General features: G+C 64.5%; 57 protein-coding genes (2 of these 57 running past the window's edge). 30 read left to right on the forward strand and 27 right to left on the reverse strand.

What is annotated here, in order from left to right:
- Window positions 1-1231, reverse strand: partial view of a YdbH domain-containing protein gene (locus tag ENHY17A_RS07670; RefSeq protein ID WP_159714308.1) — the start only. It extends 1919 nt beyond the left edge of the window; only the first 1231 of its 3150 coding nucleotides appear in the window; its start codon is at window positions 1229-1231; its stop codon lies off the left edge, out of view.
- A gap of 173 nt (window positions 1232-1404) precedes the next feature.
- Here ENHY17A_RS07670 and radC point away from each other — a divergent pair, with 173 nt between their 5' ends.
- Window positions 1405-2088 carry a RadC family protein gene (gene radC / locus ENHY17A_RS07675; RefSeq protein WP_159711578.1) on the forward strand — a complete coding sequence of 228 codons (684 nt, stop codon included), beginning with the start codon at window positions 1405-1407 and terminating at the stop codon, window positions 2086-2088.
- A 113-nt stretch (window positions 2089-2201) separates the two neighbouring features.
- On the opposite strand, the gene ENHY17A_RS07680 is transcribed toward radC, so the two are convergent.
- Window positions 2202-2720, reverse strand: coding sequence for a copper chaperone PCu(A)C (locus ENHY17A_RS07680; protein WP_159711580.1), 519 nt, complete (start codon window positions 2718-2720; stop codon window positions 2202-2204).
- Between the two features lie 168 nt (window positions 2721-2888).
- On the opposite strand from ENHY17A_RS07680, the gene dnaK reads away from it, so the two are divergent.
- Entirely contained in the window at window positions 2889-4808 is a 1920-nt protein-coding gene (gene dnaK, locus ENHY17A_RS07685) for a molecular chaperone DnaK (protein WP_159711582.1), read from the forward strand.
- Window positions 4809-4931: 123 nt separating this feature from the next.
- Window positions 4932-6050, forward strand: a complete 1119-nt coding sequence (gene dnaJ, locus ENHY17A_RS07690) for a molecular chaperone DnaJ (RefSeq protein WP_159711584.1) — start codon at window positions 4932-4934, stop codon at window positions 6048-6050.
- A gap of 277 nt (window positions 6051-6327) precedes the next feature.
- Here the strand turns inward: dnaJ and ENHY17A_RS07695 are convergent, their stop codons facing one another.
- Genes ENHY17A_RS07695 through purB form a run of 3 tightly spaced genes read right to left on the reverse strand, consistent with a single transcriptional unit; the run spans window position 6328 to window position 10867 of the window.
- Window positions 6328-8916: an HWE histidine kinase domain-containing protein gene (locus ENHY17A_RS07695; protein ID WP_159711586.1), complete on the reverse strand. Its 2589-nt coding sequence runs from the start codon at window positions 8914-8916 to the stop codon at window positions 6328-6330.
- A 2-nt stretch (window positions 8917-8918) separates the two neighbouring features.
- Window positions 8919-9551 (reverse strand): biliverdin-producing heme oxygenase, encoded by a 633-nt coding sequence (locus ENHY17A_RS07700; RefSeq protein ID WP_236547805.1) that lies wholly within the window; start codon window positions 9549-9551, stop codon window positions 8919-8921.
- Complete coding sequence (purB, locus tag ENHY17A_RS07705; protein WP_159711588.1) at window positions 9548-10867, reverse strand: adenylosuccinate lyase; 1320 nt, start codon at window positions 10865-10867, stop codon at window positions 9548-9550. Before purB ends, ENHY17A_RS07700 begins: the two co-directional genes overlap by 4 nt.
- Window positions 10868-11080: 213 nt before the next feature.
- On the opposite strand from purB, the gene ENHY17A_RS07710 reads away from it, so the two are divergent.
- Entirely contained in the window at window positions 11081-11554 is a 474-nt protein-coding gene (locus ENHY17A_RS07710) for an EF-hand domain-containing protein (protein WP_159711590.1), read from the forward strand.
- A 277-nt stretch (window positions 11555-11831) separates the two neighbouring features.
- Window positions 11832-12284: a vgr related protein gene (locus ENHY17A_RS07715; protein ID WP_159711592.1), complete on the forward strand. Its 453-nt coding sequence runs from the start codon at window positions 11832-11834 to the stop codon at window positions 12282-12284.
- Window positions 12285-12297: 13 nt separating this feature from the next.
- On the opposite strand, the gene ENHY17A_RS07720 is transcribed toward ENHY17A_RS07715, so the two are convergent.
- The 6 genes from ENHY17A_RS07720 to ENHY17A_RS07745 form a co-directional block, all read right to left on the reverse strand.
- Window positions 12298-12579 carry a DUF1294 domain-containing protein gene (locus ENHY17A_RS07720; protein WP_159711594.1) on the reverse strand — a complete coding sequence of 94 codons (282 nt, stop codon included), beginning with the start codon at window positions 12577-12579 and terminating at the stop codon, window positions 12298-12300.
- Between the two features lie 81 nt (window positions 12580-12660).
- Window positions 12661-13299, reverse strand: a complete 639-nt coding sequence (locus ENHY17A_RS07725; protein ID WP_236547806.1) for a hypothetical protein — start codon at window positions 13297-13299, stop codon at window positions 12661-12663.
- Between the two features lie 117 nt (window positions 13300-13416).
- Complete coding sequence (glsA, locus tag ENHY17A_RS07730; protein WP_201296361.1) at window positions 13417-14412, reverse strand: glutaminase A; 996 nt, start codon at window positions 14410-14412, stop codon at window positions 13417-13419.
- Window positions 14413-14453: 41 nt separating this feature from the next.
- Window positions 14454-14972, reverse strand: coding sequence for a hypothetical protein (locus ENHY17A_RS07735; protein WP_159711598.1), 519 nt, complete (start codon window positions 14970-14972; stop codon window positions 14454-14456).
- Window positions 14973-15043: 71 nt separating this feature from the next.
- Window positions 15044-15610 (reverse strand): septal ring lytic transglycosylase RlpA family protein, encoded by a 567-nt coding sequence (locus ENHY17A_RS07740; RefSeq protein WP_236547807.1) that lies wholly within the window; start codon window positions 15608-15610, stop codon window positions 15044-15046.
- A gap of 37 nt (window positions 15611-15647) precedes the next feature.
- A complete protein-coding gene (locus ENHY17A_RS07745) occupies window positions 15648-16529 on the reverse strand; it encodes a dienelactone hydrolase family protein (RefSeq protein ID WP_159711602.1) in 882 nt (293 codons plus the stop codon).
- Window positions 16530-16775: 246 nt separating this feature from the next.
- Between ENHY17A_RS07745 and uvrA the strand changes: the two genes are divergently transcribed.
- From uvrA to ENHY17A_RS07775, 6 genes are all read left to right on the forward strand, one after another.
- Window positions 16776-19697 carry an excinuclease ABC subunit UvrA gene (gene uvrA, locus ENHY17A_RS07750; RefSeq protein WP_159711604.1) on the forward strand — a complete coding sequence of 974 codons (2922 nt, stop codon included), beginning with the start codon at window positions 16776-16778 and terminating at the stop codon, window positions 19695-19697.
- A 17-nt stretch (window positions 19698-19714) separates the two neighbouring features.
- On the forward strand, window positions 19715-19969 hold the full coding sequence (locus ENHY17A_RS07755; RefSeq protein ID WP_159711606.1) for a hypothetical protein: 255 nt from the start codon (window positions 19715-19717) through the stop codon (window positions 19967-19969).
- Between the two features lie 173 nt (window positions 19970-20142).
- On the forward strand, window positions 20143-20319 hold the full coding sequence (locus ENHY17A_RS07760) for a hypothetical protein (RefSeq protein WP_236547808.1): 177 nt from the start codon (window positions 20143-20145) through the stop codon (window positions 20317-20319).
- 194 nt (window positions 20320-20513) lie between these two features.
- Entirely contained in the window at window positions 20514-21350 is an 837-nt protein-coding gene (locus ENHY17A_RS07765) for a hypothetical protein (RefSeq protein WP_159711610.1), read from the forward strand.
- Window positions 21266-21706: a hypothetical protein gene (locus ENHY17A_RS07770; protein ID WP_159711612.1), complete on the forward strand. Its 441-nt coding sequence runs from the start codon at window positions 21266-21268 to the stop codon at window positions 21704-21706. The genes ENHY17A_RS07765 and ENHY17A_RS07770 overlap by 85 nt, the downstream gene beginning before the upstream one ends.
- Window positions 21707-21918: 212 nt before the next feature.
- Window positions 21919-22146, forward strand: coding sequence for a hypothetical protein (locus ENHY17A_RS07775; RefSeq protein ID WP_159711614.1), 228 nt, complete (start codon window positions 21919-21921; stop codon window positions 22144-22146).
- Between the two features lie 1267 nt (window positions 22147-23413).
- On the opposite strand, the gene mmsB is transcribed toward ENHY17A_RS07775, so the two are convergent.
- The 5 genes from mmsB to ENHY17A_RS07795 all read right to left on the reverse strand — a co-directional run bounded on the left by mmsB (window position 23414) and on the right by ENHY17A_RS07795 (window position 29110).
- The gene (mmsB, locus tag ENHY17A_RS07780; RefSeq protein ID WP_236547809.1) at window positions 23414-24286 is read right to left on the reverse strand and encodes a 3-hydroxyisobutyrate dehydrogenase; all 873 of its coding nucleotides are present in this window, start codon (window positions 24284-24286) and stop codon (window positions 23414-23416) included.
- A gap of 2 nt (window positions 24287-24288) precedes the next feature.
- Window positions 24289-25062, reverse strand: a complete 774-nt coding sequence (locus tag ENHY17A_RS14725; RefSeq protein ID WP_159711616.1) for an enoyl-CoA hydratase — start codon at window positions 25060-25062, stop codon at window positions 24289-24291.
- A gap of 89 nt (window positions 25063-25151) precedes the next feature.
- The gene (locus ENHY17A_RS07785; protein ID WP_159711618.1) at window positions 25152-26192 is read right to left on the reverse strand and encodes an enoyl-CoA hydratase/isomerase family protein; all 1041 of its coding nucleotides are present in this window, start codon (window positions 26190-26192) and stop codon (window positions 25152-25154) included.
- A 130-nt stretch (window positions 26193-26322) separates the two neighbouring features.
- Entirely contained in the window at window positions 26323-27468 is a 1146-nt protein-coding gene (locus tag ENHY17A_RS07790) for an acyl-CoA dehydrogenase family protein (RefSeq protein ID WP_159711620.1), read from the reverse strand.
- Window positions 27469-27613: 145 nt separating this feature from the next.
- Entirely contained in the window at window positions 27614-29110 is a 1497-nt protein-coding gene (locus tag ENHY17A_RS07795) for a CoA-acylating methylmalonate-semialdehyde dehydrogenase (RefSeq protein WP_159711622.1), read from the reverse strand.
- Window positions 29111-29209: 99 nt separating this feature from the next.
- Between ENHY17A_RS07795 and ENHY17A_RS07800 the strand changes: the two genes are divergently transcribed.
- The 7 genes from ENHY17A_RS07800 to ENHY17A_RS07830 all read left to right on the forward strand — a co-directional run bounded on the left by ENHY17A_RS07800 (window position 29210) and on the right by ENHY17A_RS07830 (window position 35093).
- Window positions 29210-30130, forward strand: a complete 921-nt coding sequence (locus ENHY17A_RS07800; RefSeq protein WP_159711624.1) for a LysR family transcriptional regulator — start codon at window positions 29210-29212, stop codon at window positions 30128-30130.
- Window positions 30131-30622: 492 nt separating this feature from the next.
- Window positions 30623-31828, forward strand: a complete 1206-nt coding sequence (locus ENHY17A_RS07805) for an MFS transporter (protein ID WP_236547810.1) — start codon at window positions 30623-30625, stop codon at window positions 31826-31828.
- Between the two features lie 2 nt (window positions 31829-31830).
- Window positions 31831-32829, forward strand: coding sequence for a helix-turn-helix domain-containing protein (locus ENHY17A_RS07810; RefSeq protein ID WP_159711628.1), 999 nt, complete (start codon window positions 31831-31833; stop codon window positions 32827-32829).
- 73 nt (window positions 32830-32902) lie between these two features.
- Window positions 32903-33487: a superoxide dismutase family protein gene (locus ENHY17A_RS07815; RefSeq protein WP_236547811.1), complete on the forward strand. Its 585-nt coding sequence runs from the start codon at window positions 32903-32905 to the stop codon at window positions 33485-33487.
- A 33-nt stretch (window positions 33488-33520) separates the two neighbouring features.
- A complete protein-coding gene (locus ENHY17A_RS07820; RefSeq protein WP_159711630.1) occupies window positions 33521-34003 on the forward strand; it encodes a low molecular weight protein-tyrosine-phosphatase in 483 nt (160 codons plus the stop codon).
- 48 nt (window positions 34004-34051) lie between these two features.
- Window positions 34052-34453: a hypothetical protein gene (locus ENHY17A_RS07825; protein WP_201296362.1), complete on the forward strand. Its 402-nt coding sequence runs from the start codon at window positions 34052-34054 to the stop codon at window positions 34451-34453.
- A 16-nt stretch (window positions 34454-34469) separates the two neighbouring features.
- On the forward strand, window positions 34470-35093 hold the full coding sequence (locus tag ENHY17A_RS07830) for a DUF4126 domain-containing protein (RefSeq protein ID WP_159711632.1): 624 nt from the start codon (window positions 34470-34472) through the stop codon (window positions 35091-35093).
- A 32-nt stretch (window positions 35094-35125) separates the two neighbouring features.
- Here the strand turns inward: ENHY17A_RS07830 and ENHY17A_RS07835 are convergent, their stop codons facing one another.
- Window positions 35126-35554, reverse strand: a complete 429-nt coding sequence (locus tag ENHY17A_RS07835) for a nucleoside deaminase (protein WP_159714318.1) — start codon at window positions 35552-35554, stop codon at window positions 35126-35128.
- 97 nt (window positions 35555-35651) lie between these two features.
- The gene (locus ENHY17A_RS07840) at window positions 35652-35897 is read right to left on the reverse strand and encodes a hypothetical protein (RefSeq protein ID WP_159711634.1); all 246 of its coding nucleotides are present in this window, start codon (window positions 35895-35897) and stop codon (window positions 35652-35654) included.
- A 192-nt stretch (window positions 35898-36089) separates the two neighbouring features.
- Between ENHY17A_RS07840 and rpmB the strand changes: the two genes are divergently transcribed.
- Window positions 36090-36383, forward strand: a complete 294-nt coding sequence (rpmB, locus tag ENHY17A_RS07845; protein ID WP_159711636.1) for a 50S ribosomal protein L28 — start codon at window positions 36090-36092, stop codon at window positions 36381-36383.
- A 121-nt stretch (window positions 36384-36504) separates the two neighbouring features.
- Here the strand turns inward: rpmB and ENHY17A_RS07850 are convergent, their stop codons facing one another.
- Window positions 36505-37497 carry an esterase-like activity of phytase family protein gene (locus ENHY17A_RS07850; protein ID WP_159711638.1) on the reverse strand — a complete coding sequence of 331 codons (993 nt, stop codon included), beginning with the start codon at window positions 37495-37497 and terminating at the stop codon, window positions 36505-36507.
- 154 nt (window positions 37498-37651) lie between these two features.
- On the opposite strand from ENHY17A_RS07850, the gene ENHY17A_RS07855 reads away from it, so the two are divergent.
- Window positions 37652-38038 (forward strand): glycine zipper 2TM domain-containing protein, encoded by a 387-nt coding sequence (locus tag ENHY17A_RS07855; protein ID WP_159711640.1) that lies wholly within the window; start codon window positions 37652-37654, stop codon window positions 38036-38038.
- Window positions 38039-38514: 476 nt separating this feature from the next.
- Here the strand turns inward: ENHY17A_RS07855 and phbB are convergent, their stop codons facing one another.
- The 3 genes from phbB to ENHY17A_RS07870 are packed head-to-tail and all read right to left on the reverse strand — an operon-like array spanning window position 38515 to window position 42522.
- Window positions 38515-39237: an acetoacetyl-CoA reductase gene (phbB, locus tag ENHY17A_RS07860; protein WP_159711642.1), complete on the reverse strand. Its 723-nt coding sequence runs from the start codon at window positions 39235-39237 to the stop codon at window positions 38515-38517.
- Between the two features lie 49 nt (window positions 39238-39286).
- Window positions 39287-40285: a ferrochelatase gene (hemH, locus tag ENHY17A_RS07865; RefSeq protein WP_159714320.1), complete on the reverse strand. Its 999-nt coding sequence runs from the start codon at window positions 40283-40285 to the stop codon at window positions 39287-39289.
- Entirely contained in the window at window positions 40279-42522 is a 2244-nt protein-coding gene (locus tag ENHY17A_RS07870) for a xanthine dehydrogenase family protein molybdopterin-binding subunit (RefSeq protein WP_159711644.1), read from the reverse strand. The genes hemH and ENHY17A_RS07870 overlap by 7 nt, the downstream gene beginning before the upstream one ends.
- A gap of 130 nt (window positions 42523-42652) precedes the next feature.
- On the opposite strand from ENHY17A_RS07870, the gene lgt reads away from it, so the two are divergent.
- From lgt to ENHY17A_RS07910, 8 genes are all read left to right on the forward strand, one after another.
- Window positions 42653-43549: a prolipoprotein diacylglyceryl transferase gene (gene lgt, locus ENHY17A_RS07875; RefSeq protein ID WP_159711646.1), complete on the forward strand. Its 897-nt coding sequence runs from the start codon at window positions 42653-42655 to the stop codon at window positions 43547-43549.
- Window positions 43539-44648 (forward strand): endonuclease/exonuclease/phosphatase family protein, encoded by a 1110-nt coding sequence (locus ENHY17A_RS07880; protein ID WP_159711648.1) that lies wholly within the window; start codon window positions 43539-43541, stop codon window positions 44646-44648. Before lgt ends, ENHY17A_RS07880 begins: the two co-directional genes overlap by 11 nt.
- A 40-nt stretch (window positions 44649-44688) precedes the next feature.
- Window positions 44689-45762 (forward strand): class I SAM-dependent methyltransferase, encoded by a 1074-nt coding sequence (locus ENHY17A_RS07885; protein ID WP_159711650.1) that lies wholly within the window; start codon window positions 44689-44691, stop codon window positions 45760-45762.
- Entirely contained in the window at window positions 45759-46262 is a 504-nt protein-coding gene (locus ENHY17A_RS07890; protein WP_159711652.1) for a GNAT family N-acetyltransferase, read from the forward strand. The genes ENHY17A_RS07885 and ENHY17A_RS07890 overlap by 4 nt, the downstream gene beginning before the upstream one ends.
- Window positions 46259-47020: a peptidoglycan editing factor PgeF gene (gene pgeF / locus ENHY17A_RS07895; protein ID WP_159711654.1), complete on the forward strand. Its 762-nt coding sequence runs from the start codon at window positions 46259-46261 to the stop codon at window positions 47018-47020. The genes ENHY17A_RS07890 and pgeF overlap by 4 nt, the downstream gene beginning before the upstream one ends.
- A 223-nt stretch (window positions 47021-47243) precedes the next feature.
- Window positions 47244-48557: a cystathionine gamma-synthase family protein gene (locus ENHY17A_RS07900; protein WP_159711656.1), complete on the forward strand. Its 1314-nt coding sequence runs from the start codon at window positions 47244-47246 to the stop codon at window positions 48555-48557.
- Between the two features lie 22 nt (window positions 48558-48579).
- A complete protein-coding gene (locus ENHY17A_RS07905; RefSeq protein WP_159711658.1) occupies window positions 48580-49509 on the forward strand; it encodes a TraB/GumN family protein in 930 nt (309 codons plus the stop codon).
- Entirely contained in the window at window positions 49509-50402 is an 894-nt protein-coding gene (locus tag ENHY17A_RS07910; RefSeq protein ID WP_159711660.1) for an ROK family protein, read from the forward strand. Before ENHY17A_RS07905 ends, ENHY17A_RS07910 begins: the two co-directional genes overlap by 1 nt.
- Before the next feature lie 114 nt (window positions 50403-50516).
- Here the strand turns inward: ENHY17A_RS07910 and ENHY17A_RS07915 are convergent, their stop codons facing one another.
- From ENHY17A_RS07915 to ENHY17A_RS07930, 4 genes are all read right to left on the reverse strand, one after another.
- Window positions 50517-51281: an exonuclease domain-containing protein gene (locus ENHY17A_RS07915; RefSeq protein WP_159711662.1), complete on the reverse strand. Its 765-nt coding sequence runs from the start codon at window positions 51279-51281 to the stop codon at window positions 50517-50519.
- A 207-nt stretch (window positions 51282-51488) separates the two neighbouring features.
- Window positions 51489-52877, reverse strand: a complete 1389-nt coding sequence (gene pgmG / locus ENHY17A_RS07920) for a phosphoglucomutase/phosphomannomutase PgmG (protein WP_159711664.1) — start codon at window positions 52875-52877, stop codon at window positions 51489-51491.
- A 286-nt stretch (window positions 52878-53163) separates the two neighbouring features.
- Window positions 53164-53415, reverse strand: a complete 252-nt coding sequence (locus ENHY17A_RS07925; protein ID WP_159711666.1) for a J domain-containing protein — start codon at window positions 53413-53415, stop codon at window positions 53164-53166.
- A complete protein-coding gene (locus ENHY17A_RS07930; protein ID WP_201296363.1) occupies window positions 53415-54221 on the reverse strand; it encodes a division plane positioning ATPase MipZ in 807 nt (268 codons plus the stop codon). Before ENHY17A_RS07930 ends, ENHY17A_RS07925 begins: the two co-directional genes overlap by 1 nt.
- Window positions 54222-54304: 83 nt before the next feature.
- Here ENHY17A_RS07930 and panC point away from each other — a divergent pair, with 83 nt between their 5' ends.
- Window positions 54305-55153 (forward strand): pantoate--beta-alanine ligase, encoded by an 849-nt coding sequence (panC, locus tag ENHY17A_RS07935; protein ID WP_159711668.1) that lies wholly within the window; start codon window positions 54305-54307, stop codon window positions 55151-55153.
- Between the two features lie 68 nt (window positions 55154-55221).
- A complete protein-coding gene (locus ENHY17A_RS07940; RefSeq protein ID WP_159711670.1) occupies window positions 55222-55518 on the forward strand; it encodes a hypothetical protein in 297 nt (98 codons plus the stop codon).
- Between the two features lie 153 nt (window positions 55519-55671).
- Here ENHY17A_RS07940 and topA read toward each other — a convergent pair whose 3' ends face one another.
- Window positions 55672-56876, reverse strand: partial view of a type I DNA topoisomerase gene (topA, locus tag ENHY17A_RS07945; protein WP_159711672.1) — the end only. 1348 nt of this gene lie beyond the right edge of the window; only the last 1205 of its 2553 coding nucleotides appear in the window; its start codon lies beyond the right edge, outside the window; the stop codon is at window positions 55672-55674.

The raw sequence follows: 56876 nt of genomic DNA on the forward strand, positions 1-56876 counted from the left end.
TCAGCAATCCGTCGAGCGTCATGCCCGGTCGTGCATCACCGCCCCAGCGATAACGTACCCCCTGCCCGTCGGAAACCGTCGCCCGCGCGCCGCTCGCGGCATTGGCATCCAACCGTGCCAGCCGAAACTCGCCTTCGCCGCCGACCAGCCGCGCCTCGATCTCGCTGGTAAGGTCGAACCGCCGCCCCGCCGCGACCAGCGCGCGACCCAGCTCGACCGCCAGCGGCGCGACCGGCGTGCCCTGCGCCGCCGACAGCGACGATGCGATGCGCCGAACGCTGGCGGGGGCCAGGCTCGCGCCGCGCGCGCCGACCCCGCCCTGCCAGGTCAGCCCGCGCGTTCCCGCCTGATAGCGGCCATCGACCGACAGCGCCGCCCCGCTCACGCCCTCGACCGCAAAGCCGCGCGACGCGAGATCGACCGCGCCCGTCGTCGCCTGCGCGCTGCCCGAAAAACTGACCGTACCGGCAATCCCATCGACCCGCTGCGCACCCATCGAAGCACGCTGCACCTGAACCCGCGCATTGCCCTGCCAGCGATCGAGCGCCTCGCCCAGCGTGGCGTCGAGCGCAATCTCGACAAACCGCGCCTGCGCCTCGCCGCATCCGAACGATGCCGCACGCAGCGGGCCGTTCAGCGTGGGCCGCGCATCCTCGATAGTGATTGCCGCGGTGGTCGCGACCCGCTCGCCGATGCACGTACCGATTTCCAGCCGCTCGGACACCGCCGCCGCGCGCCCGGAAAATCCGTCGTTCAGGCGCCCCGCACCCGCCAGCTTGACCCCGACGAGCCCGTACGGCGTCTCCAACCGCATCCGCGCATCGGCCACATCGGCGTTGATGTCGGGCAGCGCAAACGGCTTGCCCGAGGGCGGCGGCAGCATCTTGTCGATCTCGCCCAACACCAGCTTGCCATCGACCAGCCGCCCGCGCAGCCGCACCTGGCCCGCGCGCACCCCGGTCACCTCGATCCCGCCCAGATCGATGCTGGTCTGCACCTCGACCCAATCGGCGACCAGATCGGGCGCGGCGGGATCGCCGATCACCAGGTCGGTCAGCCGCTGCGTACCGAAGCCGATCTGGTCGATGGTATAGCGCGCCTCGACATCGCGCTTGGCGAGTTCGGACTCGACGAAATTCTCGGCAATGCCGAAACGCTGCGTCCACACGCCGATCATCGCCGCAAGCGATACGCCCGCAAAGGCGAACGCGACCTTTCGACGACGCGACATGGGGGGCCAGGCGATCCTGCCCTTGCGGATCGCCTCCCCCAGATCTTCCGGCTCGTCGTCCAAACGCGTAGTCTTCCCTCTCGACACGAACTGCCTTCGTCACGACCGCAGCGCTCAACGTCAAGCACTTGCGATTGCACGACGCAGTCGCCTCGCCTAATCCTTCTTTCCGCATGAACGTTCCCGAAACCGGTAATTCAGGTCACCGCCAGCGACTGCGCGCGCGATTGTTCGAGCGCGAAGGATCGGGCCTGCTCGATCACGAGCTGATCGAATATCTCCTCGCGCTCGCGATTCCCCGCAAGGATACCAAGCCGCTGGCAAAGGCGCTGCTCCACCAGTTCGGTGGCATCGGCGGGGTGATGGCGGCGGATGCAGAGGCACTGATGCGCGTGCCCGGCATGGGCGAAACCTCGGTCGCGGCGATCCGCATCGCCCATGCGACCGCGATGCGGATGCTCGCGGCGCGCGTCGCCGAACAACCGATCCTGTCCAACTGGCAGGCGCTGATCGACTATCTCCACGCCGACATGGCGTATCAGGTGACCGAGCGCATCCGCATCCTGCATTTGAACACCGCCAACCGCCTGATCCGCGACGAACTGGTGGCCGAAGGATCAATCGATCAGGCGGCACTCCATGTCCGCGAAGTCATCCGCCGCGCGATCGATCTGGGCACCGCGTCGATGATCCTGGTGCACAACCACCCCAGCGGCGACCCCAAGCCCAGCCGCGCCGACATCGACCTGACCCGCGCGATCGTCCAGGCGGGCAAGCATCTGGGCATCGCCGTCCACGACCACGTCATCATCGGCGCCAGCGGGCATTCGAGCATGCGGGCGATGGGGCTGCTTTAGGAGCTTCGGGGCAGACCGACCCGCGAAATTCCGTCACCCCGGACTTGTTCCGGGGTGACGAGGGCGAGGAACAGTCGTTCTTCGAACCTCGGGAAATCACGCCGGATCCCACCTCACCGCGCAGGCGCATCCCCGCCCGGCGCCACCAGCGCCGCTTCGACCGTCACCGCAGGGCTGCCCTGAAAACTGACCGTCATCTGCGTGGTCCCGCCCGCCGCCAGTTCAGGCGACACGTCGAACAGCATCACATGCTTGCCGCCGGGCGCGAAATCCATCTGCGCGCCCGACCCCAGCGGCACGTTCTCGATCCGCTCCATCGACATCACGCCGCCCTGCTCCATGCTTTCATGCAGCTCGGTGCGCTTCGCCGCAGGCGTCGCCACCGACACCACCGCATCGTCGACCGCGCCGCCGACAAGCGTGAAATAGGCCGCAGCCGGACGCCCCGGCACCGCGGGCAGGCGAATCCAGGCGTTCGCGACCGTCGGCTCCGCAGACGCGGTAACGGCGCGCGTCCCTTCTGCCACTTCAAGATCGTTGGCAGTCGTCGCGGCATCTTCCGGCGCGCGGGTGCCGCAAGCGGCCAGCGCGAACGGGGCGACGATCAGCGCGGACAGGGTAAGAAAGCGCATGGGTGCGTCCTTTTTTGGGAGCGGGGGGAACCAATGCCGATGCCCTAATCGTCGCGGCTTCTTGCGGCAAGAAATACCCCACCTATATCGCCCATCACACCGGCTCGCGTCGCCCTTTCGGCAGCGCGGCCAACTTAACCTTTTGTAACTGGGGGCCAACGAGGGACTATGGCTAAAGTAATCGGAATCGATCTGGGCACGACCAACAGCTGCGTTGCCGTGATGGAAGGCGGCAAGCCCAAGGTCATCGAAAACGCCGAAGGCGCGCGTACCACGCCGTCGATCGTCGCCTTCGCCAAGGATGGCGAGCGACTGATCGGTCAGCCTGCCAAGCGTCAGGCGGTGACCAATCCCGACAACACCGTCTTCGCGGTAAAGCGCCTGATCGGCCGCCGCTTCGACGATCCGGTGACCAAGAAGGACACCGAGCTCGTCCCCTATGACATCGTCAAGGGCAAGAACGGCGACGCATGGGTAAAGGCCGGCGGTCAGGATTATTCCCCGTCGCAGATCAGCGCGTTCATCCTTCAGAAGATGAAGGAAACCGCCGAGAGCTATCTGGGCGAAACCGTGACGCAGGCGGTCATCACCGTTCCCGCATATTTCAACGACGCCCAGCGTCAGGCAACCAAGGACGCCGGCCAGATCGCAGGCCTCGAAGTGCTGCGCATCATCAACGAGCCGACGGCAGCGGCACTCGCCTACGGTCTCGACAAGAACGAGAACAAGACGATCGCGGTCTATGACCTTGGCGGCGGTACGTTCGACATCTCGATCCTCGAAGTCGGCGACGGCGTGTTCGAGGTGAAGGCGACCAATGGCGACACCTTCCTGGGCGGCGAGGATTTCGACGCCAAGATCGTGCAATATCTGGCCGACGGCTTCAAAAAGGATGAGGGCATCGACCTCACCAAGGACAAGCTGGCACTCCAGCGTCTGAAGGAAGCCGCCGAAAAGGCGAAGATCGAGCTGTCGTCGGCAGCCACGACCGAGGTCAATCTGCCCTTCATCACCGCCGACGCCAACGGGCCGAAGCATCTGGTCAAGGCGATCACGCGCACCGATCTGGAGCGGCTGGTCGAGGACCTGATCCAGCGCACGCTGACCCCGTTGAAAAAGGCGATGGCCGATGCAGGCGTCAAGAATGACGGCATCGACGAAGTCGTGATGGTCGGCGGCATGACCCGCATGCCCAAGGTCCGCGACGTCGTGAAGCAGTTCTTCGGTGGCAAGGAACCGCATGTCGGCGTGAACCCCGACGAAGTGGTCGCCATCGGCGCCGCAATCCAGGCGGGCGTGCTTCAGGGCGACGTCAAGGACGTGTTGCTGCTCGACGTCACCCCGCTGAGCCTCGGCATCGAAACGCTGGGCGGGATCATGACCAAGATGATCGACCGCAACACGACGATCCCGACCAAGAAGTCGCAGACCTATTCGACTGCTGACGACAATCAGCAGGCGGTGACGATCCGCGTCTTCCAGGGTGAGCGCGAAATGGCGCAGGACAACAAGATGCTGGGCCAGTTTGATCTGGTCGGCATCCCGTCGGCGCCGCGCGGCGTGCCGCAGATCGAGGTCACGTTCGACATCGACGCCAACGGCATCGTCAACGTGTCGGCCAAGGACAAGGGCACCGGCAAGGAACAGCAGATCCGCATTCAGGCATCGGGCGGCCTTGCCGATAGCGACATCGAACAGATGGTCCGCGACGCCGAACAGTTCGCCGAGGAAGATAAGAAGCGCCGTGCGGCGGCCGAGGCGAAGAACAACGCCGAAAGCCTGATCCACACGACCGAGCGCCAATTGGCCGACAATGGCGACAAGGTCGACGCATCGCTGAAGGGTGAGATCGAAGCGGCGATCGCGGAAGCCAAGACTGCGGTCGAAAGCGGCGATCCGGAGCAGATGACCGAAAAGAGCCAGGCGCTTGCTCAGGTTGCGATGAAGCTCGGCCAGGCGATCTACGAAAAGCAGGCGCAATCCGAAGCTTCGCCTGGGGCCGAAGGTGGCGACGCTGCGGCGGATGCCGGAGCCGAGGATGTGGTCGACGCCGAATTCTCGGAAGTGGACGACAACCAGAAAGCGTAAAGTGATGCCTATTTCCCGTCATGCCAGCGAAAGCTGGCATCTCATGCCGCAAGGGCGCGCTCTTGCCGCACGAGACTCCGGCTTCTGCCGGAGTGACGGGAAGGCAAGGCGGGGGCCGCGTACATGACCACCCAGATCGATTATTATGAGCTGCTCGGCTGTTCGCGTGACGCGGACGGCGCGACGCTCAAATCCGCCTATCGCAAGCTCGCGATCAAATATCACCCCGACAAGAATGGCGGGTGCAAGGAACACGAGGCGAAGTTCAAAGCGGTCAGCGAAGCCTATGACGTGCTTCGCGATCCGCAAAAGCGCGCGCTCTACGACCGCTATGGTCATGCCGGGGTGAACGGCCAGGGCGGGCATGCGGGCGCCCAGGATTTCGGCGGGTTCAGCGATATTTTCGAAAGCGTGTTCGGCGAATTCATGGGCGGCGGTCGCGCAGGCGGAGGCCGCGCCGGTCCGCGTCGTGGCGCCGATCTGCGCTACGACATGGAAATCAGCCTGTCCGAGGCGTTCCACGGCAAATCGACCGAGATCACTGTCGATGTGTCCAGCCTGTGCGACACCTGCGACGGATCGGGCGCGAAGCCCGGAACCGCGGCGCGCGCCTGCAACACCTGTAACGGGCACGGCAAGGTCCGCGCGCAACAGGGTTTCTTCGTCGTCGAGCGCGCCTGCCCGACCTGCCACGGCGCAGGTCAGGTTATCGCCGACCCGTGTGGCGATTGCCTGGGCGAAGGCCGCGTGGATAAGACCAAGACGCTCACCGTCAACATCCCCGCAGGCGTCGACGAAGGCACCCGCATCCGCCTGACCGGTGAAGGCGAAGCGGGCGCACGCGGTGCGCCTCCGGGCGATCTCTATATTTTCCTGCACGTTCAGCGCCACGCGCTGTTCGAACGATCGGGCACCACGCTCCACGCGCGGATGCCGGTGAGTTTCACCACAGCGGCGCTCGGCGGCGATATCGATATCCCGGGCCTCGACGGCGAAATCCACACCATTCACATTCCCGCAGGGATCCAGTCGGGCCGCGAACTACGCCAGCGCGGTTATGGAATGCCGGTGTTGCAGGGCCGCGGACGCGGCGACCTGGTCGTGCATGTCGATGTCGAAATGCCGCGCAAGCTGTCGCCCAAGCAGCGTGAACTGCTTGAGGCGTTCCGCGAGACGGAAACGGGGGAGGAATGCCCGCAATCAACCGGCTTCTTCGCCAAGATCAAGGCGGCATTGGGCTGAGCGTCGCGTCGGATACGGTCTGCCCCCGGCTATTGCTGGGTGAAGCGACCAAGGTGACGATCTCAACCTTCGCCGACCGTCCCCATTTGCTTGCGAACCCTCCCCCGTTCGTTTCGAGCGAAGTCGAGAAACCTGAGCTGAGTGCTCGCAGGTGTTTCTCGACTTCGCTCGAAACGAACGGTTGGGGAGCAACCGTGCTCCTGCGAAAGCAGGAGCGTTGGCCACCAATGACCGCTTACCCTACCCAGGACTCCTGCTTTCGCAGGAGCACCGATCTCTATCCCGCCAGCGCCGTCGTCATCGCATCGGCGAGGTTCGCACTAGTGTACGGTTTCTGCACCACCGGCGTCCCCGCCAGATCGTCGGGCAGGTTGAGCTGATCGCCATACCCCGTCGCGAATATCACCGGCAAACCCTTTGCCTTGGCCGCATCGGCGATCGGCAGGCTGGTCTCTGCCCCCAGATTGACGTCGAGCACCGCGATCTGAAAATCGGTCGCGGCCATTTCTTCCAGTGCATGGACGATGGTCGCAGCAGTGACGACGCGGGTGGCACCCAGATCGGCCAGAATATCTTCCGCATCCATCGCGATGATCAGGCTGTCCTCGACCAGCAAGACATTGCCCGATAGCGGACGCGTTGCGGGGGCATCGGGCGAAGGCGGCGGCGTGTCGAGTTGCGCCTGATAGGCCTCCACATCGGCATTGACCTGATCCGGCGTCTGTTCGCCCATCACGATGTGGCGCCCGGGCACGCAGAATTCGGCCTCCATCCCGGTCATCGCGTAACGGATCTCGGCATGGCCGCCCAGATCATAGGGGATCGACCGTTGAATGATCGTCGATCCGAACCCTTGCCGCGTCGGTGGGGTCACCGCAGGCCCGCCGCGTTCGCGCCATTCGATGTGCAGGTCGGCATCGTCGTCGAGCCACCATTTGACCGCGACCGTCCCCGAATCGCTCAGCGCGCCGTATTTGGCCGAATTGGTCATCAGTTCATGGACGACCAGCGCCAGCGTCGAGAATGCCTGAGGCTTGAGCAGCGCCGCACCGCCGTCCAGCGTGACGCGCCCCGCACGCCCACCGAGATAAGCGGCGGCTTCGGTTTCGATCAGACGACGCAAGGGCGCGGGCGACCAGCTATCCTTGGTGATCTGGTCGTGCGCGCGGGCCAGCGCCTCGATCCGGCCTTCGAGCATCGCGATATAGGTTTTGGTATCTTGGCCCGGATCGCGCGACTGGCGCACCAGCCCGCGGATCAGGCTCAGGATATTACGGACGCGGTGGTTCAGCTCCGCGATCAACAATTCCTGCCGCTCATTGGCCTTGCGGCGTTCCTCGCGGGCATCGTCAGACAGGCGCAGCACCACTTCGATCAGCGCGGCGCGCAGCATTTCGGCGACACGGCGTTCGGCGTCGGTCCAGCTTTCGGAACAGCCGCGCACTTCCTGGCTCCATGCCTCGAAGCTCTTGCGCGGGGATAGCCGCGCACCGTTCGGGCCCCAGCTTGCGGGCTTGTGCGGATCGCCTGCCCAATTGACCGTGCGCACCTTTTCCTGACGGAACAGCAGCACATAATCGCGCGGGGAACGCGACACCGGAATGGCGAGCAACCCCGCCGCCACGTCCTGATACTCTTCGGCCGATGGCAGGACTTGCGCCAGCCGATCGGTGGCATAGACCCGCCCCGACGCCATCGCGTTCAGGCGGCGCACGATAACCGGGATCGCGGACGCAGGCGGCACGATGCCGCTCATCGCCACCTGGCCGTCGATCGAAATGGCGATGCCGTCGCAGGGGATGACGCTGCGCATCTGTTCGCCCAGCCATTCGGGATCGTCGAGCAGCCCCGCATCGCCCGCGACCGCCGCGATCATCCGGTCGCCGGTGGTGCGCGCACCGATTTCATAAGCCGACAGCGTCGCCCGCTCGCGGCTTTCCAGTTTAAGTGCGAACATCTGTCCGAACAGTTCGGCGACCGATCGCCGCTCGAAATCCGGACGGCGCGCCGAATAATGGTGGCAGGCGAACAGACCCCATAATTTGTCGTCGACGATGATCGAAATCGACAGCGATGCGCCGACGCCCATATTGGTCAGATATTCGATATGGATGGGCGACACCGCGCGCAGGATCGACAGCGACAGGTCGATCGGTGCCCCACGCTCGTCCAGCCGCGGCAGGATTGCGACTGGCGCTGCGGCGACATCGGAGATGATCCGGAACGGGTTGCGGATATACAGCTTGCGCGCCTGTGCCGGAATGTCGGTCGCGGGATAACGCAGATTGAGGAAACTGCCGATTCCCGATCGCGCCGCCTCTGCCACCACCGTCCCCGACCCGTCCTGGTCGAACCGGTAAACCATGACCCGGTCGAACCCGGTCAGTGCGCGGACCTGGCGTGCGCCTTCGCGAAACAGGTCGGGCAGCGTACCCGCATGGTCCAGCCGCGCCATCATCGCGCGGATCGTGCTGGCGGTATCGCCCAGCGGCGACGCCGACGACGCCTCACCCTCCAACACGATCGTGTCATCGACCATGTGCAGCGCGAAATCATAACGGCGCGTGCCCGCAGCAGTCGGAATCTTGACCCCGAACACGCGTTCGACCGCATCGGTCCCGCGCAGCAGGGTCAGGCGGTTGCGGATGGTGTGGACCGCGTCCTCGCCCAGATGATCGGTGGCATGGGTGCCGAGCAGATCGTCCGCCGATTTGCCGAACACGTCGCCGACATTGGCCGATGCACGCTTGATGAGCCAGTCGGGCGACAGCGCGATCAGGAAGCCGAACGGCTGAATCGCACCCAGTTCATGGATCGGCTCGCGATCGCAATTGGTCAGATCGACGTCGAAGTCGGCTTCGGCCACGCTTACTCTTTCACACGCCAGTTCCGACCGGCGCGCTCGAACAGGACAAAGGTCGCGAGCGCAGCATCGATGGCAGTTGCAGTTCGACCTTCGTCGTAAAGGATTTGGTCGATCGACGCGAGTAATTTGGCCCAATTGCCGGATTGCTGATGTGCATCAAGATATGACTTAGGAAATTCCTCGGGAACCTGTCGCGATAGAAATCGTCCACCGAGGCGCGAACCTTCGACGACATAGAGGATGCCCGCGAGATTAGGCTCCATATCCTCCCCACCGTTCGCATTGAGCTTATCGAAATGCTGTCCTTTTCTTCGTGCCAAGAAGGACAGGGATTGGTGCCATGCGCCGCCCTGCGGGTCGACATGCTCAGTCCGACCGGGGAGAGGTGGGGCGCTCAACGCCGCCAGGTCCGCGAGGATCAGATGCCCGCGCTTGCGCGTCTCCCAGTCCGGCGTGACGCTTTCCGCCCCCGCCGCATCCAGCGCCGCCTCCAGCGGCACCATCACCTCGGCATGAGCCGACAGGAACCGCACATAACTGTCGCGATCGGTCAGGTCATATCCGCCAAAGGCCGCATCGACGGTTTCGTGCGCGTGAGCGGTGGCCTCGCGCAGCCGTCGATGCGCTTGCTTCATGCGCCGAATACGCGGGCGAAGATCGTATCGACCTGACGGAAATGATAGCCCAGGTCGAACTTGTCCTCGATCTCCGCCTCGGACAGCGCGGCGGTGACTTGCGGATCGGCCTTGAGCAGATCGAGCAGCGAAAGTGCCCCGTCCGATTCCCACACTTTCATCGCGTTGCGCTGAACCAGCGTATAGGCATCCTCGCGGCTGACCCCGGCTTGCGTCAGCGCCAGCAGCACGCGCTGCGAATGAACGAGGCCACCCATCCGGTCCAAATTCTTCTGCATCCGCTCGGGATAGACAATCAGCTTGTCCATCACCCCGGTCAGCCGCGCGAGCGCGAAATCGAGCGTGATCGTCGCATCCGGCCCGATATAGCGCTCGACCGACGAATGGCTGATGTCGCGCTCGTGCCACAGCGCGACGTTCTCGAGCGCGGGCGTCACATAACCGCGCACCATGCGGGCGAGACCCGTCAGGTTTTCGGTCAGCACCGGATTGCGCTTGTGCGGCATCGCCGACGAGCCCTTTTGGCCGGGCGAGAAATACTCCTCCGCCTCCAGCACTTCGGTGCGCTGCAAATGGCGCACTTCGGTCGCCAGCCGTTCGATCGACGATGCGATGACACCCAATGTCGCAAAGAACATCGCATGGCGATCGCGCGGGATGACCTGCGTCGATACCGGCTCGACCGTCAGCCCCAGCTTGGCCGCGACATGTTCCTCGACGCGCGGATCGATATTGGCGAACGTCCCGACCGCGCCCGAGATCGCACAGGTCGCGACATCCTTGCGCGCCGCGATCAACCGCTCGCGGTTGCGCGCGAACTCGGCATAGGCCTGCGCCATCTTCAACCCGAAGGTGACCGGCTCGGCATGGATGCCGTGACTGCGTCCGATGGTGGGGGTCAGCTTGTGTTCGAATGCGCGGCGCTTAAGCACCTCAAGCAATCTGTCGAGATCGGCGATCAATATGTCCGACGCGCGCGCCAACTGTACCGCCAACGCGGTGTCGAGCACGTCCGAACTCGTCATCCCCTGATGCAGGAAGCGCGCATCGGGTCCGACCTTTTCCGATACCCAGGTCAGGAACGCGATCACGTCATGCTTGGTCACCGCCTCGATCGCGTCGATCCGCTCGACATCGATCTCGCCCAGCGTGTCGTTCTCCAGCACCGCCATGATCGCATCGGCGCTGTCCTGCGGGATCATCCCCACCTGCCCCATCGCCTGCGCGGCATAAGCCTCGATTTCGAACCAGATGCGAAAGCGCGCGGCGGGCTCCCAGATGGCGACCATGTCGGGGCGGGCATAACGGGGGACCATCGGGCAACCTCATTTTGGCAAGCTGAATATCGGTTCATCGCAGGAATCGATCGATTCCGCGACGAGTTGCGCCTTAGCAGGGGCTAAAGGATGGGACAAATTCTGGCTTGGTGCATTTATAACCCCATATTCCACTTGCAGCGTGACAATCACGCTACAGTTTCCAAGGGACGCAACCTCCCAGTGCGACCCGCCCATAACAGGAGAAATCCCATGTTGAAATATGCTTTTCTTGCTGGCGCGATGGCCATTGCTTCGCCTGCACTTGCCCAGGACATGCCGGTTCAGGACGCTACTGGCGGTCAGGACGTACCGATGACGCAGGATACTGCGCCCGCACCTGACCAGACCATGACACCCGCGCCCGAAAGCGATGTTCAGGCAGAGGCGGAATCGACCGTCAGCGCCGATGCATCCACGCAAGGTGCGGCAACGCCCGAACAGATCGAACAACTCGTCGACACCCAGTTCGCGACCTATGACAAGGACTCCAAGGGCGAGTTGAGCGAAGAACAGTTCGGCGAATGGATGGTGGCATTGCGCTCGGCCAGCGAGCCGAACCTCCAGCCCGATGCGCCAGAGACCCAGCAATGGATCGGCCAGGCGTTCGCGCAAGCCGACGCCGACAAGAATGATGGCGTCTCAAAAACGGAACTGACTGGGTTCCTCGCCCCCAGCGCGTCCTAACCGACGCGCCCGACTGCCCCTCTGTTGGGGGTGAGGCATCCGCGGCCCGTCCGGCATTCCTTGCCGGGCGGGCCGTTTTGCATGGCCGCTATTTTCTCAATACCCGTCACCCCGGCCGAAGTGCCGGGGTCCACCACGCGGCTTTTTGCAAGGCTTGTTGTCAAAGTTGCGCATGTGGCCCAGTGGACCCCGGCACTTCGGCCGGGGTGACGGCATCGGCTTGCCACCTGCCCAGACAGACTTGCGCACCCATCCATCCCGCCGCACATCTATCCCAATGGCAAAGCGCATTCTCACCCCGTCCGAAATCGACCTGGCGCGCAGCGTATTCGGCAGCGCCATCGACTATGCCGCCGCGCGCATTGCCAACCACAAATGGGCGTTTTTCCAGCCGAAACGCGTGACGATGGCCCCGACCGGCACCATTCATTTCCACCCCGACAGCCATGCCTATTGCGACGATTTCGGCTGTGCCAGCCTCTCGCTACAAGGCCATTTCATCCACGAGATGACGCATATCTGGCAGCATCAGGCGGGCATCTGCCTCCCCCTCGCGCGCCACCCGTTCTGCCGCTATCACTACAGCATCAAACCCGGATGGCCGCTGCGCCGCTACGGTCTCGAGCAACAAGCCGAAATCGTCCGCCACGCCTTCCTGCTCAGGCGCGGGGCCAGCGTCTCCGGTGCGCCCGACGCCCGCCAATATGAGAGCATCCTGCCGTTTCGGTGATCGGAGCGACGCCTTACCAGAAGGCGATGGCCAGCCCGATCAGCGCGCCCATTTGCAGCGCCGCGATCAGTTGAAGCCGTGTCGAGAATGGCTCCTTGCGCGTCTTGTGTCGAAACAGGCTGCGCGCCGCGAACGCGCCCGGCGATCCACCGATCAGCGCCAGCCACAGCAGATCGGCTTCCGGGATGCGGCGATCGCCGGCACACGCGCGTCGCTTGTCCTGCCAGAAGCGCAAGACCGTCCAGCAATTGATGCCGAACAACAACGCGAAACCCGGAATGATCAGCGAATTCATTGTTGGTGACTAGGCTGATCGCGGTTTCAAAAGGAGTGTGTCGGGCGCACGCCTCGAAAAAGAATCAGAGAACGCGCTGGCTCACCAGCCGTAGCCATCATCCTCTTGCGGTCCATCGCGATGCGGCACATCCTCTACCCGCATCGTCTCGCGATTTCGCCGCTGCATCTCGCGCAACCGGTCATCCACGTCGCGCCGCGTCAGCGGGCGCTCATCGGCATAGCGCTCGTCGGCATAGCGTTCCTCGTAATAGCCACGCTCGCGCAGTCTGTCCTCGCGACGCTCTCTCGCCCGCGCCTCGCGTTCATAGCGCCGCTCGTACCGGTCAGCCCGTTCGCGCATCGCCCGCGCGCGACGGTCCTCGGCTTCCTCCCAGCGTACTTCCTCGCGCTCGTTGCCGCGCACCAGCACCGGACCGTCCTCGCCCGTCGTCACCAGTTCGTCGACGCCCTCCGGAAACTCCGCTTGTGCGCGCTGCTGGGTGGCGAGCGCCACCAGTTCGGCACGCCGGTCGGCCTCCGCCTTAGCCTTCTCCGCACGCGCCAGTTCGGCGCGCTCTGCCGCTTCGCGACGCCGCGTATCGGCATCCTGCGAGGCCGCAGCCGCCCGCTCCGCCGCGCCTGAATCGGGCACCGCCGCGCCGCCCATCGCGGTGCGTCGCTCCTCTTCGGTCAGCCCGCCGCACGCCGCGAGCATCAGCGGCAGGATCAATACGGACAAGCGCGGCGACATCACGGGCAAGCTCCAACAGGCGACAAGGCCCCAGCCTAACGCGGGATGCCCTCACGATAAAGTCACCCTTAGCATGGCGATTGTTAATCGCGGATTGCGCGCGCCTCAGCCCAGCGTCCGCACACTCCCGAACACCGACCAGTCGGTCCGGTCGGTCAGCAATTCCAGCCCCAGCGTTCCCAGCCAGCTATTCCCCATCGGGTCGAGCGCAGGCGAAAACACCGCGATCGACGCGCGGTGCGGGGCAATCGCCAATATCCCGCCGCCCACCCCGGACTTGGCGGGCAGGCCGACGCGGTATGCGAATTCGCCCGACCCGTCATATTGGCCGCACAACATCATTAGCGCCATGATCCGCCGCGCACGCTTGGCCGCCGCGATACCCCGCTCCTCGTCCGGCCCCTCGGTCGCATCGTCATGCATCAGGAAGCGTCCGGCACGCGCCAGCCCGCGCGCATCCAGCTGAATTGCGCACTGGGTGGCATAGGCGTCCATCACCGCGTCCAGATCATTGTCCAGATTGCCGTGATGCTTGGCCATGCTCATCAGCGACCGGTTCAGGTGACCGCCGGTCTTGCCGCTGTCGACCACGCCTTCGTCCAGCGCGATCGCTTCACCATCCAACATATGCTGTACGAAATCGACGACCTGCAGTGATTTGCGCCGCGTCGCCATCGACACCAGCGCATCGCACACCACCAAAGCGCCTGCATTGATGAACGGATTGCGCGGGATTCCCTTCAGCCGTTCCAAGTCGATGATCGAATTGAACGGATCGCCCGATGGCTCGCGCCCGACCCGATCCCACAGCGTTTCACCGCCTCCGGCCAGCGCCACTTCGAGCGCGAACAACTTCGAGATCGACTGGATCGGAAACGACACCCCGGCATTGCCCGCCGACACGCACTCGCCCTGCGCGGTGAACACCGCGATCCCGAATTGTTCGAAATCGCCCTTGTTCGGCGGCTTCTTGTCCTTGGCCTCGGCCGCCGCGACGGCTTCGTCATACAATGCAGGCGCACGGCCGCGAACGTCGCCGACGATGTCGTCGAGCAACTCCTTCAACCGCTCCGCAGTCCATTCCTTGCTTTCGCGCGTCACGTCATTCTCCCGCTTTCAGCAGGGACAACGCGCAGGCCAGCTCAAATTGCCGTCGCGGCCAGCCGTTCGGCCGTAATATCCTGCTTGACGCCGTGCAGCCGCGCCGATGGCCCGCTACGATCCACCAGCGCCGAAATCCGCATCCAGCGCAGTTCGCCGCGCGAATCGATGATCTGCGCATCCATGCGGAAACTGCCGCCAGTCGCGACCGCCTTCGACCGCAGCCGTTCCAGCTCGATCCGCGATTCGGGCAGATAATGCGCGACGGTCAGCCCACGTGCGGGCTCCTCGCCCCGCTCCATCGCGAACAAATCCCACACCCCCTGGCTCCAGCGCAGCCGTTCGGTCGCCAGGCAGCATTGCCACAACCCGATCCCGGTCATCGCCAGCGACCGGTCGATCGCGGGGTGAAGCATCGATAGCGGATCGCTTTCCGCACCGGCGGCGAACAGTGCGTCGATCAATCCCCGCTGGCGCTGCGTCTCGCCCGATCCCACGGCCAGTTGCCCGTGGCCGGTCGCGCGCGGCGTCGATAAGGATTGGCGATTCATGCCCGTCACGATAGCGTCCCCATGTTAACGTATATCTATCGTTATCACGTCGGAATGCGCTCGCAACCGTAAATGCGGGATTACTGCCCCTCGATCAGCCCGTCACGCAGCCCGCGTGCGAACTGCGCCTGCAAATGGTCGAGCGTGCGCCGATCGACCTGGGGCCGCTCGCGCGCCGTCTTGCCATCGCGCAGCCGTTTGCGATCGCGCTCGGGCGGGTCGACGACCCGCACCCGCACCGCCGCATGCCCCGCCGCGCGGATGCCCAGTTCCTCCGCCGCCCCGCGCGACAGATCGATGATCCGCCCGCGCGAAAACGGCCCCCGGTCGTTGACGCGAACCAGGATCGTCCGCCCGGTCGATAGCGCCGTCACCTCGACATAGGTCGGCAACGGCAACGTCTTGTGCGCCGCCGTCACGCCGCCGGGTCGAAACCGTTCGCCATTGGCGGTCTGGTTCCCGCTCTCATTCCCATACCAACTGGCATAGCCCAGCACGTCATACCCCGACTCGGCCCGCGGCACATGGGTCGCGCCCCGGATGGTGTAGGGCTTGCCGATCCGCACTGGCGTGTCGGACACCGGGCGGTAATCGGGGCGGGACGCGCAGGCGGAGAGGGCAAGGGCGAGCCCGATCGTTGCCGCCATACGCAGCCGCCTCGCCTCCCCTGTTCGCACGCGCATCCTACAGCGCCCGGAACAACCCGCTCATCACGCCCCATGCCCGCTCGGCCTGCACCTGGTCGTAGGCAGGGCTGTCGAGCACCGTCCAGCCATGGTCGGCGGGATAAACCTCGACCGTCGCCGCGCGTCCGGCCGCATCGGCGGCGGCCTTAAACACCGTCTTGTCGTTCGGCGCCTTGGCATCATCGTCCTGCGCAACCGCGATATGATAGCTGGCCCGCGTGCGGGGCAGCAGCTTGTGGGGGCTCGTCGGCTCCTCTCCGCGAACCAGCCCGCCGCCGTGCAGCGACACCGCCGCGCGCACTCGTGCCGGGACGGCGGCGGCGCTGAACACCGTGAACGGCCCGCCCATGCAATAGCCATGCGTGCCGACCCCGCGCTGCACGTCCACCGACGCCTGGCGGTCGAGCCAGCCGATCGCCGCGGTCGCATCGCGCATCACCGCTTCGGGGGTCAGTTGCTTGCGCCACGGCCCGACCTTCTGGAACCCGCCATCTGCGGCGAACCCGGCGAAATCCTTGAACTGATCGGACGGCACCGCCCGGTAATATGGATTGACCACCAGCACCGCATGCCCCTGCCGCGCCAGCCGCCGCGCCATCTCGCGAAACGCCTCTCGCACGCCCGCAATGTCGGGCCAGGTCAGGATCGCGGCGTGACGACCACTCGCGGGCCGCACGAAGAACGCATCCATCGTCCCGTCCGGCGTCGCAAAGCTGACCATCTCCTCGGTCAGCCCCTCCGCGTCGCCGCCGGTGCCGCCCGCCATCGGCGTACACGCCGCAACCGCACCCGCCGCACCCAGCAACGCGAACTGACGCCGGTTCATCGTCCAGTCGAAACCTTGTTCGCCCAGCGCCTTCATCTGCCGATCGTCACACATCGCATCGTCTCCTGTTTTGCGCTCGCGTCGCCGTCCACCACTTGGGGTGCCGAGCCCTTACCCATTCCAGTTCGTGCTGAGCTTGTCGAAGCACTGTCCTTTCTTCGTGCCAAGAAGTACAGCATTTCGACAAGCTCAATGCGAACGGATTTGGGTGATCCCCTTATCCTTCCCCCCTCGCAACTGGGATCGACTGCCCCTATCTCCCCTCTGGCCCCTCCGTCAGAACAAAGCTAGAACCCCCGCATGAGCCTTACCCACATTTCCGTCCGCGGCGCGCGCGAGCATAATCTCAAGGGCGTGGACATCGACATTCCGCGCGACACGCTGACGGTCATCACCGGCCTGTCGGGCAGCGGCAAATCGAGCCTCGCCTTCGACACCATCTATGCAGAGGGGCAGCGCCGATACGTCGAATCGCTGTCGGCCTATGCGCGCCAGTTCCTGGAGATGATGCAAAAGCCCGATGTCGAGCATATCGAGGGGCTGAGCCCCGCGATCTCGATCGAACAGAAGACCACCAGCCGCAATCCGCGTTCGACGGTCGCGACCGTCACCGAAATCTATGATTATATGCGGCTCCTATGGGCACGCGTCGGCATCCCCTATTCCCCCGCGACCGGAGAGCCGATCAGCGCGCAGACCGTCAGCCAGATGGTCGACCGCGTCCTCGCGCTCCCCGAGGGCACGCGCCTCTACCTGCTGGCCCCCGTCGTCCGCGGCCGCAAGGGCGAGTATAAGAAGGAACTGGCCGAGTGGCAGAAAGCGGGCTTCACCCGCGTCCGCATCGACGGCGAACTCTACGAAATCGACGAAGCCCCGTCGCTCGACAAGAAATACAAGCATGACATCGAGGTGGTGGTGGACCGCCTGGTCGTCCACGCCGACATCGCCACGCGCCTGGCCGAAAGCTTCGAAGCCGCGCTGAAACTGGCGGACGGCCTGGCCTATGCCGACCTCGTCGACGCGGTCGTCCCCGGCCGTGAGGACGAAGCAACCGACGCAGGCGCGATGAAAGGCACCGGCCTCCCCCCCAACCGCATCGTCTTCTCCGAACGCTTCGCCTGCCCGGTCTCCGGCTTCACCATCGCCGAAATCGAGCCCCGCCTCTTCTCGTTCAACGCCCCCCAGGGCGCCTGCCCCGCGTGCGACGGCCTCGGAGAACGGATGGAATTCGACGCCGACCTCGTCGTCCCCAATCACGACCTCACCATCAAGAAGGGCGCGGTCGTCCCCTGGGCCAAATCAAACCCGCCATCGCCCTATTACATGCAGGTGCTTGGCTCCCTCGCCCGCGCCTACAATTTCACCCTCGACACCGCGTGGAAGGACCTCGCCCCCGAGCATCAGCAGGTCATCCTCCACGGCACCCGCGGCAAGCCCGTCACCCTCACCTTCATCGACGGCCGCAAAAGCTACGACGTGAAGAAACCGTTCGAAGGCGTCATCGGCAACCTCAACCGCCGCCTGCTCCAGACCGAGAGCGCCTGGATGCGCGAGGAACTCTCCAAGTACCAAGCATCCCACGCCTGCGAAACCTGCCACGGCGCCCGCCTCAAACCAGAGGCCCTCGCGGTAAAAATCGCCATGCGCGACATCTCCAGCGTCACGCGCCTCTCGGTGGTCGACGCCCTCGCTTGGTTCGCCGACCTCCCCGCGCAGCTCTCGGGCCAGCAGGCGGAGATCGCCCGCGCCATCCTCAAGGAGATCGACGCCCGCCTCGGCTTCCTCAACAATGTCGGCCTCGACTATCTCAACCTCGACCGCACCTCCGGCACCCTGTCGGGCGGCGAGTCCCAGCGCATCCGCCTCGCCAGCCAGATCGGCAGCGGCCTGTCGGGCGTCCTCTACGTCCTCGACGAACCCTCGATCGGCCTGCACCAGCGCGACAACGACATGCTGCTCGCAACCCTCCGCCGCCTGCGCGATCTCGGCAACACCGTACTGGTGGTCGAACATGACGAGGACGCGATCCGGACGGCAGACTATGTGATCGACATGGGGCCGGGCGCGGGCGTCCATGGCGGCGAGATCGTCGCCCACGGCACGCTCAAGACCATCCTCAAATCGAAGAAATCGGTCACCGCCGATTACCTCAACGGCACCCGCGCCGTCCCCATCCCCGCCAAACGCCGCAAGGGCAATGGCAAGAAGGTCACCGTCCACAACGCGACCGCCAACAACCTGACCGGCGTCACGGCGTCGATCCCATTGGGCACCTTCACCTGCATCACCGGCGTGTCGGGATCGGGCAAGTCGAGCTTCACCATCGACACGCTCTACGCCGCCGCCGCCCGCGCGTTGAACGGCGCGCGCATCCTCGCGGGCAAGCACGATCGGGTCGACGGCCTCCAGCATCTCGACAAGGTCATCGACATCGACCAGTCGCCGATCGGCCGCACCCCCCGCTCGAACCCCGCGACGTACACGGGCGCCTTCACCAACATCCGCGACTGGTTCGCCGGCCTGCCCGAAGCACAGGCGCGCGGCTACAAACCCGGGCGGTTCAGTTTCAACGTAAAGGGCGGCCGCTGCGAAGCCTGCACCGGCGACGGCCTTCTGAAGATCGAGATGCACTTCCTCCCCGACGTCTATGTGACGTGCGACGTCTGCCACGGCGCGCGCTACAACCGCGAAACGCTGGAGGTGAAGTTCAAGGGGATGAGCATCGCCGACGTGCTCGACATGACGGTCGAGGATGCGGTGGAATTCTTCAAGGCCGTCCCCCCCATCCGCGACAAGATGGCGATGCTGGCGGAAGTCGGCCTCGGCTATATCAAGGTCGGGCAACAGGCGACGACGCTGTCCGGCGGCGAAGCCCAGCGCGTCAAACTCGCCAAGGAACTCGCCCGCCGCGCAACCGGCAACACGCTCTATATTCTGGACGAGCCCACCACCGGCCTGCATTTCGAGGATGTGAGGAAGCTGCTCGAAGTGCTCCACGCGCTGGTCGAACAGGGGAATAGCGTCGTGGTGATCGAGCATAACCTCGATGTCATCAAGACCGCCGACTGGATCCTCGACCTCGGGCCGGAAGGCGGCGTGAAGGGCGGGGAGATTGTGGCGGAGGGGACTCCGGAGAAGGTGGTGAAGGAGCCGCGCTCTTTCACTGGCAAGTATCTCGCGCCGTTGCTGAAACCGGCGAAGGAGGCTGTGGCGGCGGAGTGAGGAGACGTACTGATCCGATGGAGCGCCTGATCGAGGACGCCTTGATCGCCAGTGGCAGGCAATACGTCACCGACGACGATCCCGCGAATAGCGCCAAGCTCGATTTCTATCTGCCCGATGACGACCTCTATATCGAGGTCAAGCGAATGCACTCGCCGAGGATCGCGGAACAGATGGGGCGGGTTGAGAATGTGATTGTGGCACAGGGGGAAGGTGCGGTGCGGGCGTTGGCGGGGTTGTTGGGAGGGAAGATGAACGGAACGGCGAAATAGCCGGCTGTTCCATTCGCTTTGATCTTGAGAGGCTCGTTACCCTCGCCCCGTTCGTGCTGAGCTTGTCGAAGCACTGCCCTTCTTCTTCATGGTCAGCCGGGCTCGCTTGAGCGGTAATGACAGCGATGTCGATCGCGACTATCTTGACCGCCGTATCCGACAGGAGACCGCCGGTGAGTACGGCATCGAAGACCTCTAAACCCATCCCGCTCGCGGAACTCGCAGCGATGATCGAACGCCGCCGCGCAGAGACCGGCGTGGGCGAATTGCCGCGAAATAGCGGGAAGCGGCGGACGCCGGGGAAGAAGGCTTTGCTTGACGCGATCCGCGATGCTGGGGGGAATTGGTAGGGGCGTTTCGTTTAGCCCCGTGTTACTTTTCTTCCGTTACCTGATGGCACTTTGATGGAATTTGGTCTCCATACATTAGACCTCATATTGGCCTTGTAAGATGGTAACGTAGCTGCAACCATTTTTGTGGACCTTAACGCCAAAAATGATGCACGCTGCTGGAACGTTGTTGAGATGCGCTAGGGGGAGAGCGGTTGGAAAATCACAAGCCATTTCAAAGTTCTCGACCGGTCGGACATATAATAACATTGCTGATTATAATAACCGGCTTAGGGCTGCTTCTTCTTGGAAATAGTAACTGGTTCGACAATAGGACGGTCTTAACGGGGGATGTAGCTGGGCTGCTTTCAAATACTGGATTTGCAGTCCTGATAGCCGCATTCTTTAATTGGATGCTCGATCATAAGTTTAAAGAGCAGTTCTACAAAGACATACACCACGAAATTGTTGCGTCACACTCTATAAGAGATTCAAGAATTATAAGAGTCTGGGAGGACTCTAAAGACGTCAATTATCGAGACCTTATTAAATCAGCGAAGATTATGCGGATAGGGGTCACATATTCAGATAGGTTTTTGAAGGATTATTTAGGTTGCTTTGAACAAGCTCGACCCGATTTAAAGGTCATCATATATTTATCTGATACTGACAATAAAGACTGCGCTGCCCTGATTGCAAGCAACACCAATCAGAAACCTGAAGATATTGCTCGATTTGGAAAATCAACGCAAAGCTATATCGCAGCTCTTATCAATAAAGATATCGACATAGAAGTTTTCACTCAAAGAACCTTACCTCATTATGCATTCATTAGTTTTAATGACGATCATCATTTTATAATAATGAGTACGTTCGCGTCAAGGCGTGCCGAAGTGCCAGTTCTTGAATGTGGCGAAGGTGGCGTATTTGATAGTTTGATTAAGAATGATCTAAAAGAGATCGAATCATGGAACACCTCAATAAAAAAGCCGAGCGTGAGCTTGATGGAATCATTGAAGAGTATGGCGTTGAAGCTGTTGAATCATATTTAAGGGGTTTGAGCGCTAAAACCCATTCTCTTACTGTGATAGTTAACGAAGGTATGCACGCTATACCTAGCCATTTGCTACGCGGCGATGTTTTTTCTTTTTCTAGTGGTCAAGTTGAATTGGAACCATCTAGCGTTGATAAGACATTAGACTTTCTAATTCGTCGAGGGCATGATTTCCTCAAACGTAAAAACTGGAATAAAGTCTATATTATTCCATCTGGACACCCATTACTAGTCACGACAGCGACTTTGCTTGTGTTTAGATCGTTACGTGTAGATCCGGTTATTGTTTCCTATTTCGGTGAGAATAGTTATATTGATGTAGCCACTAATATTAGAAAAAGAATATTTGAATAGAACCCTTTCACCGTCGCAGGCCGACGCGGGAGTAAATCCCGCGTCGTCAGTCGGGGCGTTTCCGCCCCGCAGGCCGGCCGATACCGCGCCTTTGCGCGGCCTCTTGCTTAGCTCCGCTGCGCTTCGCTAACCAAATCGGTACTTTCGGCTTTCCTACACACCCCCTTCCAGCATATCTACCCGGTCCTTCTTTCGCGAAAAGGACGCATCCCATGCCGAACGCGCTTGCCAGGCAACCGGTCGCACGCGCCGCCGCGCCCATCCGCGGCGTCGCCGATCACGCCGCCACCCACCCCGCCCCGACCATCGCCGCCGAATGGCAGGCGCATGTCGATGCCGGACGGATCGGCAACCGTCTGCCGATGCCGCCCGCGATCCGCGCCAATCTCGCCCGCACAGAAGCCCTGTTCGCTGCCCTCGCAGCGGAGCGCCGCGCATGACCGATCACGCGACCGGCACCCGGCCCGCAACCGACCGCCCGGAAATCGAACGTGACGCCAACGGCCAATCCCTGAACCCGCGGTACGTGCCGCTGCCCGATGGCAGCCTGTTCGACATTGCCGAATGTCACGGCCTCACCCCCGGCGAACGCCCGCGCTGCGATGGCTGGACCGCCGATCGCCAGCGCCGCTTCCTCATCGCCCTCTCGCGCGGCCTCACCGTCGATCGCGCCTGCGCCATTGTGGAGATGTCGCGCACCGCCGCCTACACCTTTCGCGCCTCGGCACGCGGCGCGGCCTTCGCATTGGGCTGGGAAGCCGCCCAGGTCCGCGCCCGCGACGTGCTCGCCGACGAACTGATGGACCGCGCCCTCAACGGCGTACGCGAACAGGTCATCACCGATGACGGTCGCATCACGACCCGCAAACGCCACGACAATCGCCTCGCCTGGAACCTGCTCACCCGCCTCGACCGCGCCTGCGACCCGACAAAGGCCGCCCCGCGCGCCCACGCCGCCGCCCTCGCGGCCGAAGATTTCGAACATTATCTGGATGTGCTTGAGGAAAGCGGCCCCTCCGGCGGCCCTGCGCGTGCGGGCATGTTCCTCGCCGCGCGCATTTCGGGCGCCGCCGATCCCGCCGCCGCCGCACAGGAACTCGAACCCGTCCGCGCGCTCGCCCGCGCCGATCGCTGGGTCCGCACCCACGCCCATGACCCCGAAGCCACCGCCCCCGCCCCCGATCTCGCCGCCCGCGCAGACTGGACCGCCGCCGACTGGACCCGCGCCGAAAACCTCGGCCTCGTCACCCTCGCGCCGCCTGAAAAGGTGCAGGACTGTCAACCTTGTCAACTTGTTCAGGAAAGTCCCGAACCCGCGTTCGATGGTCCCTGGCTGCCTGACGATAATCCCGACCGCCTCCCCGTCTGGCGCTGCTCGGTGGCAGAGGATTGGCGCACCAACCTCGCCCCACCCCCCGATTTCATCGGCGAAGAAGAAAGCGAATGGGGCTATTCCGACTATTGCCGCAGCCTGGACGCCGATGAACTCGATGCGGTGGAGGCCGGGATCCACCATCTCGTCCTCACGCCCGACGCGCACGACCACGCCACCCGCACCGCCTTCTTCGCCGCGCTGACCGACCCTGAAGATCCTCCCCTTTCGGGGGAGGTGGCAGCGCAAAGCGCTGACGGAGGGGGCTTGTCGGACGCAACCGAACCCCCGGCCTCACCCCAGATCGACGAGGCCGAAGACGAGGACACCCCCAATCAAAGCGTCCGAATAATCCCCGAGAAATCCATCCCGCCCTGTCCGCCTTCGACGAACGCGCCGTACAATTCCGCCGCGCGCTTGCCCATCGGCGTGTCCACGCCCGACCCTTGCGCCGCTTCCATCGCCAGTTTCAAATCCTTGAGCATCAGCGCCGCCGCAAACCCGCCCGCAAAGTCGCGGTCCGCCGGGCTTTCCGGCCCCACCCCCGCCACCGGGCAATACGACGTCATCGACCAGCTCTGTCCCGACGACACAGAGGATATATCATAGAAGGTCTGCGGATCGAGCCCCAGTTTCTCGGCCAGCGCGAACGCCTCGCACGTCGCGATCATCGTCGCGCCGAGCAGCATGTTGTTGCAGATCTTGGCCGCCTGACCCGCGCCATTGCCCCCGGCATGGATCACCGCCTTGCCCATATCGTCCAGGAACGCCTTGGCCCGCTCGAACCCGGCATTGGAGCCACCCACCATGAAGGTCAGCGAACCCGCCGCCGCCGCCGCGATCCCGCCCGATACCGGCGCGTCGACCGCGGTCAGCCCCTTCGCCGCCGCCGCATCGGCCACCCGCTTGGCCGTCTCGACGTCGATGGTCGAACAATCGATCAGCACCGCCGCGGTATCCGCCACCCCGAACACGCTGTCGGCATAGACCGCTTCGACATGAGTGCCCGCAGGCAACATGGTGATGACCGCCTCGGCCCCTTCCGCCGCTTCGGCCGCGCTGGCAACCGGCAGACACCCGGCCTTCTCGGCGCGCTCCAGCGCCTCTGCCGACAGGTCGAAGGCACGAACGTCATGTCCCGCCTTCGCCAAATTCGCGGCCATCCCGCCGCCCATATTGCCCAGCCCGATGAATCCGACGCGTGCCATGCTTATTTTCCCTTCCAGTCGCCGGCGCGCTTCTCGACGAACGCCGCCATGCCTTCCTTCTGATCCTCGGTCCCGAACAGCCCGTTGAACAGGCGTCGCTCGAACTGGACGCCCTGCGTCAGCGGCAATTCGAACGCCGCATTGACCATTTCCTTGTTGGCGAGCACCGCCAGCGGTGCCATCGATGCGATGGTCTGGGCGGTCTTCACCGCCTCCTCGACCAACTCGGCGGCCGGCACCACCCGGCTGACAAGCCCCGCCCGCTCAGCCTCCTCGGCATCCATCATCCGCCCGGTCAGGCACATCTCCATCGCCTTGGCCTTGCCCACCGCCAACGCCAACCGCTGCGACCCGCCCATGCCCGGCGACACCGCCAGCTTGATCTCCGGCTGTCCGAACTTCGCCGTGTCGGCGGCCAGAATGAAATCGCACATCATCGCAAGCTCACACCCACCCCCCAGCGCATAGCCAGCAACCGCCGCAATCACCGGCTTCCGCGTCCGCCCGAACTGCTCCCAGCCGGAAAAGTGGTTGCTGCCGAACATCTCGGCAAACCCCATCTCCTGCATCTCCTTGATGTCCGCCCCCGCCGCGAACGCCTTTTCGCTGCCGGTAATAACGGCGCAGCCCTGGCCCGGATCGGCATCGAAGGCGGACAGTGCGGCGAGCAGATCAGCAAGCACCTGAGCATTGAGCGCGTTCAGCGCCTTGGGCCGATTGAGCGTGATCAGCGTCACGCGATCGCGCTTCTCGACGAGGATGGTTTCATAGGTCATCAAATTACTCCGTCATTCCCGCGAAGGCGGGAATCCATTCATCCCGCCAGAAGTTGTGGATCCCCGCCTGCGCGGGGATGACGATCGGGTCATGGCTCCCACGCATCGCCTTCGGGCAACGGCGCGAAGATCTGGTCGATCAAATGGTCGCTGACGTCTTGGGGCGTCGCCGGGTTCCAGCGTGGCGCATTGTCCTTGTCGATGATCACCGCGCGGACGCCTTCGATGAAGTCGTGGCGCTGCACGACCCGCGACGCGACCGCGAATTCCTGGCGCATCTCGTCCTCGAACGTCGGCATGGTCCTGCCATCGAGCAGGAGTTTCAAGCTGACCTTCATTGTTTGCGGCGACTTGGTCTTCAGCGTCGCCAGCTGCTGCGCTGCCCATTCGCCATCATCGGCTTCCAGCGCGGCGGACACCTCCTCCAACTTGTCGGAGGCGAACAACCGGTCGATGGCATCGCGGTGGTCAAGGATGCGCGCATCCGGTGCGGGCGTCGAAAGCTCAGTCAGGATCGCTTCGATCGCTTGTGGCGCGGCAGCGATGCGGCGTTTCGCCTCATCCAGCGCGTCGCTGGGGAGGTGATGGGTCGCAAGGCCGAGCGCTTTGCATTCCGCCCCGTCGATTCGTGCGCCGGTCAGCGCCAGATACTGCCCGACCCGCCCCGGCAGCCGCGACAGAAACCAGCCGCCACCGACATCGGGGAACAGACCGATGCCGGTTTCCGGCATGGCGAATTTGGTGTTTTCGGTGGCAACCCGGAACCGCGCAGGCTGCGAAATGCCGACGCCGCCACCCATGGTAATGCCGTCCATGAACGCGACGATCGGCTTGGCGTGGGTGAACAACCGGTGGTTCATCCGGTATTCGGTGCGGAAGAAGTCGCGGGCGGCCATGCCGTCGCTCGCACCGCTTTCGGCGATCATGCGGATATCGCCGCCCGCGCAGAACCCGCGACCTTCGGCGTGATCAATCAGGATCGCTTCGATCCCGGAGTCTTCGGCCCAGGTGTCGAGCGCGGCCATCACCGCGGCGCACATGTCTGTCGTCAGCGCGTGGATCGCCTTGGGCCGGTTCAGGCGAATGCGGCCGATCGGGCCTTGGGTTTCGATCAGAACGTCGTCGGTCATCACTGTCCTTCGATACGCCATTTCGCCTTCGCTCAACGGCTACTCAGGACGAACGGAAACATCATTTCTCCCAAGCCCTACCGTTCGTCCTGAGTAGGGGCTGAGCTTGGCGAAGACCCGTATCGAAGGATCACTGCCGCGTCAGATCGCGCCCGACGATCATGCGCATCACCTGGTTGGTGCCCTCCAGGATCGAATGCACCCGCAAATCGCGCCAGAAGCGTTCGATGGGGTAATCCTGCAAATAGCCATAGCCGCCATGCAATTGCAGCGCGTCGTTGACGATCTTCGAGCCGCTGTCGGTCGCCAGCCGCTTGGCCATTGCCGCAAAGCGCGTCTTGTCGGGCGCGTTCGCCGTCACTTTCGCCGCCGCGACGTAAAGCAGCGCACGCGCGGCCTCCAGGTCGGTGGCCATATCGGCAAGCATGAACTGCGTGTTCTGAAAGTCCGCGATGGGTTTGCCGAATTGCTGGCGTTCCTTGGTATAGGCGACGCTTTCGTCCAGACAGCGCTGCGCGCCGCCCAGCGAACAGGCGCCGATGTTGAGCCGTCCGCCATCCAGCCCCATCATCGCGATGCGGAAGCCCTCGCCCTCGCCGCCAACCAGATTTTCGGCCGGCACGCGGACATCCTCCAGCACCAGTGCGGCGGTCGGCTGCGAATGCCAGCCGAGCTTCTTTTCCTGCGCGCCGAAACTGACTCCGGGCATGTCCTTTTCGATGACCAGGCACGAAATGCCCTTCGGCCCGTCCTCTCCGGTGCGGACCATCGTCACATAGACTTCGTTTTCGCCGCCGCCGGAGATGAACTGCTTGGTGCCGTTGACGACATAATGGTCGCCGTCGCGGACCGCCCGCGTCTTGAGCGCGGCGGCGTCGGAGCCGGAAGACGGCTCGGTCAGGCAATAGCTGGCGATGCGGTCCATTGTGACGAGTGAGGGAAGATATTTGTCCTTTACCGGCTGAGCGCCGAACCGGTCGATCATCCACGATGCCATGTTGTGGATCGAGATGAAGGCGGATGTAGAGGGACAGCCATAGGCCATCGCCTCCATGATCAGTGCCGCCTCAAGCCGCCCCAGATTGATGCCGCCCGATTCTTCGGAGACATAGATCGAGGCGAAGCCGAGTTCGGCCGCTGCCTTGATCGTTTCACGCGGGAAGATGTGCTTTTCATCCCACTCCGCGGCGTGCGGCGTGATGCGGTCGGCGGTGAAACGGCGCGCAAGTTCCTGGATCTCGCGCTGCTCGTCGGTGAGGTCGAACTGGTTGGTCATGCAAGGCCTTTACAAGATCCTCCCCCATCGGGGGAGGGGGACCGCCGAAGGCGGTGGAGGGGGTTGCCGCGAGCGCCGCACTGCGTCGTTCGCCCCCTCCGTCAGCGCTGCGCGCTACCGCCTCCCCCGATGGGGAGGATCTGGGTTACCCCATGGTCGGGATGACGAACGCGTTCGACCCATCGGGCGATCCGTCGGGCCAGCGTTGGGTGATCGTCTTGACCTTGGTCCAGAACTTCACGCCTTCCATGCCGTGCTGGTTGGTGTCGCCGAACGCCGAGCGCTTCCACCCGCCAAAGCTGTGATAGGCGACCGGCACCGGGATCGGCACGTTGATGCCGACCATCCCGACATTCACCCGCGCGGCGAATTCGCGCGCCGCATGGCCGTTGCGGGTGAAGATCGCGACGCCGTTGCCGTACTGATGCTGGCTGGGCAGGCGGACGGCTTCCTCGAAATCCTTGGCGCGCACAATCTGAAGGACGGGTCCGAAGATTTCCTCCTTGTACGCGCTCATTTCGGGGGTGACGTGATCGAACAGGCTGGGTCCGATGAAGAAACCCTCTTCGTGCCCCTGAAGCGTGAAACCGCGTCCATCGACGACCAGTTCGGCACCTTCGTCCACACCGGTCTGGATCCAGTTTTCGACGCGCTGCTTGTGCGCGGCGTTCACGACGGGGCCGTAATGCGCCTCTTCGTCGGTCGATACGCCGACGCGCAGCTTTTCGATCGCCGGGATCAGCTTTTCGCGCAAGCGGTTGGCCGTATCCTCGCCGACCGGCACCACGACGGGCAGCGCCATGCAGCGTTCGCCCGCCGACCCGAAGGCCGCGCCCGACAGGTCGTTGACCACCTGGTCGAGATCGGCGTCGGGCATGACGATGCCGTGATTCTTCGCGCCGCCCATCGCCTGGACGCGCTTTCCGGCGGCAACCCCGCGATTATAGACATAATGCGCGATGTCGCTCGATCCGACGAAGCTGATCGCACCGATCGCCGGATGGTCGAGGATCGCATCGACCATTTCCTTGTCGCCGTGAACGACTTGCAAAATGCCCTCGGGCAGCCCGGCTTCGCGGAACAATTCGGCCAAGCGGACGGGGACCGACGGATCGCGCTCGCTGGGCTTCAGGATGAAGGCGTTGCCGGTCGCGATCGCGACGCCTGACATCCATAGCGGGATCATCGCCGGGAAGTTGAACGGCGTGATGCCCGCGCCGATGCCGATCGGCTGACGCATCGAATAGACGTCGATGCCCGGTCCGGCGCCCTGGGTGTATTCACCCTTCAGCACATGCGGAATGCCACAGCAGAATTCGATGACTTCCAGCCCGCGCTGAATATCGCCCTTGGCGTCGGCGATCACCTTGCCATGTTCCGAGCTGAGCATCCGCGCCAGCTCGTCCATGTTCTTTTCGACCAACGTCTTGAAATTGAACATCACGCGGGCGCGGCGTTGGGGATTGGTCGCGGCCCAGGCGGGTTGCGCGGCCTCGGCGGCGGCAACCGCCTTGTCGAGTTCGGCCTGACCGCCGAGCGACACCTTTGCCTGAACCGCCCCCGAATTCGGGTCGAACACATCGCTGGTCCGGGCGCTGCCGCCGCCGGAATGGCCTACGATCATATGGTCGATCACACGCATCGCATCGCTCTCCTGATTTGCTTTGGCCAGAGTGTCGGCGCTTGCGGGCTGCAAATCAACCGCTGGACGTGCAGTCGGCTCCTGCAATAGTGCAGGTAGATGGACTGGAGCGACCTGCCCTTCTTCCTGGCGGTGGCGCGCACCGGCCAGATCGCACGCGCAGCGACTGCCACCGGCACCGACGCGACCACGGTGGGCCGCCGCATCCGTCGTCTGGAACGCAGCATCGGCGAACGCCTGTTCGAACAGACTGGCGAGGGTCAGGTGCTGACGCCCACGGGCAACGCGCTGCTCGACAAGGTAGAGGCGATGGCCCGGATCGCGGGCGAAGTGGGAGAAGCGACGCGCGGCGAACAACCGCTGCGCGGTGCGGTGCGGGTCAGCGTCGCGGAAGGGTTCGGCACCTGGTTCGTCAGCCGCCATCTGGGCGAGTTCGCCGATGCGCACCCCGGCGTCGAGGTCGATCTGGTCGCCAGCTCGGGATTTCTGAACCCGGGACGGCGCGAAACCGATCTCGCGGTGCTGCTCGCCCGGCCGCGCCGGGGACCGTTGATGGTGCGCAAGCTCGCCGATTACCGGCTGCGGCTTTACGGCGCGGCAGCCGACATTGCGGCACGTCCGGTCGGCGAGCCCCGCGACCTGAACGGACGGCGCATGATCGGATATATCCCCGACATTCTGTATGCGCCCGAACTGCGCTATCTGGACGAACTGCCGATCGACGGCGTGCCGCAACTGCGATCGTCGAGCATCAATGCCCAGGCCAAGATGATCGCGGCAGGCGCTGGGATTGGTATCCTGCCCTGCTTCATCGGCGATGCCGAAATGGGGCTGTGCGCGATCCTGCCTGACCTGTCGATCGAACGCAGCTTCTGGTTGACCACGCACCGCGAAACGCAAGGCTTTGCGCAAGTCCGCGCCTTTGCCGACTGGCTGATCGCGCTGGCCAACCGCCATCGCGGTGTGCTGAATGGTGAAAATTACCCAGTGTCTCAAACACCGGACATTTCCGCAGAATGATCGCAACTTACCCGTATTTGTCTCACCTTTGAGACACCAGGGCATTCTCGGTCGCGCGATTGCGTCATATCCCGTGCCCCGACGCTTAACTGGGGGGTTGGACGTCCGATTTTATTGCGGATGGCGAACGTCGCTATCACGATTTTCGGACGGTCGGTCGGGTAAACAGGGCTCGGGTGATTCGGAACGCGGATCATCGGGGCCATGGGCCTGCGATGATCGGCCATTCCACCCGCCACGCTTATCGATCGCCGCGCGCAAGCGTGGCGGTCGATTCTGTCCTCCGGCTGCCAGCGGGTCCGCGACCCAACCTGCTGGTGCCGGAGGGCAGAAACTCTTTTCCGAGGGGGAAGGCGGCCGCTTGATCGGTCATGCACCGCGCGACTTTTGGGGGTCGCCGTGCTGACCGATCGCCCGCTTTCCCCGCCGGATGCATCCGCAAATTCCGCATCCTCACCCCTCGCTGGGATCGGTCGCGCGAGCTGGCTACTCGTGATCGGCACGTATCTCGCCTATTTCGACCGGTTCGTGTCGTCGGCGGGTGCGACCTATCTGAAGCGCGAACTCGGACTGTCCGATGCCGGATTCGGCCTGTTAGCGGGGACGCTGTTCGCGGTCGCCTACGCCGCGGGAGCGCTCGCGTTCGGCCACTGGTCGCGCCGCCGCCCGCCCGCCCCGTTCCTGATCGGCGGGATCGGCGCTTGGACCGCCGGAATCGTGGCGCTGGGCTATGCGACCAGCCCTGGGCATTTCGCGACGGCGCAGATCGTCGCCGGGCTGGGCCAGGCCGCGTTCGTCCCCGCAGCCGTTGCGGTCATCACCGCCAGCGGCGACCAGCGGCGTATCGGTCGGGTGACGAGCCGCTTTTCGATCGCATCCTCGCTGGGACGGAGCAGCGCGGCATTGACGGCGGGTGCGATCATCGCGGCGATCGCCACGGTCGTGGTCGCCGCGCCCTTCGGGCTGCCCGCCGCGTGGCGGACGACATTCCTGCTGACCAGCCTGCCCAATCTGGTGCTGATCGCGGCACTGGCAATCGTGCTGCGCCGACCGGAAGGCACCGCGCCACCCGTCCGCACCGCCAGGACAAGCTTCCGTGTCGGGACGCAGGCGCAATTGTCGCTGTTCGCGGCGGCGTGTGCAGCGGTGGTCGTCATCCAATCCGCCGCGATCTGGTTTCCCACGCTATTGGTGCGACTACATGCGCTGGACCCGGCGCGTGCCGCGATACTGGCTGGCGTCGTGACGTTGGTGACGGCGCCGCTAGGGCAGTTGTTCGGCGGGCGATTGCTCGACCGCATGGTGCCGCTCGGGGTTGCGCCGACCCAGATCGTGATGGGTGGCATCGCCGTCGGTGGAGTTGCGCTGGCCATGCTGATCGCGTCGCCGCCGCTGCCCGCCGCGCTCGTGCTATTGGGTATCGCAAATCTTTCGCTCGGCATCGCATCGGTGTCGGCGTTGGCGGGCGTTCAACGGGCGACGGCCATCGGGGACCGCCACCGCATCAACGGATATTTCTTTGCCACCGTCACACTGGTCGGATTGGGCACCGGACCCGCACTGACGGGCCTGTTGAGCGATGCGAGCGCCGATCCGGCGACCGCCCTGCCCCGTGCGCTGGCGATCGTCGCGCTTGCCATGTTCTGCGTGGCGATGGCGGCGCACTTGTTCAGCAGGCGCGCGCGCGATAAACCCTGAACGTGGACGGGGAATCGCGCGCACTGCTGGGGTTCGACAGCGCGGTGCTGCCGCCTGCGCAGCGGTTCGACGCCTATCGCACGCTCTATTCGCCCGGATCCGATGCCCGCGCGACGGGGCCGGAGTTCGCGGTGGCGCTGCGCGTCTGGCGGCTCGATCGGTCGCTGCTCTACGACCGCCGGCTGGTCGATGTCGCGCATAGCCGCAATGCCGCGCGTGCCGACCGGGATGCGATCGATCATTTCACGCTGACGCTGGTGTTGAGCGGCGAATTCCACGCCGATACGGGCAGCGGGTATCGCCGCATTGCGCCCGGCGAAATCCTGATGTTCGACATGCTGCGGCCGATGGGCAATCGCGCGCCCGACGCCCATGTGCTGACGATGAGCCTGGCGCGCGCCGCCGTGATCGCGGCGAGCGGCGGGACCGACGGGTGGCACGGCCATGTGATTGCGCAGGATCGCGGTTTCCTGCTCGCCGATCACATCGCGTCGCTGGCCCGGCACGGCGCGTTGCTGTCGCCTGCATCGCTTATGGCGATCGGTCGGGTGACCGTCGACCTGCTGGGGGTGGCGCTGACCCCGGCCCCCTGGCGAGAACCGCTGGACCATGATCGCATCCAGACCGAACGGCGCGACCGGGTGCGCGCGCTGATCGCCGAGCGGCTGGCCGACCCGATGCTCGGCCCCGACCTGCTGGTCGACCGCTTCAACCTGTCGCGCGCCACCCTGTATCGCGATTTCGCGCCTTGGGGCGGCCTTGCCCGCTACATCCGCGATCAGCGGCTGGAACGGCTGCGCGAGAGGCTGTCGGCAGGCGACCCCCGATCGATCGCGGTGGTCGCGGAAAGCGTCGGGCTGGATCACGAAGGCCGTGCGAGCGACGCATTCCGCCAGAGATTCGGTCAGCGGCCCGGCGCCTATCGCCGGATGGTCGCCACCGAAAGCGCGCTCGATGGCGCGTATCGCCGCATGAACGAATGGCAAAGCGAGCTGCGCTGACCAGCGGCTGTCAAGGAACCTCAAAGGGGGCTCGATCATTGGCTAGACTGACACGAACCATCGCATGGAGACCATGATGCGCGCACTCGCCTCTGCCACCGCCCTTGCCGCCAGCCTGGCGCTGTTGTCCGCCTGTTCCAGCGAACCCGCCAACGACACGGTGACCGCCGACAACATGCTCGACAATATGCTGGCCGAAATGCCAGCCGAGGGTGGCGCAACGACGGTCACGGCCCAGATCCGCACCGCTGACGGCACCCAGGTCGGAACGGCAAACGCGGTCGAGGCCGATGGCGCGATCCAGGTCACGGTCAACGGCACCGGGATGCCGCCGGGCGAGCGCGGCTTCCATATTCATCAGGTCGGCGCCTGCGACGGCCCCGATTTCCAGACCGCGGGTGGCCACTGGAACCCGACCAATGCCCAGCACGGCACCGACAACCCCAACGGTCCGCACGCCGGCGACATGCCCAATCTGACGGTCGCCGCCGATGGCACTGCCAGCACCAGCTTCACGCTGCCCGCGGGCAGCTTTGCCGGGCTGATGGACGGCGATGGCTCCGCGATCGTCGTGCATGAGGGGCCGGACGACATGCGGACCGATCCGTCGGGCGACAGCGGCGCGCGGATCGCGTGCGGTATCTTTGCCGCCGGGTAACGGCGCGGCCATGACGACGCCGATGGGAAATTGATGGCCGACCGTTCGATCCTGTTCGTCTGTCTGGGCAATATCTGCCGTTCGCCGCTTGCCGAAGCGGCGTTTCGGCAGGAAGCCGAAGCGCGGGACATGTCGATCGAGGTCGCATCGGCGGGCACAGGCGACTGGCATGTCGGCTTGGGTGCCGACCCGCGTACGGTGGCCTGCGCCCAGCGCAACGGCATCGACCTGAACGGGCACCGTGCGCAGCAGGTGAAGCCCGAACATTTCCACCGCTTCGACCATATCGTCGCGCTCGACCGACAGAATTTGCGTGACCTGAAGGCGCTGGCTCCCGCCGATACGAAGGCTAGCGTCTCGCTCCTGCTTGACCATGTTCCAGGGCGCGCGGGCGAGAGCGTCGCCGACCCCTATCACGGCGATGCACGGGATTTCGACCTGGCCTGGCGCGATGTGAGCGCAGGCGCGGTTGCGCTCGTGGCCGAACTGGCGCGTGCCGACTCCTCCACTGATTGACAAGGGTAAGACACCGTCCCACATCATTGGGTGACAAGGAGAAAGCACATGGCAAAAAAGGGCGGCAAGTCGAAGGACAAGGGCGAAAAAGCGGGCTTCACTTTTGCCGGGATCGACATCCCTGCGGCACTGAAGGGAAGCGGCGTAACGGTCGACAACCTGACCAAGCACCCGCTGGTTGCCGGTCTGGCCGCGATGGCGCTCGAATCGCTCGCCGGACAGATTCGCGCCAAGACCGCCGCAGCCAGCGTCGCGACCCCGACCCCCCAACCTGCGCCCAAGCCTGCACCTGCGAAAAAGCGCGCGGCACCAAAACCGGTAGCGAAGAAGCCCGTCGCAAAAAAGGCTCCGGCCAAGACCGCGGCCGCGAAGAACCCTGCGGCAAAGAAACCAGCGGCTAAAAAGCCTGCGGCCAAACCGTCGCCGCCTGCACCCAAACCCGTCGCCTGACCGGCCCGATCGGGCGATGGGCGCGATCGAGATCATCGGGCTCGCCGCCAGCGTCAGCCTGCTGGCCGGGTGGCGGTTCTATTTTACCGTGGCAGTTGTCGGGCTGGCGATGCGAACCGGCTGGGTCGATCTCCCGCATCAGCTTTCGGCGTTGGACGCGCTGGCCAACCCATGGGTGATCGGCATCGCCGCACTGGGCGCGCTGGCGGAATTCTTTGCCGACAAGATTGCCTGGCTCGACACTCTGTGGGACGCGGTCCACACCTTCATCCGCCCGGTTGGTGGCGCGCTGTTGGCGTTGGCGATCGTCGATCCCGGCGACCCGGCCTGGCAAGTGATCGCGTTCCTTTTGGGCGGCGGCGCATCGCTGATGACCCACGGCGCAAAGGCCGGAACGCGCGCGATGGTCAACACCAGCCCGGAGCCGTTTAGCAACGTCATGGTATCGACCGGCGAAGATGTCGCAACCGGCGGATTGTTATTGCTCGCGCTCGCCAATCCGGTGGCGGCGGTGGTGATCGCGGTGCTGGCGCTGACGGCGACGATCCTGTCGCTGGTCCTGATCCGGCGCGCGCTGGGGCGGGTGTTCGGGGGCAAGCGGGTGAACGAACCGGGCTTTCCTGCCCCGCCTGCACGCTGACAAACGCGCTTACTTGCGCAGGCGCATCCCCATCACCTTTTCCCTGCGAAAAAACCGCGCAGCAATTCCCCCGCCTCGCCTTCCAATATTCCGCCATACACCTCCGGCCGGTGATGGCAGGTGGGTTGGGTGAAGAAGCGCGGCCCGTGTTCCACCGCGCCGCCCTTGGGATCGCTGGCCCCGTAATAGAGCCGCGCGATACGGGCATGGGCGATCGCGCCTGCGCACATCGCGCACGGCTCCAGCGTCACGAACAGGTCGCATCCCTCCAGCCGGTCACTGCCCAGCGCTGCCGCGGCGGCGCGGATCGCCACGATTTCGGCGTGGGCCGTCGGGTCGTGCGTCGTACGCGGCGCATTGGCACCGCGCCCGACGACCACGCCGTCCCTCACCACCACCGCGCCGACGGGCACCTCTCCCACCGCCGCAGCCGCGTGCGCGTCGTCGAGGGCGAGCCGCATCCAGGGCGGCAGTGGATGGACAATCGGGGTGGGAGCATGAGTCACCCGTCCGCTGTCGCCCAGCGAACGGGTGAGTGCAACCATATCGGGGGCGCGATTACTGCGCGGGCGCGGGTGCCGGGGCAGCCTTTTCGACTTGGAGCGTCGGCACTTCGACGGTCTTGTTCGTGGTGGTCACATCGACCCGGCCGACATCGACGTCGAATTTGGGCGCTTGTCCGCCCTCGATCTTGACCGACGGCAATTGCGCCGCACGTTCCTGATCGAAACTGATCATGCCCAGCGACAGCAGCACGATGACGATCAGCGCCACGATGCCGAGCAATATGAGGATTCCACGCATGGACTGAAAACTCCCTTTCTCGATTCGCGTGTTGATCCACTCGAATCGCTGCCGTAATAACGTGATGCGGACGCCAGGGTTGCACGGTTGAGCGGCAGAATCGGTTGACGGCACAGTCCGCACCGGTTATCCGCCCGCACTTTCCAGGGGTCGATTGCGACCCCGCACACGCGAAAAGCCAGGAATTAACCGATGTCGCGCATTTGCGAACTGACCGGCAAGGGCCGGCTGGTGGGGAACAATGTTTCCCACGCCAACAACAAGACCAAGCGTACTTTCCTGCCGAATCTGCAGAATGTCACGCTGATGTCGGAATCGCTCGAAAAGAGCGTGCGTCTGCGCGTATCGACGCACGGCCTGCGTTCGGTCGAACATAATGGTGGCCTCGACAACTGGCTGGTCAAGACCAGCGACGACGATCTGTCGCTGCGCGCACGCCGCCTGAAGCGCGACGTCCGCAAGAAGCTTGCCGAAAACGCTGCCTGATTCGCAGATGGGCTGGCGCTGACGCGACAGCCTTTCCTTTTCGAATTGCAGTGACGACGACCCTGCCATGCCCCGTGCATGGCGGGGTCGTTGTCGTTACAGCCGCTTCGCATCACTCGACCTAGTCGATCAGGCGGAATTTCAGCAGCAAGCTGCGTTGCGGCCATTGCAGATTGTCGTCGGTCGCCAACCAGATGATCGTATCGTCGCCCTCGGAGGCTACCGATACCGCTTCGAAATTGTCGCGCCCGAAGCCCGACCATAGTGCGCCACCGAACCGCGCGACTATCCGACCACCGACTACCTCGCCGGACCGGATCTCTGCCGGGTCCAGGATCGTAATCACCGCCTCGAACCCATCGGGCCAGACAACCCGGCGATTTACGACGATGATCCTGTCATCGGGCAGCGCGTCGGCCGCGGTCGCCCTGAAGCCGGTCGGCGGACGATAGAAGAAGCGTAACGTGCGCGCACGCGGATCGACGGGATCGCGGTCGAACGTCACCGCGCGATAGGTTGCCTCCGGTGCGCCCCGACGCGCCGATTCGGAGAGCACGACAAATCGGCCATCGGACAGCCGCGCCATCGCTTCGGGGCCACCGCTGCGCGACCAGCGACGCATGGCGGGCGGTCGTTGCTGCCCGGTGGCGCGCGTCAGGGTCTCATCATAGCGCCAGATCGCATTGGCGCTTTCATAAGCCACCCAATGCGTGCCGGTATCGGGATCGACAACGATGGACTCGCTATCGCGGTCGCGCTTTTCCCAGCCCGTGCGCGGTCCTTGCGTCAGATCGCCGAACGACGCTTCGCGAATGCGCCAATCGTCGCCCATCGTAAATCGCACGACCGCCCCGCCATCGCTGAGCAGCAGGAACCGATCATCCTCGACATGCAGTCCCGAAAATCCCCCGAATGCGGGATCCGGACTCTTCAGCGCGACACCGCCGAGATATTCGAGCGCGCCGATTCGCTTCTGCGCCTGATCGGCGGCCAGTTGCGTCAGGTGGCGGACGTCGATCCGCGCATCGCGCGTCAACAATGGCAGGCGTTCTGCCCCCGACCAGCCGGGAACCAGCGACAAAATCAGAAAGGGAGACAACCACGCACGCCGCATCGCAGCCCCCTTAGCGGCAAAAACGAATGTGAACCGAAAATAACCGACGCATTCAGCATCGGCTCAAAGCGACTCGGCCATAAAGCCTCTTGTCGACACCGGGTGGGCCCGGCGCCGGCACGAAATCGAAACGTGAAAAACGAGGAGATATAACATGTTGAACAAGCTCACGCTCGTTGGCGCCGCGTTCGCGATGGGTGCCACTGCGCTCGCCGTACCGGCTGCACCGGCTCAGGCCGCAAGCTTCACCGCAATGTCCAGCGCGGCCAGCTATGGTGACTATGACCAACGCTATCGTGGCGACCGTCGTTACAACAACCGGAATTACCGGAACGAACGCCGCTACCAGAACAACCAGCGCTGCAAGGACGGCGACGGTGGCACCGTGATCGGTGCAGTCGCAGGCGGCCTCCTGGGCAACCAGGTCGCAGGCCGCGGTGACCGCCTGGTCGGCACCGTACTCGGCGGTGCCGTGGGTGCCCTGGCCGGTCGTGCCATCGACCGCAGCGACCCGCCGCGTGGCTGCCGCCGCAGCCGCTAAGGCGCACAGAGCTTCCTTCGTGTAGCGTATCCGAAGGCGGGAAGGCCGGTCTCCGAAAGGAGGCCGGTCTTTTCCGTTGGGGCGAAGGCGCGGCCACCACCGCGCCGATGCCAAGCGAAGAAGGCATCGCCCCAACCGGCCGACGGGCGGGCGTCAGCCCGACCCGTTCGACGTCATGGACGGCGGCTTTGCCGCCGGCCGAATTGGGGGGGATGCATTCTTCTCCCGTCACCCCAGCGAAAGCTGGGGTATCAGGCCGCAAGTGCAACGCTCAAGCCGCATGAGATGCCAGCCTTCGCTGGCATGACGTGTTGGGGGCAAGCGAGGGGATGAGGGGAGACAAGGGGTGCCCCGCTTCAGGCCGACGGCAAAGCCGCCGTCCATGACGTCGAACGGGTTCGGCTTGCGCCGACCCATCGGCCGTGCCGGGCGCTGCGCTTCGCGCACCGGCGCGGTCGTGGCCGCGCCTGCGCCCGTCAGTACATATGCTGCCCACCATTGATCGACAGCGTAGACCCCGTCACGAACCCGCCCTCGTCCGAGCACAGGAACGCAACCCCGCGCGCGATCTCGTTCGCCTGACCCAGCCGTCCGACCGGAATCTTCGCAACGATCTTTTCGAGAACATCGGCAGGCACCGCCGCCACCATGTCGGTATCGATATAACCCGGCGCGATCGCGTTGACCGTCACCCCTGCGCGCGCGCCTTCCTGTGCCAGCGCCTTGGTAAAGCCGTGGATGCCGCTTTTCGCCGCAGCGTAATTGACCTGGCCATATTGCCCGGCCTGACCGTTGATCGATCCGATATTGACGATCCGACCCCATTTGCGCTCGCGCATGCCGGGGAAGACGGCCTTGGCGGTGTTGAAACAGCCGCCCAGATTGGTGTCCATGACCTCTTTCCACATCTGATAGGTCATTTTCAGGATCGTGCCGTCGCGCGTGATGCCCGCATTGTTGACCAGCACGTCGACCGGCCCGAGTTCTTCCGCGATCTTCGCGATGCCAGTCTGGCAGGCCTCGTAGTCGGCGACGTCGAACTTGTACGCCTTAATGCCCGTACGGTCGGTGAACTCGGCAGCGCGCTGGTCGTTGCCCGCATAGTTGGCGGCCACGGTCATGCCCATGTCGCGCAGCGCCAGGCTGATCGCCTCTCCGATTCCGCGCGTTCCTCCGGTGACGATTGCGACGCGTGCCATATGCCTCTCCTTTTATATTCTGGTTGGTTCGACTGTCAGGCTAGGTAACCTACAGCCAGCCCGCAAGCTCCCTGCGCAGCAAAGATTGCAGCATCGCGACACCGGGCGGGTCGGCGTTCAGGCAATTGAGATAGGCGAAATGCGTGCCGCCAGCGCCGATAAAGCTTTCGCGCCCGCGGATCGCAATCTCCTCCAGCGTCTCCAGACAGTCGGAGGAAAATCCGGGTGCGACCAGCGCGACTTTCTTCACGCCCTCGCCCGGCAAGCCTTCCAACGTCGTGTCGGTCGCCGGACCAAGCCATTTGGCGGGGCCGAAACGCGATTGGAAGGCAACCCGCAGCGGACGACCCAATGCTTCGCCCAGCAACCGTGCGGTTTTCTGGCAATGGCAATGATAGGGATCGCCCAGCGCCAGTGTCCGCTGAGGCATCCCGTGGAAGGTGGCGAGCAACAGGTCGGGCTCGAAATCGAGCGCGGCGAGCTGCGTCTCCACCGATGTCGTCAGTGCAGCAATATAGGTCGGGTCATCATGATAGGGCGGCAGCGTACGGATCGCGGGTTGCCAGCGCATAGTCGCCAGATGTGCGAACGCCTTGTCATTGGCGGTCGCCGTCGTCGCCGCGCAATATTGCGGATATAGCGGCGCGATCAGGATGCGTTCGCACCCGGCATCCTTCATCGCCTGCAACCGCGTGGGGATCGACGGATTGCCATAGCGCATCGCCCAATCGACCATGACGCCCTCACCGAACGCGCCTTGCAGCGCATCCGATTGCGCCCGTGTGATTGCAGCGAGCGGCGAGCCGTCTTTGGACCAAACCTGACTGTAAGCATGGGCCGACTTCTTAGGACGCGTGTTCAGGATAATACCGCGCAGGATCGGCTGCCAAGCGATCGGCGGAATCTCGACGACGCGGCGGTCGGACAGGAATTCGCCCAGATACCGCTTCACTGACTTCGCATCAGGCGCATCGGGCGTACCGAGGTTGATAAGCAACACCCCCACCTTGCGCGGCGGAATCGGCGGATGATCGGCTGGGGTCACAATGTCGGTTCCTGAAGCGGGAGGCGGCGGCTGCGGCGTCCGGTGGCGGCGAACAGCGCGTTGGCGATAGCGGGGCCGACGACCGGCACCGCGACTTCGCTCGCACCACCCGGATCGGCATCGCTGCGGATCAACTCGACGCTGATTTCGGGTGTCTGTCCCAAACGCGCCAGATTCATGCTGCGGAAATTCCGCACATCGGCCAGCCCGTCGGTGAAGCCGGTCGAGGCCCCCAGCGCCGCCGCCATACCGTATAGCAGCCCACCCTCGATCTGTTGCTCGACCAGATCGGGATTGATTAGCCGCCCGCAATCGACCGCCGCGACCAGGCGATCGACGACCACACGCCCGCCCTCTCGTCTAGCCTCTGCCATCAGCGCGATGTGCGATCCGCGAAAGCTGTGCGCAGCGATCCCCTGGGCGGTGCCAGGCAAGCCGCCCTGCCAGCCGCCAAGCGACGCGACCGCCGACAAGCAACGGGCGAGGCGCGGCTGGCCGCCGAGCATCGCGATGCGAAAGGACAGCGGCTCGACATTGGCTTCGCGCGCCAGTTCGTCGAGAAAGGATTCGGTGAAGAACACGGTGTAGGCATGTGCGCCCGACCGCCAGTAACCGGTCGGAACGCCTAGCGCGGCGGGATGGTGATCGACCGCATAATGCGGGATGCCATAGATCGGCTCCGCGCCCGCCACTGCGGTGCGGTCGCCGCCCCCGCCCGGCAATTTCTGTGCGAGCGCCACCGCCGCATCGCCCGATAACAGCCGCTGCGACAATTCTCGCCCCGATTGCGGCGCGGCGATGCGCGCGAACCATCCGCTGACAGTGCCATTGGGCGCCAGCCGCGCCGACATCCGTGCGGCCGCTGCCGGGCGATAGCGGTCGTGCAGGCAATCCTCGGCCCGCGACCAGGTGAGTTGGACCGGGCGCTCCAGCTTGCGTGCCAGCACCGCGACCTGCTCGATGACCAGCGTTTCCAGCCGCGCACCAAACGATCCGCCGATCTGCATGGGGTGAACAACGACTGCGGTCTCATCGATCCCCAGCACGCGCGCCGCCGCTGACCGGGCCAGCCCGGGGGCCTGGGTCGGTGCCCATATCGACAGCCGCCCGCCCCGCCATTCGGCAGTCGCGGTGGTCGGCTCCAGCGGGGCGTGAAGCGCAAGGCCAGAGCGATATTCAGCGGCGACAACTTTAGCGCCAGAGAAATGCTCGGCGAGTTCGCCCGCACTTGCCATCCGCTGCCCTTCGCCATCGAGCGCGGTGGTCAACGCCGCGTCGATCGACGCGCTGGTCGGCCCTCCACGCACTTCGAACCGGGGACGAAGCGCATCGAGCGCCTGTTCGGCGGCCCACCAGTTATCGGCAATCGCCGCGACCCAGCGCGGGTTCTCGACGATGTGCATCACCCCGCGCACCCCGTCGGCAGCGGCGCGATCGACCCCGACCAGCCGCGCGTCGCCCGGAGGGGCCTGACGGATCGCGGCGAAGACCATGTTCGGCAGGCGGATGTCGCCCGCGAAATTGGCGCTGCCATCGACCTTTGCAGGCGCGTCGAGCCGGGTCAGCGGCGCGCCCTCGGGCGCGGCGGCACCGGCATCGCGTAAGGGTAACAGGTCGGGCAGGCTTTCCTGCGCCGCTTCCGCCGCCAGTTCGGCGAAGCGCAATCGCTTGTCGTCATGGACCACGAAACCCTCGGACGTCGCGCATGCCTGCCAATCGACGCCCCAGCGCGCCGCCGCCGCTTTGCACAACAAGGTCCGCGCCGCCGCGCCCGCTTCGCGAAGCTTCGGCTCGAACATGCGGATCGAGGTGGAACCCGCGGTCAGCATCCACGCCGCGCGTTCGGCATGGCCGCGGCGGATCGCGTCGGGAATGCCGCCCAGTGCATCCTCGAACAGCACATCGGCGGCCAGCGTATTGGCGTAAAGCGGGTTGATCGGCGCGGCTTCCACCGCCACCGTCCGCCAGTCCGCACCCAGTTCCTCGGCGACAATTTGAGGAAGCGCGGTGTAAACGCCCTGCCCGGCCTCTGCCTGCGGCACGGCGATCGTCACCTGGCCGTTTTCGCCGATTTTGAGCCACGCGCCGAAGATCGTCTCGCCGGGTGCTGCCGACAGGTTGACCCCGTAGGACCTGGGCCAAACCGCCCAGGCGACCAGCAGCCCTGCACCCGCCCCGCCCGCGACGAGCAAAGATCGGCGATTGATGCGGATGGTCTTCTTCTCGTCGGTCGCCGCCATGACGGCTGCTCTATCGCGGCGGTAGGCGACGCGCCAGCGGGTTTGCAGGCTGGCCGCACCTATCGCTTGGGTTTGCGCGCCACCTTGCTTATTGAGGGCGCGTATTTTTCCTTGGGGGAGCCCCGCGCACGTGATCCTGACGACCCTTGCCGCATCCGGCGTTGCCGCCGCTGCCGGTGGCCATCTCCAGTTCGCCGATCTCGGCCTCGATCCGGTGGCGCTCGACCTCGGCTTCTTTCAGCTGCGCTGGTACAGCCTGGCCTATATCGCGGGCATCTTCGTCGGCTGGTGGTATCTGCTGAAACTGCTCGATCAGCCCGGAGCGCCGATGGCGCGGCGTCACGCCGACGACCTCGTCTTCTATGCGACGCTCGGCATCATCCTGGGCGGTCGCGTCGGCTATATCCTGTTCTACGCGCCGGGCATCCTGCTCGATCCCATTCAAATCTTTCGATTGTGGGACGGCGGCATGTCGTTCCATGGAGGCGTCATCGGGGTGTCGCTGGGCATCCTCTACATGGCAAAAAAGAACGGACTAAACTGGCTACGCGTCCATGATTATGTCGCGTGCTGCGTGCCGTTCGGGCTGCTGTTCGGGCGACTCGCCAATTTCATCAATGGCGAGCTGTGGGGCAAGCCGACCGATGTCGCCTGGGGCATCGTCTTCCCCCGCACGGTCGCGGGCGGGCTCGATCCGGCGCGTCACCCCAGCCAGCTCTATGAGGCTGCGCTTGAGGGCATCGTGCTGCTCGCCGTACTCGGTTACATGTTCTGGCGGACCAAGGCGCGCTACGAACCGGGCAAACTCGTCGGCACCTTCCTGCTCGGCTACGGCCTGTCGCGCTTCGTCGTCGAATTTTTCCGCGAGCCCGATTCGCAATTTGCGGGCACGTTTTTCGAGAACGTCCTGCACATGGGCCAGGTACTGACGCTGCCGATGATCTTCGGCGGGCTTTATCTGATGCTGACCGCAAAGCGCCGCCGCGAGCGAGTCGAACCGTTCGCCGGCACCGAAAGTGTCGCCTGAAGCAAAGAGGCTGGCGCTTACCATCACACGCTGGGTGTTGCGGATCATCGCGGCGGCGCTGCTGGCGGTGTCGGTGCTCAGCCTGATCGAGGCCAATGAGTGGTGGATTCGCATCTGGGACTTTCCCCGGTTGCAGATTCTGGTCGCGATCCTGCTGGTGATGATTGCGCTGGGCTTTCTGGAGCGACGCGCGCGCATCTGGCTACTCGTGCCGCTGGCCATCGCCGCTGCGTGGCAGCTCTACCGCATCCATCCCTACACGCCGCTTGCTGCGACCGAGGTCGCATTCAGCGACGCGGTATCGCTGCCCGAGGATCAGTGTTTCTCGATCGTTTCGTTCAATGTGCTCCAGAGCAACCGGGACTATGACCGCACCCTGGCGATGCTCGGCCGCACCGATCCCGACATCCTGTTGCTGATGGAAACCGATGCGGGCTGGCAGGCGGCGCTGGAGCCGATCCTGTCGCGATACCCCTCCCGCCTCGATCGTCCGCTCGACAATACCTATGGCTTGATCTTCGCCACCCGGCTGCCGATGGCCGATGCGCGGATCGAGGACATTGCGGAGGCTGACACCCCGTCGGTCACCGCACGGCTGACCGCTGGCGCGCCGTTCCGCCTGATCGGCCTGCATCCCCGCCCGCCGCATCCGGGACAGGATACCGAGGAACGCGATGCGGAGATCGCCATCGCCGCAACCCGCGCTGCGCGCGATGCGCTGCCGGTGCTCGCCATCGGTGATTTCAACGACGTGGCGTGGTCGGACACGTCGCATTTGTTCAAACGGATCGGGGGGTATCTGGACCCGCGAATCGGACGCGGCACGTTTGCGACTTTCCCGGCGAACCTCCCCTGGCTCGCCTGGCCGCTCGACCATCTGTTCGTCACGCCGCAATTCACCGTGCGGACGATGCGCGTGATGGACGATGTCGGGTCGGACCATCGCCCGATCTATTCGGAGCTGTGCCTCGCGCCGCAGGACGGCGAGGCGCGCAATGCCCGCCCCGATGCCGTGACTGCCGAAGACCGCGAGGATGCGGGCGAGGTGATGAACGAATATCGCGAGGATCAGGCCGAAGAGGCACGCGGCGAGGACTGAGGCTCGACTTGCCCGGGGGGACCGCGTTAGGAGCGCGGACATGGCCGACGAAACCGAACGCCCCAACCCCACCGAACCCGCGCTTGCGGAACGCATTGCGCGTGCGATCACCCTGGCGGGTCCGATCTCGATCGCGCAGTTCATGGGCGCTGCCAACGCGCATTATTACGCGACCCGCGACCCGCTCGGCGCGCGCGGCGATTTCACCACCGCGCCAGAGGTAAGCCAGATGTTCGGTGAACTGATCGGCCTGGCGCTGGCCGATCAATGGCACCGCGCCGGCCAACCGCCCGCGCGCTACGTCGAACTCGGCCCCGGCCGCGGCACGCTCGCCGCCGATGCGCTCAGGGCGATGCGCGCGGCGGGGTTGGAGCCGCCCGTGCATTTCATCGAGACCAGCCCGACCCTGCGCGCCGAACAGGCAAAGCAGGTGCCGGATGCCGAGTTTCACGTCGATCTGGTCGGCCTGCCCGAGGACGGCGCGCTGATGGTCGTCGCCAACGAATTTTTCGACGCGCTGCCCATTCGCCAGCTGGTCAAGACCGAGGAGGGGTGGGTCGAGCGGCTGGTCGGATGTCAGGACACGTTGTTCCTGCCGATCACCGGCAAGACCGGATTCGACCCGATCGTCCCCGCTCATCTACGCGACGCCGAACCCGGATCGATCCTGGAAACCGCCCCCGCCGCGGTCGCGACCATGCGCGCGCTGGCCAAGCGGATCGTCGCGCAGGGCGGCTGCGCGCTGGTGATCGATTATGGCTACGAAGGCCCGGCGGTCGGCGATACGTTGCAAGCCGTGCGGGGCCATGAATATGCCAACCCGTTCGATACGCCGGGCGAACAGGACCTGACGGCGCATGTCGATTTCGCGACACTGGCGGAGGCAGCACGTGCCGAGGATGCGCAGGTGTTCGGCCCCGTTACGCAGCGCGATTTCCTCGGGCAATTGGGCATCGACGCGCGCACCGCCTCGCTCGCCAAGACCGCGCCCGAGCGCGCCGACGCGATGCTTGCCGATCGCAATCGGCTGGTCAGCGAAGAAGCGATGGGGACTTTGTTCAAGGTGATTGCGGCGACCGCCCCCGGCTGGCCTGCACCCGAAGGGTTCGCATGATGTATCGCGACGCCACGCCCGCCGATGCCGCCGCAATCGCCGAACTGGCCCGCGTTTCGTTTACCGAGACGTTCGGGCACCTCTACACCCCCGAAAACCTTGCCGCGTTCCTGACCAGTCACACCACTGAGGACTGGGCACGCGTGCTGGCCGACCCGGATGTCGCGGTGCGCGTCGCGGAGAACGACGGTGCGCTGATCGGCTATGCCCGAGTCGGTCCGCCGACACTGCCGATCGAGCCGCACGAACGGGCAGTGGAATTGCGGCAATTCTATCTGCTGAAGCCCTGGCATGGCGGCGGCCATGCCCAGACGCTGATGGATTGGGTGATCGCGACGGCGCGCGCCAATGGTGCCGACGCGTTGTTCCTGTCGGTGTTCGTCGACAATGTCCGCGCCCAGCGTTTCTATGCCCGTTATGGCTTCGAGGATGTGGGCCGCTATGCGTTCATGGTCGGCAGTCATGAGGATGAGGACCGGCTGATGCGGTTGGCGCTGTGAGCGAAATCGAGGTCTGGCGGGCCGACGCGCTAGCAGGGATCAAGCACGGCTTTCTGGGCCGCGTCGGCGGGGTTTCCGACGGCTTATGTTGGGGCCTGAATGCCGGGCTCGGATCACACGACAATCCCGCATCGGTCGCGGAGAATCGTCGTCTCGCGACTCAAGCGGTAGCGTCCGATGCGACGCTGGTCGGCCTGTATCAAATCCATTCGGCAGAGGTCGTGACGGTGACTGCGCCCTATGCCGATGCGGATCGCCCCCGCGCCGACGCTTTGGTGACCGATCGCCCGAGGATCGCACTCGGGATCGTCACAGCCGATTGCGCACCCGTGCTGTTCTCCGATCCGCACGCAGGCGTAATCGGCGCGGCGCATGCGGGCTGGAAAGGTGCGATCGGCGGCGTCACCGACGCGACCATCGCCGCGATGGAGGCGATGGGTGCGGACCGCGGCCGCATCGTAGCCGCGATCGGCCCGTGCATCGCCCGCGCAAGCTACGAGGTGGACGAAGCATTCCGCGCGAGGTTCGCCGAAGAGGGCGGCGAGAACGACCGCTTCTTCGCCGATGGCAAAGCAGGTCATGCGTGGTTCGATCTTGAGGCCTATGTCGCGCACCGCCTCGCCGCCGCCGGCATTGGCCGCATCGAGACGCTGGGTCAGGATACCTATAGCCAACCCGGCCGCTTCTACAGCTATCGCCGCGCGACGCACCGCAGCGAGCCCGACTACGGCCGCCAGATCAGCCTGATCGCCCTATAACTCCTCCCCCATCGGGGGAGGTAGCGCGCGAAGCGCGACGGAGGGGGCGACCCAGGCACCGTCCCGCGCGACAAACGCCTTCGTTAGCACTCCGTGCTGCCACCGCCCCCTATGGGGGAGGAATTTCTGAACCACCCTCCCCTTTCGCCCCGCCATCCGCTAGGCTCGCGCGCATCCGCCCGCGCTTTCACGACGGGCACCGAAATATCCTCAGGAGCCTTGCTTGACCGATCAGACCGAAGCCGACCTCACCGGCACCACCCCGCGCCGCAATCCCAAACCGCCGATCGAGGAAATTGGTGGGCGCAAGTTGAAGCCGTCGACACTGATGATGGGCCACGGCTTCGATCCGGTGCTGTCCGAAGGCGCGCTGAAGCCGCCGATCTTCCTGACCTCGACCTTCGTCTTCCCCAATGCGGCGGCGGGCAAGCGCCATTTCGAAGGCGTCACCGGCAAGCGTCCGGGCGGTGCCGATGGCCTCGTCTATTCGCGCTTCAACGGCCCCAATCAGGAAATTCTCGAGGATCGGTTAGGCGTCTGGGAAGAAGCCGAGGATGCGCTGAGCTTTTCGTCCGGCATGTCGGCAATCGGCACCTTGTTCCTGACCTTCGTCCAGCCCGGCGACACGATCGTCCATTCCGGCCCGCTCTATGCCGCGACCGAGACGATGATCGCCAAATTGCTCGGCAAGTTCGGGGTGAAATGGCTCGATTTCCCCGCAGGTGCGACGCAGGATGAGATCGAAAAGGTGATGGAAGAGGCCAAGTCGACTGGCCGCGTCCCGCTCATCTATCTCGAAAGCCCGGCCAACCCCACCAACGCCCTGGTCGACGTCCAGGCCGTCGCCGCCGCGCGCGATGCGGTGTTCGGCGAACTGGAAGAAAAACCGCCGATCGCGATCGACAACACCTTCCTGGGGCCGCTGTGGCAGCAACCACTGAAGCACGGCGCGGACATGGTCGTCTATAGCCTGACCAAATATGCGGGCGGGCATTCCGATCTGGTCGCGGGCGGCGTCGTCGGCACCAAGAAGCACATGGACATGATGCGGTCGATCCGGAACACGCTGGGCACCATCTGCGATCCCAATACCGCGTGGATGCTGCTGCGAAGCCTGGAAACACTCGAACTGCGCATGACCCGCGCGGGCGAGAATGCGGTCAAGGTCTGCGAATTCCTGAAGGATCACGCCAAGGTCGAAAAGGTCGGCTATCTCGGCTTCCTGAAGGATGATCGCCAGGCCGACATTTACGCCCGCCACTGCACCGGCGCGGGCTCGACCTTCTCGCTCTATCTGAAGGGTGGCGAGCGCGAGGCGTTCGCGTTCCTCGATTCATTGAAGATCGCAAAGCTTGCGGTCAGCCTGGGCGGGACCGAGACCCTGGCGTCCGCACCCGCCGCAATGACGCATCTGTCGGTGCCCGACGAGCGCAAGCTGGCGCTGGGCATCACCGACAACCTCGTGCGCATTTCGATCGGAGTCGAGGATGCCGACGATCTGATCGCCGATTTCGACGCGGCGCTTGCCGCCATCTGACGTGACGAGTGGAAGGAAATCCATGTTTGCAAATAGATGGGCGCTCGGCGCCGTGGGTGCGGTGTCGCTGGGTCTGGCCGGTGTCGTCGGTGCCAATCTGATCAAACGGCAGGCGGCTCCCGCTCCTGCCGCGGCCGCAACTACCGATGCTGATCCGACACTCTGGGTGGTCAAGGATGACGACACAACGATCTATCTGTTCGGGACGGTTCACGTCCTGCGCCCCGGCCTTTCCTGGTTCGACGAAGCGGTAAAGACTGCGTTCGACGCCAGTGACGAAGTCGTGCTGGAACTCGTGATGCCCGACGATGCAACCGCGCAGGCGGCGGTCATGAAACACGCGGTCAACACCAGCGGCACGACGCTGACCGCGATGCTGCCCGAGGACGAGCGTGCGGCCTATCTTCAGTCTTTGACCAATATCGGAGTTCCGCCCGCCGCTCTGGACCAGTATCAGCCGTGGTTCGCGGCGACCAACCTGTCGATCATGACGCTGATGAAGGCCGGATACGACGCCAATAGCGGCGCGGAAAAGGTCATCACCGCCGCTGCCAAGGAAGCCGGGAAGCCCGTCACGGGGCTGGAGACGATGGACCAGCAGCTTGGATTCTTCTCGGGCCTGTCGCAGCAATCGCAGATCGCGCTACTCACCAGCACGGTCGAGGAATTGCCCAACGCCACGAAGATGACCGACGACATGGTCGCCAAATGGGGCGCGGGCGATCCGCAGGGGCTGGGCGAGTTGATGAACGAAAGCCTGCGCGAGACGCCCGAATTGTCGAAGGTGCTGCTCGCCGATCGCAACGCCCGCTGGGCAGAGTGGATCAACACGCGCATGGCCAAGCCCGGCACCGTGTTCATCGCGGTCGGCGCAGGCCATCTGGCGGGTAACGACAGCGTCCAGGCGATGCTCGCCAAGCGCAAGCTGACCGCGACGCGCGTCGATTATTGATGCGCCGCATCGCCGGAGTCGAACTGGGTGGCACGAAGTGCGTCGCGCTGCTCGGCTCCGGTCCCGACGACGTGATCGACAGGCTGCGCGTACCGACCACCACGCCCGATGAAACACTTAGCGTGTTGCGCGCAAAGCTGGACGAGTGGGCGGCGGTGCCGGGATTCGATGCGATCGGCATCGCCTCGTTCGGGCCGGTCGATCTCGATCCTGCCAGTCCGCATCATGGCTGCATCGTCGGCACGACCAAACTGGGCTGGGATTTTGCCCCCGTGCTGGCGGCGTTATCCGACGGGCTAAGCGTTCCCGCGCAAATCGAAACGGACGTCAACGGCGCGGCGCTGGCCGAAGCCCGCTGGGGCCATGCTGGCGATGGACTGTCGATCTATATCACGATCGGCACCGGCGTCGGGGTCGGTGTGGTGCAAAACGGCCAGCCGATCCACGGGCGGCTGCATGGTGAGGCGGGTCATCTGAAAGTGCCGCGCACCAACGGAGACGGCTTTCCGGGCACCTGCATCTATCATGGCGATTGCGTCGAAGGGCTGATTTCCGGGCCTGCGCTGGGGCGGCGGTTCGGCTGCGATCCCGCGACCGTCGCACCGGCTCATCCGGTCTGGGATCATGTCGCGCACGACCTGTCGCTACTGCTCCATAACCTCATCATCTCACTCGGCCCCGAACGGATCGCGATCGGTGGTGGCGTGATGGGTGGCAAGGACTGGCTGTTCGATCGCGTGCGGGCGCGGTTGGCGCGCAGTCTGGGCGGCTATGGCGCGTTTGGCGGCTGGGCGGAGACAATCGAGCGCCGGGTAGGACCGCCGGGACTTGGCGATATGGCGGGGCCATTGGGGGCGATCGCGGTAGGTTTGGGATCGTCCGGTCTCCGCTGACTTCCAACCTCGTACACCTGCGGAAGCAGGAGTGTTGGCAGCAGTCGAAACACTGGTGGCCCGCGCTCCTGCTTCCGCAGGAGTCCTTCCTCCTTCACGCGTTCAAACATATCCTCAAAGCAGCAACCGTTCCCGCGGTTCGCGCGGCGGCGGCATATTCCCACGCCGCCGCGCCAGTTCCTGTTCGGCCGTGTAGCGCACGTCGGCATCGCGATCGCCCAGGAAGCCGTTCAGCGAATCCTCGCCGATCTCGTGCCATTCCTTGCCGCGATCTGGGCCGAAACGGACGCGCGGCAGCAGGCCCGGCAGTCGCGACCATTCTATCAACTGCTGCACGCCGAACTCGTTGAGCAGATCGCGCAGCAGGAACGCGGTGACATAGGCGTCGGGAAAGGCGCGATGGATTGGAAGCCCACGCTCGTGAATCATGCCCTCCGGCTTGCGCCAATAGCGGAGCATCTGATTGGAAAATCCAGGAATCTCGGGCCAGGCGCGCATTGCGCATTTCCAGGTGCATATCCATTCCGCACCCTTGGTCAGCGACGCGGTGCAATACTGCTGCTCGAAGTCTGCCCGGTGCGCGGCAAGTGCCACGCGACGCGGCCAGGGGTTCAGGGCGGGCCGGGCGACATCGATGAACCACGGCGCGTCGGCGACATCCTCGTCGCGGATATGGTGCACCGCCATCGTCAGCGGCGGGATGGCGCGGCCCGGATTGACCAGCGTCGCGCCGCCTTCGCCATCGATTTCCCAGCGACCGTCCGCGTCCAGCGCGACGTCCTGCCACCCGATCTCGCATACCGCGTGGGTGGGCGGAGCTTGGCCCGTGGTTTCCAGGTCGATGACGCGGATGATCTGGCGTTGCTGGGGGGGACGCATGACCCCCATGTGGGGGATAGCGACGCGCGATGCCAGTGTTTGTGGTTTGGGGTGACTGCGGCCGCCCCACACGACCCGTTACCCCGGCCTTATTCCGGGGTCCACCAAACCGCTCGCGCAATGCACACTCATTCGCCAATTGCCCGCCGCACGGTGGACCCCGGCACTACGGCCGGGGTGACGGATCGTCTGCGTCAGTCTCTCAGATCAATGCCCCGCTTGCGGACCCCGCTCGACACCACTTGCGGCAAGCTGCGCGTCGATCTGCGCCATCAGCCGGTCCAACCCCGCCTGATCGTTCGATTCCGCACGCGCGACCAACACGTCCTGCGTGTTCGACGCCCGCAGCAGCCACCAGCCGTCATCGGTATTCACCCGCGCGCCATCGGTGCGATCGACCTTGGCCCCGTCCTTTTCCAGCCGGTCGAGCACTTCGGTCACGATGTCGAACTTGCGGCTTTCATCGACCGTGAAGCGCATTTCGGGGGTGTTGACCAGCGCGGGCATTTCGCTGCGCAACTGGGTCATCGACTTGCCGATCACATGCAGCGCCCTGATCACCTGGACCGCCGCATATTGCGCGTCGTCGAACCCGTAATAATCCTGCGCGAAAAAGATGTGGCCGGACATCTCGCCCGCCAATGGCGCGCCAGTTTCCTTCATTTTGGTCTTCACCAGGCTATGCCCGGTCTTCCACATCACCGGCTTTCCGCCCAACTCGGCAATGCGGTCGTAGAGCATCTGCGACGCCTTCACGTCGGCGATGATCGTCGCCCCCGGTTCCTGACGCAGCACGGGTACGGCCAGAATGGACAGAAGCTGATCGCCCCACACCACGCGGCCTTCGCCGTCGATCGCGCCGATCCGGTCGCCGTCGCCATCGAAAGCCAGTCCGAAATCGAGCTGCTTTTCGGCGACGAGCCGCTTCAGATCCTCCAGATTCTTCTCTTCGGTGGGATCGGGATGATGGTTGGGAAAATTGCTGTCGACATCGGTGAACAGCAAATGATGCTCACCCGGCAACAGCTTGGTCAGCTTTTCGATCACCGGACCCGATGCGCCGTTCCCGGCGTCCCAGCCGATGCGGTAAGTGCCACCCGAATAGCCGGCCATCAGCCGCCCGACATATTCGTCCTCAATATCGACGTCGCTGACGGTCCCGCGCGTCTCGGCTTCTTCCCAGTCACCGTTTTCCGCCAGGCGTCCGAGTTCCTGAATGTCGGACCCGTAAAATGGCGCGTGCTGGAACACCATCTTGAAGCCGTTATAATCGCTGGGATTATGGCTGCCGGTTATCTGAATGCCGCCATCCACTTCTAGCGTTGCCTCTGAGTAGTAGAGCATCGGCGTGGGTCCCAGCCCGACGCGCACCACATCGACGCCGCTGGTGGTCAGGCCGTCGATCAACGCCATTTCCAGTTCGGGCGAGGATTCGCGCCCATCGCGTCCGACCGCGACCCGCGTGCCGCCCGCACGGCGCAGCAGAGTCGCGAAGCCGCGCCCGATCGCGCGCGCATCTTCGGGGCCGAGCGTGCGACCGACGATGCCGCGGATGTCATATTCACGAAGCGAAGTGGGGTTGAAACGGTGCGTCAATGAAACCTCCCAGTGGCCGGACGGCCTGTTGCGGGTTCAATTCGTGACGGACGCGAAAAGTTCAACCGGTTTGTGGTGCTGTGCGGGATTGGCGCGGTGAGGTGGGGCTCTGCAATCCATCCCTCCCACGCCGTTGGTGTCGAGTAGGGTTCGAGCTTGTCGAGAACCCGTATCGACACAGCGTGTGTTGGCTTCCCTCCCTCGATACGCCTTCTCGACAAGCTCGAAGGCTACTCGGGACGAACGGGGTGGGAGATGAGGGGTAGTGGGGAAAAGCGTCGTCCCCCTACCCCAACCGCTTCAACAACACATCACGTGCCGCATTCAACCGCTGGGTCAAATCCGCCGACCCGCCCTTGTCGGGATGCACCGCGCTCACCAGCCGCCGGTGCGCCGCACGGATCGCGTCCGCATCGGCCTCCGCCGAAACGCCCAGCACCGCGCGCGCCTCGCCTTCGGACATCGCGGGCTTGGGACTGCGCTTCAACCACCAGATGACGACCGCGGCAAGCGCAAGGATAAGGAGTATCTTGCCCATTACGCGACCAGTTGCGGCTGGACTGGAGAGGTCTCGGGCAAGGCCATGCCGGAAATCATCTCGCGCACTTCCTGCCGCGCGGCGACATGGCTCAACCCCATCTGTCCGAATTCCTTGGAATCGAGCATCGTCAGCCCCTGGGGGAACAACTCGCGATAGATGACCCGTTCGGACAGCCCCGGAATGACGCGAAACCCGACCCGCTTGGACAGCGATTCGATCGCTTCCTGAACGCGTCGCATGTTGCGCGCCTCGATATGCTGGAGCCGGTTGCGCAGCACGATCCAGTCGATCGTCGCCCCGTCCGCCTTTGCCCGCTTTTTGCGCGATTCCCAGATCAGCTCGGAATAGAAGCTGGGGCGCGTCACCTTGAACGTGTCCGGATCGACCTGGCCGATCAGGTCGAAATCGACGAAGCTGTCGTTCATCGGCGTGATCAGCGTGTCGGCGTTGGTGACGGCGATGCGCGCGAACTGGTCGTCGCGGCCCGGCGTGTCGATCACCAGATAATCCGCGCCCTTCGCCAGTTCCTCGAGGTGCCCGTTGAACACTTCCATGCTCTCGCCGTCGTGCGTCGCATAGCGCGGCATCGGCAAGTCGCGGCCCGTCCGCTTGATCGTCGCGAGCCGATTGTCGAGATAGCGGCCCAGCGTCCGCTGGCGATGGTCGAGGTCAAGCGCGGAAACCCGCGCGCCCTTGGCGGCAAGTGCGATCGCGGTGTGGACCGCAGTCGTCGATTTGCCGGTCCCGCCCTTTTCATTCGCGAACACGATGACGTGCAGCCGCCCCGAACCACCACTTGCCACGAGAAGACTTCCTTTGTTGATCGCCGCGGCCCCCACCCATAGTAAGCGCGGCTCCACCTCTCCTACCCGAAGGGCGCGAGCCTGTGCAAACCATCCGTGACCTTGACGCCCTGCGAACCACGACCGCCGCGTTCCGCGAGGCCGAGGAAAGTGTCGCGCTGGTGCCGACGATGGGCGCGCTCCATGCCGGGCATATCGCGCTGGTCGAGGAAGCGAAACGGACGGCGGCGCGCGTGATCGTCTCGATCTTCGTCAACCCGCTGCAATTCGGACCCAACGAAGACCTGGCCCGCTATCCCCGCCGCGAACAGACCGATGCGCGGATGCTGACCGAGGTCGGCGCGGACGTGCTGTGGGCGCCGCCGGTCGAGGTGATGTATCCGAACGATTTCGCGACCAATATCAGTGTGTCCGGGATCAGCGAAGTGCTGGACGGCGCGCACCGCCCCGGCCATTTCGATGGTGTGGCGACGGTGGTGGCAAAGCTGTTCACGCAGACCCAGGCCGACATCGCGCTGTTCGGGGAGAAGGATTTTCAGCAACTCGCGGTCATCCGCCGGATCGTCGCGGACCTGAATCTGCCCATCGACGTGCGCGGGTTTCCGACCCAACGCGAGGATGACGGATTGGCGCTGTCGTCGCGCAACATCTATCTCTCCGACAAGGACCGCGCCGCCGCCGTCGCACTGCCCCGCGCATTGGGCGTGGCGGCACGGCGGATCGAACAGGGCGACGATGCCGCCGCCGCGCTCGATCAGGCGCGCGCCAGCTTGAAGGCGGCGGGCTTTGCCATCGATTATGTCGAACTGGTCGATGCCGAGACGCTCGGCGCGCCCGATCCGGCGCGCGCGATGCGGCTGCTGGCGGCGGCGAAACTGGGCGGCACCCGCCTCATCGACAACGTCGCCGTCATTGTTTCCGAACAGGGTTAACGCCGTTAACCATTTGTAGAGACTGTCCCGCCACTCTGTCCCTCAGGGGACCATTGGGGGTTAGTGACATGGGCAGCAGCCTGAAAAGCGCACAATATCTGATCGACAGCCGGATGCTGGAAGCCGCAAGCGGCTGTTCCGAAGCGTGCCACGATCTGGGCATCTTTTACTCGAGCGGTGCCGAGGGCACCGACATCGACCTGATCGAAGCGCATAAATGGTTCAACATCGCGGCAATGCGCGGCAACGAACGCGCGCAGGAATGCCGCGCCGAGATTTCCGAAGACATGACCGCGCGCGAGATCGCCGAAGCGCAGAAACAGGCGCGTGCGTGGTTGCAGATGACGACGGCTAGGGCTGCTTGATCCGTCCATTCCTCCCCCCTCTGGGGGAGGTGGCAGCGCGAAGCGCTGACGGAGGGGGTGCGGCGAGCGCCACCTTCACGTTCAAACCGACAACGTTTGGGGCGAACCCCCTCCACCGCCTACGGCGGTCCCCCTCCCCCGACGGGGGAGGAATTAGTCGGCCTTCTTCGCTGGCGCTTTCTTTGCAGCAGGCTTCTTCGCCGCCGCCTTTTTCGGCGCAGCCTTTTTCTTCGCGCCCTTCTTTGCCGGCGCCGCCGCGGCCCGCGCATCGATCAACTGCGCTGCTTCTTCCAGCGTCAGCGCATCCTTCTCCACCGATTTGGGGATCGTCGCATTGGTTTCGCCATCGGTGACATAGGGACCATAACGGCCCTCCATCAGCTTGATCTCGGCCTCGGTGCGCGGATGCTTGCCCAGAATCTTGAGCGGTTCGCGCGCCGCGCCGCGTGCCGGACGCCCGCCATTCGCAGCGGCCTCCGCCAGCTTGACCACCGCCGCGTTCATGCCCGTCTCGAACACCTCGGCAGTGGATGTCAGCCGCGCATATTTGCCTGCATGTTTCAGATACGGCCCATAACGCCCGATCGCCGCCTCGATCGGCTCGCTCGTTTCGGGATGATTGCCGATGGTGCGCGGCAGCGACAGCAGCTTCAGCGCCCATTCCAGGTCGAGGTCACCCGGCAAGTCCTTGGGGATCGATGCGCGCTTGGCTTCCTTGCCTTCGCCCAATTGAATGTAGGGGCCGAAGCGTCCGGACTTGCGCTCGACCGGCAGCCCGGTTTCGGGATCGTTGCCCAGCGTCTCCGGTGTCGCATCGCCATTGTCGCCCTCGCCACCCGGCTGCGCGAAGCGTCGCGTGAATTTGCAATCCGGGTAGTTGGAGCACGCCACGAACGCGCCGAACCGCCCGCCGCGCAGCGCCAACCGCCCCTCGCCGCAATTGGGGCACAGCCGTGGATCGCTACCATCGGCCTTGGCGGGGAAGAGATAGGGTTCGAGGAAGGTGTCGAGCTCGGCCGTCACTTCGGACGGCTTGAATTCCATGACCTCGGTCGTGCGCGGTTTGAAATCCGCCCAGAACGCATCGAGCACCGCCTGCCATTCGGCGCGCCCGCCCGACACATCGTCCAGTTCGTCCTCGAGCCCCGAGGTAAAGTCGTACGACACGTATTTCTCGAAGAAACGCTCGAGAAACGCAGTCAGCAGCCGTCCGCTTTCCTCGGCGAAGAAGCGGTTCTTCTCCACGCGAACGTAGTTGCGGTCCTTCAACACCTGGATGATCGACGCATAAGTCGATGGACGCCCGATGCCGAGCTCCTCCAGACGCTTGACCAAAGACGCTTCCGAAAAACGCGGCG

This window comes from Sphingomonas sp. AX6 (genome assembly GCF_902506605.1).
Classification (GTDB): Bacteria; Pseudomonadota; Alphaproteobacteria; order Sphingomonadales; family Sphingomonadaceae; genus Sphingomonas.

What these genes read in the sequence shown, in the direction of transcription:
- ENHY17A_RS07940 (WP_159711670.1), top strand. Translation starts at nt 55,222, where the DNA reads ATGGGCAGCAGCCTGAAAAGCGCACAATATCTGATCGACAGCCGGATG.
- ENHY17A_RS07710 (WP_159711590.1), top strand. Translation starts at nt 11,081, where the DNA reads ATGTTGAAATATGCTTTTCTTGCTGGCGCGATGGCCATTGCTTCGCCT.
- ENHY17A_RS07775 (WP_159711614.1), top strand. Translation starts at nt 21,919, where the DNA reads ATGCCGAACGCGCTTGCCAGGCAACCGGTCGCACGCGCCGCCGCGCCC.
- ENHY17A_RS07825 (WP_201296362.1), top strand. Translation starts at nt 34,052, where the DNA reads ATGGCAAAAAAGGGCGGCAAGTCGAAGGACAAGGGCGAAAAAGCGGGC.
- purB (WP_159711588.1), bottom strand. Translation starts at nt 10,867, where the DNA reads ATGGTCCCCCGTTATGCCCGCCCCGACATGGTCGCCATCTGGGAGCCC.
- mmsB (WP_236547809.1), bottom strand. Translation starts at nt 24,286, where the DNA reads ATGGCACGCGTCGGATTCATCGGGCTGGGCAATATGGGCGGCGGGATG.
- ENHY17A_RS07795 (WP_159711622.1), bottom strand. Translation starts at nt 29,110, where the DNA reads ATGCGTGTGATCGACCATATGATCGTAGGCCATTCCGGCGGCGGCAGC.
- ENHY17A_RS07855 (WP_159711640.1), top strand. Translation starts at nt 37,652, where the DNA reads ATGTTGAACAAGCTCACGCTCGTTGGCGCCGCGTTCGCGATGGGTGCC.
- ENHY17A_RS07700 (WP_236547805.1), bottom strand. Translation starts at nt 9,551, where the DNA reads ATGAAGCAAGCGCATCGACGGCTGCGCGAGGCCACCGCTCACGCGCAC.
- ENHY17A_RS07720 (WP_159711594.1), bottom strand. Translation starts at nt 12,579, where the DNA reads ATGAATTCGCTGATCATTCCGGGTTTCGCGTTGTTGTTCGGCATCAAT.
- ENHY17A_RS07790 (WP_159711620.1), bottom strand. Translation starts at nt 27,468, where the DNA reads ATGACCAACCAGTTCGACCTCACCGACGAGCAGCGCGAGATCCAGGAA.
- ENHY17A_RS07910 (WP_159711660.1), top strand. Translation starts at nt 49,509, where the DNA reads ATGCGCCGCATCGCCGGAGTCGAACTGGGTGGCACGAAGTGCGTCGCG.
- ENHY17A_RS07770 (WP_159711612.1), top strand. Translation starts at nt 21,266, where the DNA reads ATGGAACACCTCAATAAAAAAGCCGAGCGTGAGCTTGATGGAATCATT.
- ENHY17A_RS07915 (WP_159711662.1), bottom strand. Translation starts at nt 51,281, where the DNA reads ATGCGTCCCCCCCAGCAACGCCAGATCATCCGCGTCATCGACCTGGAA.
- ENHY17A_RS07885 (WP_159711650.1), top strand. Translation starts at nt 44,689, where the DNA reads ATGGCCGACGAAACCGAACGCCCCAACCCCACCGAACCCGCGCTTGCG.
- dnaK (WP_159711582.1), top strand. Translation starts at nt 2,889, where the DNA reads ATGGCTAAAGTAATCGGAATCGATCTGGGCACGACCAACAGCTGCGTT.
- ENHY17A_RS07890 (WP_159711652.1), top strand. Translation starts at nt 45,759, where the DNA reads ATGATGTATCGCGACGCCACGCCCGCCGATGCCGCCGCAATCGCCGAA.
- ENHY17A_RS07800 (WP_159711624.1), top strand. Translation starts at nt 29,210, where the DNA reads ATGGACTGGAGCGACCTGCCCTTCTTCCTGGCGGTGGCGCGCACCGGC.
- ENHY17A_RS07680 (WP_159711580.1), bottom strand. Translation starts at nt 2,720, where the DNA reads ATGCGCTTTCTTACCCTGTCCGCGCTGATCGTCGCCCCGTTCGCGCTG.
- ENHY17A_RS07740 (WP_236547807.1), bottom strand. Translation starts at nt 15,610, where the DNA reads ATGGCGGCAACGATCGGGCTCGCCCTTGCCCTCTCCGCCTGCGCGTCC.
- ENHY17A_RS07755 (WP_159711606.1), top strand. Translation starts at nt 19,715, where the DNA reads ATGGAGCGCCTGATCGAGGACGCCTTGATCGCCAGTGGCAGGCAATAC.
- radC (WP_159711578.1), top strand. Translation starts at nt 1,405, where the DNA reads ATGAACGTTCCCGAAACCGGTAATTCAGGTCACCGCCAGCGACTGCGC.
- ENHY17A_RS07715 (WP_159711592.1), top strand. Translation starts at nt 11,832, where the DNA reads ATGGCAAAGCGCATTCTCACCCCGTCCGAAATCGACCTGGCGCGCAGC.
- ENHY17A_RS14725 (WP_159711616.1), bottom strand. Translation starts at nt 25,062, where the DNA reads ATGACCTATGAAACCATCCTCGTCGAGAAGCGCGATCGCGTGACGCTG.
- ENHY17A_RS07850 (WP_159711638.1), bottom strand. Translation starts at nt 37,497, where the DNA reads ATGCGGCGTGCGTGGTTGTCTCCCTTTCTGATTTTGTCGCTGGTTCCC.
- ENHY17A_RS07925 (WP_159711666.1), bottom strand. Translation starts at nt 53,415, where the DNA reads ATGGGCAAGATACTCCTTATCCTTGCGCTTGCCGCGGTCGTCATCTGG.
- rpmB (WP_159711636.1), top strand. Translation starts at nt 36,090, where the DNA reads ATGTCGCGCATTTGCGAACTGACCGGCAAGGGCCGGCTGGTGGGGAAC.
- ENHY17A_RS07840 (WP_159711634.1), bottom strand. Translation starts at nt 35,897, where the DNA reads ATGCGTGGAATCCTCATATTGCTCGGCATCGTGGCGCTGATCGTCATC.
- uvrA (WP_159711604.1), top strand. Translation starts at nt 16,776, where the DNA reads ATGAGCCTTACCCACATTTCCGTCCGCGGCGCGCGCGAGCATAATCTC.
- ENHY17A_RS07815 (WP_236547811.1), top strand. Translation starts at nt 32,903, where the DNA reads ATGATGCGCGCACTCGCCTCTGCCACCGCCCTTGCCGCCAGCCTGGCG.
- ENHY17A_RS07785 (WP_159711618.1), bottom strand. Translation starts at nt 26,192, where the DNA reads ATGACCGACGACGTTCTGATCGAAACCCAAGGCCCGATCGGCCGCATT.
- ENHY17A_RS07745 (WP_159711602.1), bottom strand. Translation starts at nt 16,529, where the DNA reads ATGTGTGACGATCGGCAGATGAAGGCGCTGGGCGAACAAGGTTTCGAC.
- dnaJ (WP_159711584.1), top strand. Translation starts at nt 4,932, where the DNA reads ATGACCACCCAGATCGATTATTATGAGCTGCTCGGCTGTTCGCGTGAC.
- ENHY17A_RS07870 (WP_159711644.1), bottom strand. Translation starts at nt 42,522, where the DNA reads ATGGCGGCGACCGACGAGAAGAAGACCATCCGCATCAATCGCCGATCT.
- ENHY17A_RS07820 (WP_159711630.1), top strand. Translation starts at nt 33,521, where the DNA reads ATGGCCGACCGTTCGATCCTGTTCGTCTGTCTGGGCAATATCTGCCGT.
- ENHY17A_RS07835 (WP_159714318.1), bottom strand. Translation starts at nt 35,554, where the DNA reads ATGCGGCTCGCCCTCGACGACGCGCACGCGGCTGCGGCGGTGGGAGAG.
- ENHY17A_RS07905 (WP_159711658.1), top strand. Translation starts at nt 48,580, where the DNA reads ATGTTTGCAAATAGATGGGCGCTCGGCGCCGTGGGTGCGGTGTCGCTG.
- ENHY17A_RS07830 (WP_159711632.1), top strand. Translation starts at nt 34,470, where the DNA reads ATGGGCGCGATCGAGATCATCGGGCTCGCCGCCAGCGTCAGCCTGCTG.
- phbB (WP_159711642.1), bottom strand. Translation starts at nt 39,237, where the DNA reads ATGGCACGCGTCGCAATCGTCACCGGAGGAACGCGCGGAATCGGAGAG.